Consider the following 57164-nt stretch of genomic DNA (forward strand, 5'->3'; position numbering starts at 1 on the left):
GCTGCCCGACGTCGACGGGGTCGAGCGAGGGGGCGACGACATGGGAGATAACGAGGCGGACCACGGCGTCGACGGTCTCCTCGACCAGCGTCGGCAGGAGGTCGGGGCGGCGCTGCACCATCCAGGTGGCGAGCAGGGAGCGGGCCGACTCCCGGATCGATTCCGAGCGCGAGGTGAGGAACGGCAGCAGGCCGGCGTCGCCCGAGCGGCTGCCGGTGAGCACGGCGAGGAGCAGGGGGTTGTCGGCGGCCTCCTCGAGGGTCAGGCGTGTCGCGGCCGCCACGGCGTCCCCGATGTCCTCGTGCTCGGCGAGCGCGCGCCCGATGGCGGCGAAGAACCGCTCGGCCTCGCGCGTCATGAGGGCCTCGCCGAGACCGTCCTTGTTGCCGAACTCCCGGTACAGCGTCGGGCGCGACACCCCGGAGTCGACGGCCACCTCGCCGACCCGCACCCGCTCCCAGCCGCGCTCGACGGTGTGTTCGTGGGCGGTCGTGAGCACGCGCTCGCGCACCTGGCGCCGGAACTCCAGACGCAGGGACTCGCCGCTCATGCGATCAGTGTCACGCACCGCAACCGGCGAGGAGCGCGGAGCAGGACCGAGGCACCCGGTCGGGCCTGTGTGCTGGCCTGGTGAGCGCAGCGCCGGGAGGGCTGCTCAAACCACTTCGACGGAGCAACTTGAGAGGCCGTTCGGCCCGGATCGCTGGGCCGAAGCGAGTCACTTTCTCATCACGACCAACTCACGAGTAACGACGCTCACCGGACGCCGATGAGGGCGCAGACCACCCGGGTGCACCCGGAGAACCACCGTTCGGCCGAAGGGTTCCGCACATGCTCGTTCGTCCCGATCGCCTGCTCCCCAGCGTGATCGTCGGTGCCCTCCTCATCGGCGCCCTGGCCCTCGGTGCCGGGACGGCGTCGGCGGACCCGATCGATATCGGCGATCTGCTCCCGACTCAGTGCATCGATCCGGACACGCAGCAGCCGAAGACGCTCGTCACCGGCCTGGCCCGAAATGCACTGACCGGGGTGTGTGAGGTCGCTGCCGGGGTGCGCGACGCAGCCGTCGACCCACCTTCCACCACGGTGGTCGAGCCCGACCCCGCGCCGCCGTCCACAGCCACGACCACCGCGACGACGGCAAGCCTCCCCAGTTCGGTCACGTCTCAGCCGGTCGCCCCGGCGCCGGCAGCGCCGATCAGCGTTGCCCGCCCGCCGGTAGCCGTCGTCCCGCCCGCCGCGCTCGTCGCTCCGGCGGCGGCCGCACCCGGCGGGCTCGCCGCGACCGTGCCGTTGCTGAACTTCGGCACCCCCAACCCGGCCCTGCTCCTCGCGCCGCCCGGCAGCCCGTTGCGGACGCTCGCTGGCGAGAACACCGGCTCGCCGGTGACCACGACGAGCGATGTCCAGGCCATCGCCTTCGACAACATGCCCGGCGGGATGGGCACGCCCGCCGTCGTCGGCGTGCTGATCCTCTCGACCCTCGGGGCCTTCGCCCTGCGGCACCGGATGCTCCGCCGCGCCCGCACGCCCGTGTCCTCGGAGCGCTGACCGGCAAGATCGCCGTCTCGGTGACGATCCCGGTCAGATCTGACGGGGATCGTCACCGAGACGACGATCATCGGCGCCGCCGCGAGCGCCACCGCCCGCGTCGCGCCGCCCGCCCGCACGCGTCCCGTCCGCCGAGAATCGAGCCGGCGGCTTTCCTGACGTTGGACGTCAGCGTGGCCGCCACGCTGATACACCCGTGCCTCGAGCGGGCACCGGCGTGGCGCGACGGCGAGCACGTGGCGATCCTGGCGTCACGCCCCGGCTCAGTGACCCCGCGCCGCGTCGGTGCTCGCCAGCGCGACGGGCAGGTGCTTGATGCCGTTGACGAAGATGCTGCGCAGGCGGTCGGGCTCGCCGACGACGCGCAGGTCGGGCATGCCCGCGAAGAGCTCCCGGAACATCACGGCGATCTCGCGGCGGGCGAGGTGCGCGCCGAGGCAGAAGTGCGGGCCGTGGGCGCCGAAGCCCTGGTGCGGGTTGGGGGAGCGGCGCAGGTCGAGGGCCTCCGCGTCCGCGAACACGGTGGCGTCCCGGTTCGACGCCCCGTAGACCAGCAGCAGCTTGTCGCCCGCGGCCACGTCGACGCCGCCCACGGAGGTGTCGGCGACCACCGTCCGCCGCATCCAATTGATCGGTGAGGCCCAGCGCACGACCTCGTCGACCGCGGTCGGCGTGACCCCCTCGACGTCGCCCGACCACGCCTCCCACTGCGCCGGGTCGAGGTGCATGCCCCACACGCCGTGGGTGATGGCGTTGCGGGTGGTCTCGTTGCCCGCGACGCAGAGCAGGATGAAGAACGAGGCGACCTCCTGGTGCGTCAGCCGCTCGCCGTCGACCGTCCCGTGCACCAGCGCCGACGTGACGTCGTCGCCCGGGGACTCCTCGCGCCGCGCCGCCAGCTCCGTCATCAGCGCCGAGAGCCCGGCACCGGCGGCGAGGTAGTCGCCGAGCGGGTTGTCCGAGGTCACGTACTCGGGGTCGTCGCCGGCGAGGATGACGTTGGAGTGCGCGAACACCTCGTCGCGCCGCGACTCCGGGATGCCCATCATCTCGCAGATGATCAACAGGGGCATCGGGGCGGAGACGTCGGCGACGAGGTCGAACGAGCCGTCGCCCGCCAGGGCCTTCGCGCGGGCCGACGCGATCACCGAGCGTGCCACGCGCGTCACGTCGTCCAGCAGCGCCTCGGTGCGCCGGGGCGTGAAGGCCTGCGCGGCGATGCGCCGGATCTTCGTGTGCCGCGGCGCGTCCATGCTGATGAGCGAGCCGAAGAACTCGCCGGCCTCGGGCGGCAGGTCGAGGATCGACACCGCGCCCTGCCCGGAGCAGAACAGGTCGGGGTGACGGCTGACCTGCTCGACGTCGGCGTGCCGGGTCACCGCGCGGAACCCCGGCCCCGCCGGGAACCCCGGGAACTCCGGCTCGGCGAACCGCGGCAGCCCCTCGTCGGCGCGCAGGGCCGCGAACGCCTCGTAGCGGCGCGCCCAGGGCGCGGCCCAGAACTCGCGGTCACCGAGATCCACCGTGGAGGCCGTCATCGTTGGCAGGCTGCCAGCAACGGGACGGCGGCGCCACGGACGGGTACGTAACCGTCGCGACCCCGAGAGGGGGTCGTGTTGTGCCCCGTGCCGGGCAGGCGGGAGGATCATCGCCGTGGTGCGGGTCGATCTCGAGAGGTTCTGGCCGAGTCGTCGTGTCGACGCGTTCGACGAACGGTGTCGCTGAGGGGCAGCACCCCACCCGACGACGAGCACGATCCGACATCACCGACGATGGAGAGCACCTGATGACCGACGCGAGCACCGGCTGGTCGTTCGAGACCCAGCAGGTCCACGCGGGCGCAGCCCCGGACACCGCCACGAACGCCCGGGCGACGCCGATCTACCAGACGACGTCGTACGTCTTCCGCGACACCCAGCACGGCGCCGACCTGTTCAGCCTCGCCGAGCCGGGCAACATCTACACGCGGATCATGAACCCGACGCAGGACGTGCTCGAGCAGCGCGTCGCCGCGCTCGAGGGCGGCGTGGCCGCCCTCGCGTTCGCGTCGGGCAGCGCGGCCACCACGGCCGCCATCCTCAACATCGCGGTGGCCGGCGACCACTTCGTGTCCAGCCCGAGCCTCTACGGCGGCACGTACAACCTGTTCCACTACACGCTGCCCAAGATGGGCGTCGAGGTCTCGTTCGTCGAGGATCAGGACGACCTCGAGCAGTGGCGCAACGCCGTCCGGCCGAACACCAAGCTGTTCTTCGCCGAGACGATCGCGAACCCGGGCTCGAACGTCCTCGACATCGCGGGCGTCTCCGGCGTCGCGCACGAGATCGGCGTGCCGCTGCTCGTCGACAACACCGTGCCGACGCCCTACCTCCTGCGCCCGATCGAGCACGGCGCCGACATCGTCATCCACTCGGCGACGAAGTACCTCGGCGGGCACGGCACCACGATCGCCGGGGTCGTCGTCGACGGCGGCACGTTCGACTTCGGCGCGCACGGCGACCGCTTCCCCGGCTTCACCGAGCCCGACCCCAGCTACAACGGGCTGAAGTACTGGGAGGCCCTCGGCCCGGGCGCCTACGCCGCCAAGCTGCGCGTGCAGCTGCTGCGCGACACCGGCGCGGCGATCAGCCCGTTCAACGCGTTCCTCATCATCCAGGGCATCGAGACGCTCTCGCTGCGCCTCGAGCGCCACGTGCAGAACGCCCAGGCCCTGGCCGAGTGGCTCGAGGCGCGCGACGAGGTCGAGCGCGTCTACTACGCCGGCCTGCCCTCCAGCCCCTGGAACGAGGCGGCGAAGAAGTACCTGCCCCGCGGCGCCGGCGCGATCGTGTCGTTCGACCTGCGCGGCGGTGTGGAGGCCGGGCGCGCGTTCGTCGACGGCACCAGCCTGCACTCGCAGCTGGTGAACATCGGCGACGTCCGCAGCCTCATCGCGCACCCGGCGTCGACGACGCACAGCCAGCTCTCCGAGAACGAGCAGGAGTCCGCGGGCGTGACCCCGGGCCTCGTGCGCCTCGCCGTCGGCATCGAGAACATCGAGGACCTCAAGGCCGACCTCGAGGCGGGCTTCACCGCGGCGAAGGCTGCCCAGTGAGAGATCTGGCTGCGTGACCGGCACGACCGTGAGCGTGCTCCCTCCCGCCACCGGTGCGTGGCGGGAGGGGGACCCGGTCGGCGACCGGCTCTTCCTCGACATCGGCGCCGTCACCTTGGAGAGCGGCGAGACGATCCCGGACGTCCGCGTGGCGTACGAGACGTGGGGCCGCTTCGACGGGTCGAACGCCGTGCTCGTGCTGCACGCGCTCACCGGCGACAGCCACGTCATCGGTGACGCGGGGCTCGGCCACCCGACGCCGGGCTGGTGGTCCGGGCTGATCGGACCCGCGCGGACCGTGGACACCGACCGCTGGTTCGTCGTCGCGCCCAACGTCCTCGGCGGCTGCCAGGGCACCACCGGCCCGTCGACGCCCGCGCCGGACGGGCGTCCGTGGGGGTCGCGGTTCCCGCGGACGACGGTGCGCGACCAGGTCGTCGTCGAGGCGGAGGTCGCCGACGCGCTGGGCATCGACCGCTGGGCCGCGGTGCTCGGCGGGTCGATGGGCGGCATGCGCGCGCTCGAGTGGGCCGTCATGTACCCGTCGCGGGTGGAGCGGCTGCTGCTGCTGTGCTCGCCGGCGGCCGCGTCGGCGGACCAGATCGCCTGGGCCGCCCCGCAGATCGCCGCGATCCGCGAGGACGCCGGCTGGCACGGCGGCGACTACCACGACCTGCCCCGCGGCGAGGGCCCGCACCGCGGCCTGGGCGTCGCGCGGCGGATCGCGCACAACACCTACCGGACGGCCGAGGAGTACGACACGCGGTTCGCGCGCCGCCCGCAGCCGGGGGAGGACCCCGAGGGCGACGGGCGCTTCGCCATCGAGAGCTACCTCGACCACCACGCCGAGAAGCTCGTGCACCGCTTCGACGCCGGCAGCTACGTCGAGCTCACCCGGGCCATGAACGGCCACGACATCGCCCGCGGGCGGGGGTCGCTGGCCGAGGTGCTCGGCGGCGTGACCGCGCGGACCGTCGTCGCGGGGTCGGTGTCCGACCGGCTCTACCCGCTGCACCAGCAGGAGGAGCTCGCCGCCCTGATCCCGGGCGCGGGCGAGGTGTGGCGCATCGAGTCGCCGTTCGGGCACGACGCGTTCCTCATCGAGGCGCGCCGGCTCGAGGAGATCCTCGGGGAGCTCCTCCGGGTCTGACCCCTACAGCGTGACCGGGTGGCCGACGACCTCGTGCAGCAGGGCGTGCACGGTCTCGTCGGCCAGGCGGTAGCGCACGACCCGCCCGGCGCGCTGGGTGGCGACGAGCCCCTGGGCGCGCAGCAGCCGCAGCGCCTGGGACGTCGTGGTGTCCTTGAGCCCGGCGGCGACGGCGAGGTCGGACACGCAGATCTCGCCCGCGGCGTGGATGCAGAGCAGCAGCGTCAGGCGGGTCGGGTCGGCGAGCAGCGCGAACCGCGTGACCCACGCGTGCATCGTCTCGCCGCTCGGCAGGGCGGCGATCGCCTCGCACACACCGTGGTTCTCGTTCAGCGCGCGATGGCGCTGCTCGAGACGGGCGGCGTCCTCCGTCGTGCCGTCCGGGGGTTCGGTGAGGTGCACGGAACCATCGTGTCATCCTCACGCCGCCGCCGGTCGGCGGCACGGATCACGGCAGGAGGTTCCCGGGTGACCGGACCGACCGGGCTGGCCACACGGAAGATCACCCCCGACCTCGCCCGCGGGCTCCTGCTCGCCCTCATCGCGGTGGCGAACGCGCACCTCTACCTGGTCGAACGCCCCATCGGGTACCGGGGCTACCCGGCGGGGCTCACCGGTGGCGACGCGGTCGTCGCCGTGGTGCAGATGGTGCTCGTCGACGGGCGTGTCTTCCCGCTGTTCGCCGCCCTGGTGGGCTACGGCGTGGCGCGGCTGGCCGAGCGGGCGCCCGAGCCGGTGGTGCGCCGGCGCGGGCTGGTGCTCCTCGGGGTCGGGGCGCTGCACGGGCTGCTGCTGTTCCCCGGCGACATCATCGGCGCCTACGGCCTGGTGATCCTGCTCCTGGCGCCGGCCGTGGCGTCGTCGTCACGGGGGCTGCTCGCGGCGGCCGGGGCGATCGGGGCGTTCGCGGTGTTCCTGTCCTCCGGTGCGAGCGGGCCGCAGGGGGTCCCGACGGTCCCGTCGATCGCCGCGCCGACCCTCGGCGCGTTCCTCGCCGCCCACCCCACGGAGTGGCTCGCCACCACGATCTTCTCCGCGCTGCTCACGGCGCCCGCGGTGCTGGTGGGCGTGGTGATCGGGCGGTCGGGGACCCTCGACGACCCGGCCGTCCACCGGCGCCGGCTCACGCTCTGGGCGGTCGCGGGGTCGGTCGCGGGCGTCGGGCTGGGCCTGCCGCTGGCACTGGCGGTGATCGGGGTGTGGGCGCCGACGGGCGCGGTCGGCGCGGCGGTCGCGGCCGCGCACGCCGCCGGCGGGTACGCGGGCGCGCTCGGCCTGCTCGGGCTCATGGGCCTGCTGGGCAGCGTGTCGTGGCCGGGGCAGCGCCTCGTGGCGGCGGCCGGGACGTGGTCGATGACGCTGTACCTGTCGCAGTCGGTGGTGTTCGTCGCCGTGTTCGCCGTGGTCGCGGGCGGGCTGGGGTCGACGGCCTCGCTGACCACCGCGACGCTCGTCGGGCTCGCGACCTGGCTCGCCGGCGTGGTCGTCGCGGGCCTGCTCGCCCGCGCCGGGCACCGCGGCCCGTTCGAGCTCCTCGTGCGCCGCCTGACCTACCTCGGCGGGACCTCCGGGACGTCGTAGATCCTCCGCCACATGGACCCAGGTCCATTCCTGCCGCACTCCGTCCGGCCTACCGTCCGAGCAGCTGATCTCCAGCGGACAGGTGGCCCGGCGAGCCCGCCGGGCAGGAGGGGCGCCCCAGCCATGACGGTCTCACCGGAACGACAGCGGTCGCAGCGGCCGGGGCTGCTGGCCCGCCACCCCCTGGTCTCCTTCTTCGTCATGGCCTACGCGTTCACGTGGATCGTGTGGACGCCGTGGGTGCTCGGGGCGGACGGGGCGGGCCTGCTGCCGATCCGGATCGACCCGGGTGCGGTCGGCTACCTCAACGCCGCCGCGATCCTGGCCGGCCCCACCGTGGCCGGGCTGATCATGACGGGGGTCTGCGAGGGCCGGGCCGGGATCCGCCGTCTGCTGGCCCGCCTCGTCCTGTGGCGGGTCGGCGTCCGCTGGTACGTCGTGGCCCTCGTCGGCGTCCCGCTGATCATGCTGCTCGGCACGATGGTCTACGCGGGCACCCTGCCGGCCCTCGGCGCCCTCGGCGGTCCGTCGTACCTGCTGTCCTACGTCGTGTCGTTCGTGCTCGTGACGATCCTCGGCGGGCCGCTGTTCGAGGAGATCGGCTGGCGCGGCTTCGCCCTGGCGCGCATGCAGCGTTCGCTCGGCCCGCTGGGCGCCTCGCTGGTGCTCGGTGTGCTGTGGGCGCTCTGGCACCTGCCCGAGTTCCTGGTGCCGTCGTGGGCGGCGTCGTCGGGCGGCGGCGGGCTGTCGGGCATCGTCCTGTTCACCCTCACCGCGATCACCTTCACGGTCGTGATCACGTGGGTCTTCAACAACACCCGCGCGAGCGTGCTGCTCGCGGTCCTCGTGCACTCCTCGATCGACACCTTCACCGGCACCCTGGCCGCGATCTTCCCGCCCGAGGCCGTGGCCAGCGCGTTCCCGTACATGATCGGCTTCGGCGCCGTCGCGCTGGTGCTCGTCGCCGTGACCCGCGGCCGGCTGAGCCACCGCCGTCTCGAGGAGACCGTCGACGCCCGGTGATCGCCCCGGGGCCGTCCGTCACGGCCTCTGGCACGGCCTCGACCCGGACCCCGCGGCGTGCCACCGTGATCACGTGGACCCCGGGGGGCGGCGGCCGAGCGCGGCGACGCGCACCCTGCGCCTCGCCCTGGCCGCGCTGGTCGGCGCGGTGGTGCTCTGCGCGGCGATCGAGATGGTGCTGCTCGTCGGCAGCCCGGAGGCCCCGTACGGCGTGCTCGTGCTGCTCCCGCTCACGGGCGTCGTCTACGCCGGGGTCGGGGCGGTGGCGTGGGCGCGGCGCCCGAGCAACCGGACGGGCGCGGTCCTCGTGGCCGGCGGCCTCGCGTGGCTCGCGGCGGGGCTCGTCAACACGACGGTCCCGCTGCTGATCGCCGTCGGCCAGGTCACCGCCTGGATCCCGATCGCGATCGTGCTGCACGCGCTGCTGGCGTTCCCGTCCGGGCGGCTCGGCGCCGCCGGTCCGCGGGCACTGGCGGGCGCCGGCTACCTCGTCGCGATCCTGCCGCAGCCCGTGCGCTACGCCGCGACCCCGCTCGCGCCGCCCTACGACCCGCTGTTCGTCGCCGACCGGCCGGCGGTCGCGGCGGCGGCGACGCTGACCCAGACCGTGGCGGCGACCGCCCTGCTCGGCGTGGTGGCCGCCGTGCTCGTGCGGCGGCTGGTCCTCGCCGACCGCGACCGGCGCCGGGCCCTGCTGCCCGTGTACGCCTACGGCGCGGTGGCGGTGCTGAGCATCTCGCTGCTCAGCGCGCTCACCCGCTACGCCGGCGCCGACCCCCTGCTCGCCCCGGTGCTGCAGCTCCTCGCGCAGGCCGGGGTGCCGGTGGCGTTCACGGCGGCGATGCTGCGCGGCGGGTTCGCGCGCACCGGGGAGCTCCAGGAACTGGCCGCCTGGCTCGCCCGCCCCGGGCGCGAGGGCGACCTGCGCGGGGCGCTGGCCCGGGCGCTCGGCGACCCGTCCCTGCGCCTCGCGTTCCCGGTGGCGCGCCCCGAGGGGGCGGGCGCGTCGTGGGTCGACGAGGCCGGCACCCCGGTGACGCTCCCCCCGCCGGGCGCGGACCGGGTCGCCGTCCCCGTGGTGCTGGGAGAGCGCGAGGTCGCCGTGGTGATCCACGATCGCGCCCTGCACCCCGACCCCGAACCGGTGCGCGCCGCCGGGAGCATCGTCGCGCTCGCCGCGGACCGGGAGCGCCTGACCGCCGACCTGCTCGCCAGCCGCGAGGACCTGCGGGCCTCGCGCGCGCGGCTCGTCACCTCCGGCGACCGCGAGCGCCGCCGGCTCGCGCGCGACCTGCACGACCGGCTGCAGAGCCGCCTGGTCATGCTCGCGATCACGGCCTCGGACGCGTCGGTGGCCGAGGAGGGGTCGCTCGCGGCGGTCCGGCGGGGGATCGAGGACGCCGTCACCGAGCTGCGCGACCTGGTCCAGGGGGTGCTGCCGGCGCTGCTGATCGAGCGGGGCCTGGTCGCGGCGGTCGAGGAGCTCGCCGAGCGCAGCCCGCTGCCCCTGGTGCTCTCGGCCGAGACGGGCGCCGACGACGACCTCCTGCCGGCGGTCGAGAGCACCGCCTACCACGTGGTCGTCGAGGCGGTCACCAATGCCGTCAAGCACGCCGGGGCCACCAAGGTCGCCGTCGACGTCGCCCGGGTCGCCGACCGGTTGCGCGTGGAGATCGCCGACGACGGGGTCGGCGGCGTCCGGGTCGGGGCGGGCGCCGGCCTGCGGGGCATCGCCGACCGGGCCGGCGCGGTCGGCGGCGGCATCGTCGTCGACAGCGTCGCGGGCCGGGGGACCCGGCTGGTCCTGGAGGTGCCGTGCGGGTCGTGATCGGCGAGGACGAGGCCCTGCTGCGCGAGGGGCTCGTGCTGGTGCTGGAACGTGCCGGGATGGAGGTCGTGGGCACCGCGCCGGACGCCGACGAGGTGGTCGAGCTGACCCGTCGCTGCCGGCCCGACGTGCTCGTCACCGACATCCGGATGCCGCCGACGAACACCGACGACGGCCTGCGCGCCGCGGTGCGCGTCCGCGCCGAGGTGCCGGGCACCGCGGTCGTCGTGCTGTCCCAGCACGTCCAGCGCCGATACGCCCGCGAGCTGCTCGGCGACTCCGCGGCGGGCGTGGGCTACCTGCTGAAGTACCGGATCGCCGACGGCGCCGGGTTCTGCGACGACCTCCGGCGCGTCGCGGCGGGCGGGACGGCGCTCGACCCCGAGGTCGCCGCCGCGATGATGTCCCGCCGCGACGACGCCATCGCGGAGCTGGGCCCCCGCCGGCGGCAGGTCCTCGCCCTCATCGCCGAGGGCCGCACGAACAGCGGGATCGCCCGCCGGCTCTCGATCACCGAGAAGGCCGTCGTGGCGCATTCGTCCGGCATCTACGACGCCCTCGGGCTGGCCGTGACCGACGACGACCACCGCCGCGTCCTCGCCGTCGTCCGCTATCTCACCGACCGGCCGTCGTGAGCGGTCATCTGCCTGACAGCCCCGGACGGCCCTGATCACCTAGCGTGCGCGACCATGATCCTCTCGATGCCGGCGGGGTCCCGGTGACGGCGTCCCGGCGCGTCCGCGCGCTCCTGGTCGCCGCGCTCGCCGTCGCCCTCGCGGCGTGCTCGTCGGGTGCGGCGACGCCCCCCGCTGCTGCTCCGGCGGCAGACCCGTCCGCGCGGGTCGACCAGCTCGCGGCGGCGGCGCTCGGCCACGGGATCACCGGCGCGGTGGTGGCGATCGAGGACCCCGCGGGCCTGCGGATGCTGCGCGCCTACGGGACGTCGGACACCGCCGGCACCCCGATGCCGCCGGACGCGCACTACCGCATCGCCAGCGTCACGAAGTCCTTCACGGCCGCGGCCGTGCTCGCGCTCGCGCGGGAGGGACGGCTGTCGCTCGAGGCCCCGCTGTCGGACTTCGTCGCCGGGGTCCCGAACGGCGAGCGGATCCGGGTGCGCGACCTCGTGGCCATGCGCGGCGGCGTCTACGACTTCACCGAGGACCCGGGCTTCGGCGCCCGCTACGACGCCGACCCGACGCTGCCCGGCTGGCGCGCCGAGGACCTGATCCCGATCCTGCAGGCCCACGCCGGCGAGGCCCGCCCGCCGGACACGGAGACCCGCTACTCGAACTCCGAGTACGTCCTGCTCGGCGTCGTGCTCGAGCGCGCGACCGGGCGGCCGGCCGGGGAGGCGATCGAGGGGCAGGCGCGGGCGATGGGGCTCGGGCAGACGTCGTACCCGACCGCGGGCGACGACCTCCCGGCGCCGTTCACGCGCGGCTACATCGCCACCGGCGACCCGCAGAACCCGCCGCCCTACCGCGACGGGACGGTCTCGAACCCGGCCGTGCCCGGGTCGGCCGGCGCCATGATCTCCACCGTGCCGGACATGGCCCGCTACGCCCCGCTCCTGGCCGGCGCGACCGACCGGCAGGTCTGGGGGCCGCTGACCACGTCGGGCATCCGCCTGCAGTACGGGCTCGGCGTCACGCAGGTCGGCGACTGGGTGGGCCACGACGGTTCGATCTTCGGCTACAGCGACATGGTCTTCCACCTGCCCGCGCGGCAGGCGACGGTGGTGGTCATGGTCAACGCCGGTAACGGGGCGGCCGTGCCGGCGCAGGAGCTGTGGGCCCAGATCGTCGACGCCCTCTACCCGGGCACCCTGGCGCGCTGGCCCTGAGGCACGGTCGGTCCCTGACGTTGGGCCGAACGAGTGGTGCTCGCCGCCGACCCGCCGGTTCGCGCTCACACTGGGCAACCCCGTGGCACCAGGCGCCGCGGGAGAACAGGAGCCCGCAGAGGAGACCACGATGCCCGCCATCGAGCACCGGAACATGGGCGCGCCCGACGAGACCCGGACGCCCGACAAGACCACCCTCGAGGTCGTGCAGCTGGGGGACGCCACCGTCGCCCGCCTGACGCTCCAGCCGGGATGGCGGTGGTCGGAGTGCATCCGCCCGGTCGTCGGCGGGGAGAGCTGCCAGGCGGCCCACCTGGGCTATCTGGTGTCGGGCTGCATCCACGTCCGCGCGGACGACGGCACCGAGGCGGACATCGTCGCGGGCGAGACCTACCGCCTGACGCCGGGCCACGACGCCTGGGTGGTCGGCGACGAGCCCGCCATCGGCCTGGAGTTCGAGCCCAAGACGGCCGAGACCTACGCCCGCACCTGATCCCACGTGAGCACTTTCCCGGGCTATAGCCCGGGAAAGTGCTCACATAGGGTCGGGGCGTGAGGGAGCTGCCGCCGCCCGTGCGCTGGTGGGGGCGTCCCTTCGGCGAGGCCCGGCTGCACCTCGAGCTCGGCCGCCTGCTGCTGTCCGCCACCTGGCGCGGCGACGACGTGCCGCACGGGGACGGCGCGCCCGTCCTGCTCGTGCCGGGGTTCCTCGCCGGCGACCTGTCGCTCGTCGTCCTGCACGACTGGCTGCGCCGCATCGGGCACCGCTCCTACCGCTCGGGCATCGTCTGGAACGTCGACTGCTCCGAGGCCGCCGTGCGCCGCCTCGAGCGCCGGCTCGTCGAGGTCGCCGACCGTGCCGGGGCGCCGGTGACCCTCGTCGGGCACAGCCGCGGCGGCCTGTTCTCCCGCGCCCTCGCCGCCCGCCGCCCCGACCTGGTCCGGCGGGTCGTGACGCTGGGCAGCCCGCTGGCCTCCCAGCTCGACGCGTCGGTGCTCACCCTCGCCGCGGTCAGCGGGGCGCGCGTCGCGCAGAACCTCGTGCGCCCGCACCGCCCGCACTGCCTGACCGTGCGCTGCCCCTGCGCGTTCTCCGAGGACCTCGTCGCCCCGGCCCACCCGCCGCTCGTCGCGATCTGGAGCGCCCAGGACGGCATCGTGCGCCCCTCCTCGTGCCGCCCCGACGACGCCGAGTGGCTCGAGGTCCGCGGCAGCCACGTCGGACTGGGCGTCAACGTCGAGGTGTACCGCCGGCTGGCCGAGATCCTCCTGCGACCGTGACCACCGTTTGGATCAGCAGGACGCCGGGCACCGGACCGGCATGACTGCGTGGACCCCCGCCGACATCGGCGACCAGTCAGGCCGCACCTTCGTCGTGACCGGCGCCAACTCCGGGATCGGCCTCGAGGCCTCCCGCGAGCTCGTGCGCGCCGGCGCCCGCGTCGTGCTCGCCGTGCGCGACACGGAGAAGGGCGCGCAGGCCGCCGCCGCGATCGGCGAGGGGGCGCGCGGCACCACCGACGTCCGCCGCCTCGACCTCGCCGACCTCGCCTCGGTGCGCGCGTTCGTCGCCGACCTCGACGGGCCCGTCGACGTGCTGGTGAACAACGCCGGGCTGATGGCGATCCCGGAGCGGCGCACCGCCGACGGCTTCGAGATGCAGGTCGGCACCAACTTCCTCGGCCACTTCGCCCTGACCGGGCTGCTGCTCGACGTGCTCACCGACCGGGTGGTGACGCTGTCGAGCGTCGCGCACCGCCTCGGCAGCATCGACCTCTCCGACCTCAACTGGCGCCGCCGCCGCTACCAGCGCTGGCTCGCCTACGGGCAGTCGAAGCTCGCCGACCTCATGTTCGCCTACGAGCTCGAGCACCGCTTCGTCGCCGCCGGCTCGCCGTTGCGCTCGATGGCCGCGCACCCCGGCTACAGCGCCACCAACCTGCAGAGCCGCACCGAGTCGGTGCAGGACGCGGTGATGGGCGTGTTCAACAAGATCGTCGCGCAGGGCCCGGCGATGGGCGCCCAGCCGACGCTGTACGCGGCGACGGTGCCCGACCTGCCCGGCGGCACCTACATCGGTCCGAGCGGGTTCCAGGAGATCTCCGGGCCGCCGGTGCCCGTCGGGTCGACGGTCGCCTCGCACGACCGCGCGACCCAGGCCGGGCTGTGGGACCTCGCGGTCGAGCTCACCGGGGTCACGCCGCGCATCCGCGCCGGCGCGCCGTCCTGAGCACCGCCACCGAGGCCCCGCTGGCGCAGCTGCAGTGCTGCGTCGACGAGGGCCTCGCGCTCGCCCCGGTGCACGCGATCGTGGGCGCGCGCCTGCGGGAGATCGCGCCGGGGCGGGCCGTCGCCACCGCGCCCGCGCCCGATCCGGCGGGCATCGACGCGGCGCTGTGGCTGCTCGCCGACTTCGTCACCGGGCTCGCCGTCACCGGCACGCTGGCGGTGGGGGAGCGGATCACGACGCTGCGGCTGACGCTGCACGTCCTGTCGCGGCATGCCGTGACGGGCGGACTGCACGGCGTGGGCACGCTGGACGAGCAGCCCGGCGACGTCGCCCTGAGCACCGGGGTGATCACCGACGACGCCGGGCGGACGGTCGCGCGCGCGGTGGGACGCAACGCGGTGCTGGCCGACGAGGTGGCGGCGGCGACCCGGCCGGGCGCGGCGCCGGGCTGGTCCGACCCGCCGCGGCGGGCCGCCGACCTCGTCGTCGACGGGGCGCCGCCGGACCCCCTCGCGGTGAACTACGCGGGCGTCGTGCAGGGCGGGGTTCTCGCGTCGCTGCCCGCCACCGCGCTGGCCGAGGTGCTCGGCGGCCCGCCCGACGAGGCGACCGCGACGTTCCTGCGCGCCGTGCCCGTCGACGGCCGCACGGTGCACGTCACCACCGAGGTCGAGCACGGCGGGCGGCGCCTGCGCAGCGGCCGCGCGGTGCTGCGGGACGACCGCGACCGCACGGTGCTGACCGTGACCGGGCTGCGCTACACGCCGGCCTAGGCCCCAAATCTTCGATGCCGGATGCGCCGCCGCTGAGGCCTCGGCCTCGCATGCGGGCGCCGACCACCACGGCCATGGTTCAGTCGGCTCGTCGGCTACCCGTACTACCTGAGTCGCCGCCGAACCTCAAACCGCACGATCGGCCCGACGGACCACCTGCGCGTTGATGTTGCGGCGGCCCGTCCCGCGATCACAGCTCGGCGGGGGTGGAGCTCGGCTCTGTCCCAGTCGGGGCCCACGGCGAGTTGGCGGACCGCCGAGCGCCGATTCCTCGTCACCTCATCATCTCGGGCACAGACGCCAGGTGCGCGGCAAGGCTCTTAGGGTCTTTGCACCGATCGTCGACATTGGGTTCGAGGAGCCACGACAAGATCGTCTTGAACTGTGGCGAACAGGCGAGGTCGCTGACGTCGATCCGCTCGGTGGCGGCTGACTCCACGATCGTCCTGACGTCTCCCTGTCGTGCGGGCCGCCCCGTCAACATCTCGAAGAGCACAAGCCCGAGCGCGAAGAGGTCGGATGCGATGTCCACGGCGCCTTGTGTGAGCTGTTCCGGTGCCAGATAGAGAGGTGTTCCGATGATCGAGCCAGCTCTGGTCAAAGGTGTCGTATGAGAGCTACGTGCAAGCCCGAGGTCTACCAACACGGGTGACCCGTCCGAGGTGACGACGATGTTGGACGGTTTGAGAGCGAGGCGGACGACGTCCTCCTGGTCCAGGTACCCGAGTAGGTCAGCAAGGGCCTTGCCAACGTGAACCGTGAAGGTGGGGTGCAAAGGCCCCTGTGCAACCAGGGTGGCAAGCGATCGACCGCGAACATACTCCGACACGAGGGCGAGCTGCCCATCGTCGTTGACCGCGGCGAGCACCGTGGCGAGGAGGGGATGATCGAGGCTTCGTGCTATATCGACCTCTCTGTGGAAACGGCCGACTAGGTCTTCGTCCGGTCCGGCTGAGCGCACGTCGAGAACCTTGATCGCCACATCCCTGCCCGTGTGTCGGTCTCGCGCGAGGTAAACCGTTCCAAGCGGACCACGCCCGAGCTCCTCGACCAGTATGTAACGACCGTCACCTATTCGGCCGAGTTCCCCGGCTTCCGTCGCCCGGCTCTGCACAGTGTCCATGATCGTCCGCGCCAGTTGGTAGGTCGTTGCTGTCGGTGTTCCAGCGCCGACGACAGTCCGCCGCGGGGAGTCCGCCCCCTTTGCATCAAGGACACCGACATTCGCCAGTTCGTTCAGGAGTTCGATGCAGTCGCGGTCCGAGGCGAGGTCCGTATTGGCGTCCTGCTCTGCGCGCTCGGTGATGAGGTCTTCCGCCGTGAACGCGGCTCCTCGCTTGCTTAGTACCCAGTCCACGACAAGGTAGGTGGCGTTCCGTCGGTTGTCGATGTCAATCGGGTCCGTCAGCGGCCCGCGCGGTCTTGCTTGCGCCCAGAGGGGGCCAAGTCGTCGCTGCAACGTTGCGAAGAAGGCGATCGACGCGGCAGACGGCGGATCGATGAATAGATGAGGACCATTGTTCCGCCATTCGACGAGTTCGTCCAGGCTGTTCAACAGCAGGCGGGGCAACCCTCTCGAGCGGTACTCCAAGTAGTCGGAGATTTCAGTGGGCGTGCGTCCTACTATTCCGAGGAGGAGGTGTCGGAGTAGTGCGTCGGCTGTGCCAGGGGGAAGGCAATTGATGTAGATCTGCCGCCCGAATACTGTGCTCCAAATCGTGTTACTGCGGGTATAGGCACGCCGGCACAGATCGAAAACATCGGCACCTGCGACGAAGACGAAATGCGCTGCGGACGCCGTGAAGATGTTCTTGAGGCCTCGGAGGAGCGTCTCGAGCGACGAAAGTCCGTCGGCGTCGGATGTGAGTTTGTCGATCTCATCGAGGACGAAGACCAATCGACCCGTCCACAAGCGTGGCGCTCGGCCGAACCATCGACGAGCAGGTCTGTGTGAACCATTCTCGGCGTTTGTGAGGGCGGAGACGATACGGGGGAAGTCGTGCTCGGATTCGACTAATCCATAGGGTAAGAATTGTTCCTCGTCGCCTCGCGCCCTCGCTTTCTTGCCTCCAGCATTCCCGCCGAAGCCTCCGAGGGTTCCTGTGAGGCCGAGGGAAGATTCGAGTGTCTCCGACCGCGTTGTCTTCACGGTCATCATGGTCCGGCGATAAGCGGTCGCCAGTGTCTCCTCCACTTCGTTGGTGAGACGGTCGACGATCCCTGCACGCTGGACCGCATCGCCCAATCCACGGATCAGGCGGACGAGCAGTTCTTCCGGCGTCGTCGGGCGAGCGACCGACTGCCACACTGCGAGGACCGGTTTCTCCTCCGTGCCGCCGATCACGAGTTCTCTACGCAGCTCGTCGACTGCTCGGTGTACGACTGTCGTCTTGCCGACCCCGTTGAGGCCGCTTACGAGCAGCGAGCCGCCGGGTGAGTACTGCAGACGTTGCCGGACGATATCGACGAAGATCTGGTTGTTCAAGAAGGGGATGGTGGCTCCGTGCCGAAGTGGCCCTGCATTCGTCTGGTAGTCCGCGCGTAGGGGAATGTGGCCCACTCGAGGTGGGAGTATGTCGAAGGAAGGCCGCGGTGGCGGACGAGTGATGCGAGTTGGATCGGGTGACGGAGGGGGCTCGTTTGGCGTCTTGCCCGTCGGGTCCGGGGCCGATGTCTCGCTGGTCGCGTATCCGGAGCCGGGCGGCGTCCCCCGGCTGGCCCCGCTCGGTGTCCCAACGTCTAGGGCGGCGTCGAGTGCGGCGCGCCCGAGTTCCCCTGCCGTCGCAAAACGCTCGTCGGGTGACTTTGCCATCGCACGAGCAACAACGTCATCGAGAGCTCTCGGGAGGGTTGCATCTCTCTGAGAGGGCAGTGGCGGCGGCTTGTGCAGGTGGCTGTACATGACAGCCGGGATGTCTTCCTCGTCGAATGGCCGACGTGCCACGAGCATCTCGTAGAGCACACATCCGAGACCGTAGATGTCGGCGGACGGGAGTGGTCCTGCTCCTTCAAAAGTCTCCGGCGCCATGTAGTTCATGGTGCCGATCTGCACGCCACTTTCGGTGAGATTGCCGGACTGACCACGTTGCACAGCAACGCCAAAATCCATCAGGTAGGCAAAAGGCACCTGGTCTTTGGTGACCATGATGTTCGAGGGCTTGATGTCTCGGTGGATCAGGCCGACCTTATGGGCAGCATCGAGCGCGGCGGCTACCTGAGCAACAATTTGCGCGGCAAGGTTGGCGGCGAGCGGCCCGTCCTTCAACATGAGGCCTACATCCGAACCCTCCACCAGGCGCATCGCGATGAAGAGGCGATCGTCGATCGTCCCGAAATCGTAGATGGGTACGACATGTGGTTCGTCGATGCGTGCGGCGATCTGAGCTTCGCGTTTGAACCTCGCGACGTACTGCTCGTCCTGCGAAAGGGTGACAGGCAGTAGCTTGAGGGCGACGTACCTCTCAAGCCGAGTGTCATAGGCGCGGAGAACCTCGCCCATTCCTCCTTGGCCGAGACGCGACTCGAGCCGGTAGCGCTCGGAGGCTTCGTCAACCATCTGCGATCCCGGTCTCCCCTGGTCACGGCACCGCTTCCACGTGGAGGCTACTCGTTGCAACCACCTAGCGGGAGATGATTACGCTCGTGACGGTGAGCGTGACCGTGGTCGGCATCGGTGCCGAGGGATGGCCCGGGCTGGGTGAGCCCGCCCGCCGGGCGCTCGAGAAGGCCGACGTCGTGCTCGGCGCGCCCCGCCAGCTCGCCCTGCTGCCCGCGCTGTCCGCCGAGCAGGTCACCTGGCCCACGCCGCTGGTGCCCGCGCTGCCGGGCCTGCTCGCCGAGCACGCCGACCGCGAGCTCGCCGTCCTCGCCAGCGGCGACCCGACGTTCTACGGGATCGGGTCGGCGGTGCTGGGGCACGACCCGACCGCCGCCGTGCTGCCCGCGCCGTCGTCCGCGGCGCTCGCCTGCGCGCGGCTGGGCTGGGCCGCGCAGGACGTCGACGTGCTCTCGACGGTCGGGCGCCCGCTCGCCGCGGTGCGGGCGGCGCTGGCCCCCCGCCGGCGCCTGCTCGTGCTCGTCCCCGACGGATCGGCCCCGGCGTCGCTGGCGGAGTCCCTGACGGCCTGGGGCTACGGCGCGGCGACGCTGACCGTGCTCGGCTCGCTCGGCGCGCCGGGGGAGAGCCGGGTGGAGGGCCGCGCCGACGCCTGGGACCACCCGGCCGGCGACCCGCTCGCCGTCGTGGCCGTCGCGTGCCCCGACGCCCCCGACGACGTCCTGCTCGGGCGCGCGCCCGGGCTGCCCGACGACGCCTACGCCCACGACGGCCAGCTGACGAAGGCCGAGGTCCGCGCGCTGACGGTCGCGGCGCTGCGTCCCGTCCCCGGCGCGCTGCTCTGGGACGTCGGGGGCGGCGCGGGCAGCGTCGGCATCGAGTGGATGCGCCACCACCCGGCGTGCCGCGCGGTGAGCGTCGAGGTCCGCGAGGACCGCGCCGGGCGCATCACCGCGAACGCGGACGCGCTCGGCGTGCCGGGGCTGCGCGTGGTGGTCGGGCGGGCGCCGGAGGCCCTCGCGGGGCTGGACCCGCCCGACGCCGTGTTCGTGGGCGGCGGGGCGTCGGCGCCGGGCATGCTCGACGCCGTGTGGGCGGCGCTGCGGCCCGGCGGGCGCCTGGTCGTCAACACCGTCACCGTCGAGGGCGAGGCCGCGCTCGTCGCCTTCCGGACCGCGCACGGCGGGGCGCTGCGCCGGATCGGGATCGAGCGCGTCGCGCCGGTCGGGCGCTTCGGCGGCTGGCGGGCCCTGGCCGGCGTGACCCAGCTGATCCATCGGAAGGATCCCTGAGTGACCGTCCGCTTCGTCGGCGCCGGGCCGGGCGCCCCCGACCTCATCACGGTGCGCGGCCTGCGCGCGCTCGCGACCAGCCCGGTCTGCCTCTACGCCGGCTCGCTGGTGCCCGAGGAACTGCTGGGGCAGTGCCCGCCGGGGGCACGCCGCGTCGACACCGCGCGGATGACCCTCGACGAGATCACCGCCGAGCTCGTCGCCGCCCACGCCGCCGGGCAGGACGTCGCCCGCCTCTGCTCCGGGGACCCCGCCGTGTTCTCCGCGGTCGCCGAGCAGACCCGCCGCCTCGACGCCGCCGGCGTGCCGTGGGAGATCGTGCCCGGCGTGCCGGCCTTCGCGGCGGCCGCGGCGGCGCTGCGCACCGAGCTGACCGTGCCCGGGGTCGGGCAGTCCGTGGTGCTCACCCGCGACGCCGCGAACGCGACCCCGATGCCGCCGGGGGAGTCGCTCGACGTGTGGGCGGCGGCCGGCGGGACGCTCGTGCTGCACCTGGCCGTCCAGCGCTGCGCCGAGGTGGTGGCGGCGCTGCTGAGGCACCGGTCGGCCGCCGAGCCGGTCGCCGTGGTGGCGCGGGCGTCGCGCGACGACGAGGTGGTGCTGCGCGGGACCCTCGCCGACATCGCCGAGCGGGTCGAGGCCGCCGGGGTGCTGCGGACCGCGGTGATCGTCGTCGGCCCCGTGGTCGGGGTGGCCGAGGGCTGCGACTCGCACCTCTACTCCGCGGCGCGCGCTCGCCCGTGAGCCGCGTGGTTCCGAGCGAAGGGCACCTTCGCTCGGATAGGCGGGCGAGGGGCACCCCTCGCCGGAACGTGCCGTGACGCGCCGGGTGCTGGTGCTCGGCGGCACGGCGGAGGCGCGCGAGCTCGCCACGCGCCTCGCCGCGCGCGGCGACGACGTGACGACCTCGCTCGCCGGCCGCACCCGCCACCCGCGATTGCCGGCCGGCGAGGTGCGCACCGGCGGCTTCGGCGGCGTCGACGGGCTCGCGGCGGCGCTGGGCGACGTCGACGTGCTCGTCGACGCGACCCATCCCTTCGCGGCGACGATGACCGAGCACGCGGCGGCGGCCGCGGCGCGCACCGGCACCCCGCTGCTCGTGCTGCGCCGGCCGGGCTGGACCGCGGGGCCGGAGGACCGGTGGACGCGGGTGGGGTCGCTCGCCGAGGCCGCGTCCCGCATCTCCCCGGACGCGCGGGTCCTCCTCGCCACCGGCCGCCAGGGCGTCGAGGCGTTCGCCGACGTCGACGCCTGGTTCCTCGTGCGCGCGATCGAGGTGCCCGCCGTGCTGCCGGCGCGCGCCGAGCTCGTCCTCGCCCGCGGGCCGTTCGCCCTCGACGACGAGCGCGCCCTGCTCGACCGCCACCGCATCACGGTCGTCGTCGCCAAGGACTCCGGCGGCGCGACGGAGGCGAAGCTCGTCGCCGCGCGCGAACGCTCGCTGCCGGTCCTGCTCGTGGCTCGCCCGCCGCTCCCCGGCGGCGTCGAGACCGTGGCCGGCGTCGACGAGGCGCTCGTCCGCCTGGAGCAGCGCCAGGCCTGACCTCGCCGGCGACCGCGTGGCGCTACGGACACTCAACGTCAGCGGCGCGCCGCCGCTGACACGGGCGAGCCCCTAGAACGCCAGCCCGACCGCGAGGATCGCGGCGACGACGAGCAGGAGCACGACGTCCCGGCGCCCGGGGCGCTGGTCCGGGCCCGCGATGGCGCCCAGGCCGCCGCGTGCGGTGATCGCCTCGCCCGTCTCGGCGGCCCGGCGCGCGGCCATGGCACAGGCGAGCATGGCGATCCGCACGCCCTGGCGGACCTGCTCGCGGGCGGGGACGCTCGCGCGTCCCACGGGGCGGCGCTGGCCCAGCAGCAGCCAGGCGGTGCGCCCCTCGGCCAGGAGCAGCGGCACGAGGCGCAGGCCCAGCGCGATCCCCGTCGCCGGCGTACGCAGCGGGATGCGCAGGCGCCGCCCCACGCGGACCACGCGCTCGAGCAGCGGCGGGAACGCGCCCAGCGGCGTGGTGGCGACGAGCAGCGCCGCCCCGAGCAGCGAGACCAGCGTGGTCGCGAGGAACAGCACGACCCGCTCGAGCCCGCCGATGCTGAGCTCGGTGCCGAACACGTCGAGCAGCGGCGGGCGCGTGCTGATCGTCGACAGGACGATCGCGGGCAGCCAGAGCAGCAGCCAGCGCGGCGGGCGGGGCACGGCACCGCGGGGCAGGCGGGCCGCGACCGCGCCGACCAGCAGCACCGCGGCCGCGGCGCCCAGCGTCGGCCAGGTCGGGTCGAGGAACAGCGCGCCCGCCGTCGCCGCCAGCGCCGCGATCTTCGTGCCCGCCCAGGCCCGGTGCAGCGGCGACGACCCCGGCAGCGTGCGCACCGCCCCGAGCGCACCCCGCCCGCGGCGCTCGGGGCCGTCGGACGACGACGTCCCCACCAGCGACGGCGGCCCGTGCACCACGCCGTCCTCCACGTGCAGGACGGCGTCGGCGAGTCCGGCGACCGGCGCGGTGTCGTGGGTGACGACGACGATCGTGGTGCCGGCCGCCCGCGCGGCGCGCAGGGCCTCGCGCACCGCGGTCGCCGCCTCGGTGTCGAGGCCCGCCAGCGGCTCGTCGAGCACCAGCACGCGTGGGCCGGCCCCGAGCAGCCCCGCGAGCAGGACCCGGCGCTGCTCGCCGCCGGACAGCTCGTCGACGGGCCGGTCGCGGTAGACGGCCGGGTCGAGCCCGAGCGCGGCGAGCGTGGTGTCGGCGGTGCGGGGGCCGACGCCGGCGGCGTCCTCCACCTCCTCGCCGACGGTCGGGCGCAGGAGGGCCGGGCGGGCGTGCTGGACCGCGAGCAGCGCCCCGTCCCGCCCGTTGCGCAGCGGTGCGCCGTCGAGGGTCGCGGTGCCGCGCGCCGGCGTGGTGAGCCCGGCGAGCAGCCACGCGAGGCTCGTCTTGCCCGCGCCGTTGGGCCCGGTGACGAGCACGGTCGAGCCGGCCGGGATGTGCAGGTCCACGTCGTGCAGCACGGGGCGGCGCCAGGGGGTGCCGGCGTCGTGGACGACGTCGACGCCGCGCAGGCGCAGCGCCCCGCCCGCCGGCGGCCGGGGCGGGCCCCACGAGCCCGCCGCCGAGGCGGGCGGCAGGTCGGGGCCGGGCAGCGCGACGGTGACGTCCGCCGACCCGGGGTCGTGGTGGGTGATGTGCAGGACCGCGACACGCTCGGTGCGGGTGAGGCTGCGCAGCAGGTCGGTGACCTCGCCGCGGCCCTCCGGGTCGAGCATCGCGGTGCTCTCGTCGCTGACGACGACCGCCGGGTCCCGGGCGAGCAGCGCGGCGACCGCGAGGCGCTGGAGCTCGCCGCCGGAGAGCGTCGCGGTCTCCCGGTCGCCGGCGCCCTCGAGCCCGACGCGGGCGAGCAGCTCGTCGACCGGCACCGGGTGGCCGGGCGGCAGGCCCCAGCGCAGGTCGTCCGCGGCGCGCACCCCGAGCACCTGGCTGTCGGGGCGCTGGAACACCATCCCCGTCCCGCCGACCACCCCGAGCCCGGCGTCCCCGGGCCGCTCGGCGGTGCCGCCGCCCGGCGGGCGCCCGGCGACCACGCGCCCGAGCGTCGACTTGCCCGCCCCGTTCGGCCCGGTGACGACGGCGAACGTGCCGGCCTCGAGATCGAGGTCGACGGGCGGGCCCGACGGCAGCACCACGCCGCGCAGGTGCAGCGGCAGCGGGGCGACCGGGTCGGCGCCACGGCGGGTCGGGAGCCGCCCCGCGAGGTCGGTGGGCAGCAGCCGCTGCACCGCACGCAGCGGGCGCGCGAGGACCAGGGCCGCGACGGCCACCCCGAGCAGGGTGCTGACCACCGCGAGCGCGGGCAGGGTCACCCACCAGTAGTCGGTGATCGCCTGCACGGCGCGGTCGCCGGCGGCCACGAACTCCGGGAGGCCGCCGCGCAGCAGGCGGGCGAGCCCGCCCCACGAGGTGCGCAACTGGTCGAGGACGAGCTCGCGGTAGGCCGCGAGCAGGGCGAGCAGCAGCGTCCCGACCGCGGCGGTGGGCAGGGCGAGGACGAGCACGCCCGTCAGCGCGGTCCGCACCGTCGACCAGCCCCGCCGGACCCCGACCCCCAGCAACCAGCCCAGCGACGCCGCCGTCGCCGCGGCCCCGGCGGGCCCCACGCCCCCGACCAGGAACGCGACCACGACCGCGACCAGCACCCCGATCGGTCCGGCCCGCCCGGCGCGGCGCGCGGAGAGCACCGCCGCGGGGAACGCGGCGATCACCGTCCCGAGCGGGCCGATCGGGAAGAGGCGGGTCAGGACGCAGACGACCGCGACGAGATCCCCGAGGGCCGCTGCCTCGGCGAGCTCGACCGCGTCGAGGGGCCGGCGCGGGAGCGACCGGCGGAAGCGCCGCACGCGTCGAGTATGCCCGGTGCCGAAACCTCTCCGTCCGTTGACACTTACGAAAGCTATGACTAACGTTAGCCGTACACCAACCCGACCGAGGAGGTCACCATGGGCCAGCCCGTCGCCTACTTCGAGATCACCAGCACGGCCCCCGAGAAGATCCGCGACTTCTACAGCGAGCTCTTCGGCTGGACCACCGAGGCGGACCCGTCGATGGAGGGCTACGCGATGGTCGACACCGGCGCCGGGCCGGACGCCATCAGCGGCGGGATCTCGCCGTCGCAGGGCCCCGGCGACACCGGCGTCAAGATCTACGTGCGTGTCGAGGACCTCGAGGGCGGTGTGGCGAAGGCCGCCGAGCTCGGTGCCGACACCCTCCTGCCCCCGATGGAGCTGCCGGGCGGCTACGGGCGGATCGCGGTGGTCTCCGACCCCGACGGCAACCCCGTCGGTCTCTGGGCATGACCCCCGAGCGCCGCGTCCTCGCCGCCCGGTGGGTCGCTCGGTGGGGCGCGGCGCTCGAGTCCGCCCGACAGCTCGTCCACAGCTCGCCCCGAGGAGGAACCGTGTCCCGCGTCCTGTTCCAGGTCGTCCACTACCCCAAGCCCGAGTACCGCGACGACATGCTCGCGGCGATGGCCGTCATCCGTGAGACGTCCGCGCACATCGCGGGGCTCGACGAGATCGGCGCGTTCGAGGAGCCCGACCGCTCGCGCATCGTCGCGATCTCGGTCTGGGCGTCGCCCGAGGCGCTGCAGGCCGGCGCCGCCGAGCTGTTCGCCTCGATCGCCGACCTCCCGTTCGACGTCTGGGAGACGCGCCCGGCCGAATCCGCGACGCTCACCCAGGTCGCCTGACACGATCCGTCCGTGGCGGACGAGCAGTTCCTGTGCCTGGGCGGGCTCCAGCACGCCTGGGTCGTGACCAACTACGACAGCGGCAACGAGTACCTCGCGGCCTACGAGATCTTCTGCCCGACGTGCGGGCGCCTCGTCGGCCGCGACCGCCAGGACGGCGACTGGACCTGGGAGCCGCTCCCGGGCGAGTGACTCAGCCGTAGCGGCGCGGGGTGTAGACCGTGCCGGGCGCGGGCCACCGCGACGTCGACGCCCCGACGATCAGCAGCGTGCGCATGTCGACCTCGGCGGGCACCAGGTCGGCGAGGCGCACCACGCGCACCGTCTCCTCGGGCCCGTCGACGTCCCGGCCGACCACCACGGGCGTCGCGGGGTCGCGGTACTTGAGCAGCAGGTCGCGGGCCGCCTCGACCTGCCAGGTCCGCGACCGCGACGCCGGGTTGTACAGCGCGATCGCCATGTCCGCGTCGGCCACCGCGGCGAGCCGGCGCTCGACGACGTCCCACGGCTTGAGCCGGTCGGACAGCGAGATCATCGCGTAGTCGTGGCCCAGCGGGGCGCCGACGCGGGCGGCGACGGCCTGGGCCGCGGACACGCCGGGCACCACGCGCACGGGCACGTCGGGGTAGTCGGCGGCGGCGACCTCGACCACCGCGGACGCCATCGCGAACACCCCGGGGTCGCCGGACGACACGACGGCCACGCGCCGCCCGCCGCGGGCGAGGTCGAGGGCGAAGGCGGCGCGCTCGGACTCGACCTTGTTGTCCGAGCCGTGCACCCGCTGGCGCGGGTTCGGGGGGACCCGCGCGGTGTAGGTCGTGTAGCCGACGACGTCCTCGGCGGCCGCGAGGGCGGCGGCGGCCTCGGGGGTCAGCCGGTCGCGGGCGCCGGGCCCGAGGCCGACGACGACGACCTCGCCGACGGCGCGGCCGGCGATCACGGCCGCGGTCTCCTCGCGGGCGGTGGGCGTCGTGTCGGCGTGCACGCGCGAGGGGACCACCGCCACGCTGAAGTACGGCACCGAGGCCGGGTCGACGTCGGCGAGCGGCGCCGTGCGCTGGGCCTCGGTGGAGGCGCGCTCGACGTAGTGCGCCTCGTCGAGGCGGCCGGAGGTGGCGAGCGCCGCGCGGACCCCGGTGAACGTGCGGCCGAGCTTCATCACCGCGGCGGCGTCGGTGGCGGCGAGGCGGGCGGCGAGCTCGTCGGGCGGCAGCGTGCCGGGCAGCACGGTGAGCACCTCGTCGCGCTCCACCAGCGGGCGCCCGAGCGCGGCGGCCGCGGCGGCCACCGAGGTCACGCCGGGCACGACCTCGGTGGGGTAGCGGTCGGCGAGGCGCTTGTGGAGGTGCATGTACGAGCCGTAGAAGAACGGGTCGCCCTCGGCGATCACCACGACGTCGCGGCCGGCGTCGAGGTGCGCGGCGAGGCGCGCGGCGGCCTCGGCGTAGAACGCGTCGAGGGCGCCCTGGTAGTCGTCGGTGGACTCGGTGGTCACCGGGTAGGTGAGCTGCTCCTCGACCTGCGTGCCGAGGTGCTGCGCGACGATCGCGCGCGCGTTCGACCGGCCGTGGCGCGCGCAGTGGTAGGCGACGACGTCGGCGGCGCGGACGAGGTCGACCGCGCGCACGGTCATGAGCGACGGGTCGCCGGGACCGACGCCGACGCCATAGAGGGTGCCGGTCACGCCCTGTGTCCCTGGGTCGAGCTCCGCTCCGCTGCGTCTCCCGCCCCGAGGGCCAGCGCGTTCACGGCGCCGACCGTCATCGCCGACCCGCCGCGGCGGCCGTGCACGACGACGTGCTCGAGTCCGCACGGGTGGCCGGCCAGCGCCGCCTTCGACTCCATCGCCCCGACGAACCCGACGGGCAGCCCGAGCACGACCGCGGGCCGCGGTGCGCCCTGCTCGATCATCTCCAGCAGCCGGAACAGCGCGGTCGGCGCGTTGCCGATGGCCACGACGGCGCCGTCGAGGTGCTCGCGCCACAGGTCGAGCGCGGCGGCGCTGCGCGTGGTGCCCTGGGCGGCGGCGAGGCCGGGCACGCGCGGGTCGTTCAGCGTGCAGAGCACCTCGTTGCCCGCGGGCAGGAAGCGCCGGGTGATGCCGCTGGCCACCATCTCCGCGTCGCAGAGCACCGGGGCGCCCGCGCGCAGGGCGTGCTGCGCGGCGGCGATCGCGCCGGGGGAGACCTCGGTGTCGGCGGCGAGGTCGACCATCCCGCACGAGTGGATCATGCGGATGACGACGTCGTGGGCGTCCTCGGGCAGGTGCGCGAGGTCCGCCTCGGCGCGGATGATCGCGAACGACCGCCGGTAGATCTCCGGTCCGTCGGCGATGTAGGAGGGGACGGCGGACGATCTCGTCCCCGTCTCCGTCGGACCGGCGCTCACGGGCACACCTTCCCTGCTCGGGCGATCGTGCGATAGGTCCCGTCGGACGTGCCCTCCACCACGGCCACCGGCCCGGCCGGCGTCCCGCAGGCCCGCGCGCAGCCGACCCAGTGGGCGTGCAGCGCGCCCCCGGCGCGGCCCTCCGCGACGGCGCGGGCGAGGTCGCCGCGGACGTCGGTGTGCGACTTCGCGCAGCGCGGCGCGCCGACGCACGCCGACAGCGTCGACCACGGCGACGGCCCGGTCTCGACGAGGCCGTCGAGCCGCGCGCGGGCGTCGTCGGGGTCGGTGACGTCCCGCAGCACCACGGTGCGCCAGGGCGTGACCCGGAGCGTGGCGCCCTCGTCGCCGAGGTCGGCGAGCACCGCCGCGGCCTCGGTGTGGACCTCGCCGAGCCGGGGGAGGACCTCGATGGCCTCCGGCCACGTGAGTGAAGTGGGGTGCTCTGGCGACCCATATCCCTCACGTGGCCGCAGGCCATCGACGACCCGCTCGGTGCCGACCTCGGCCACGCGCCAGGCCTCGCCGCGCACGGTGAGGAACGCCTCGACCGCGGCGAGGGCCAGGGCGGCGAGGTCCCCGGTCAGCCCGGTGGGGGTGCCGGCGAGGTGGAGGGTGCCGCCGAGCACGACGGTCACGTCGGCGTCGAGGCCGAGCACGTCGCCGGAACCGTCGTCGAGGGCCACGAGCAGGCGTCCGGGCACGTCGGTGCGACCGCGCAGGGCGTCGGCGACCGCCCGCGCCGGTGCGTCGAGGGCCGGCGAGCGCGGGGAGGCGACGACGCTGCAGGGAACGTCGCGGCCCTGCTCGTCCAGCAGCGGTGCGGGCCCACCGACCCGGGAGAGCGCCGCGGCGAGATCGTCGGCACCCTGGTCGGACAGACCCCGGACCTGCCACGATCCACGTGACGTCACCTCGAGGGGCGCGCTGCCGGCGGCCGCCGCCAGCAGGCGCAGCTCCGCCGGGCTGATCGCTCCACCCACGGGGCGGAAGCGCGCGAGTGCGCCGTCGGCGGCCTCGTGGCGTCGCCAGGCACCGGGGCACGCGTCCGGGCGGTCGCGTACCGGGGCGGCGTCACGTCGTCGGGCGGCGGCCATCCGTGACAGAGTAAGGGTGTTACGCCCTCAACATCTATCTAGGTGTTCAGACATTCACGCCTGGAGGCGCGGTGCTCCTGCTGCTCTCGACCTCGGACACCGACCTGCGCTCGGCGCGGGCCGGCGCACCCGGTGAGGAGGGGGGCTGGCGCTGGGCGAACCCGGCGCGGGTCGCGGTCGGGGAGGAGCTGGACGCGCTGCTCGACGGCGTCGACCTCGTCGTCGTGCGCCTGCTCGGGGGCCGCCAGGCGTGGGAGGAGGGCCTCGACGCGCTGCTCGCGCCGTCGCAGCCGCGCCCGGTCGTCGTCCTCGGCGGCGAGCAGAGCCCCGACGCGCAGCTGATGGAGTCGTCGACGGTGCCGGTCGGCGTCGCCACCCAGGCCCACCTCTACCTCGCGCAGGGCGGGCCGGAGAACCTCGCCCAGCTCCACCACTTCCTCTCCGACACCGTCCTGCTCACCGGCCACGGCTTCGAGCCGCCGGCCGAGATGCCGAGCTGGGGGCGCCTGGAGGGCTGGGACGCCACCGGCGACGGTCCCCGCATCGCGATCGTCTACTACCGCGCCCACCACATGGCCGGGAACACCGCGTTCGTCGACGGGCTCTGCCGCGCCGTCGTCGACGCCGGCGGGGTGCCCGAGCCCGTCTTCTGCTCGTCGCTGCGCAGCCCCGACGACGAGCTGGTCGCGGTGCTGCAGGAAGCCGACGTGCTCGTCACCACCGTGCTGGCCGCCGGCGGGTCCAAGCCCGCCACCGCCAGCGCCGGCGGCGACGACGAGAGCTGGGACACCGGCGCGCTCGCGGCGCTCGACGTGCCGATCCTGCAGGCGCTGTGCCTTACGCGCAGCCGCGCGGACTGGCTCGCCGACGACGACGGCGTGAGCCCGCTGGACGCCGCGAACCAGGTCGCGGTCCCCGAGTTCGACGGCCGGATCATCACCGTCCCGTTCAGCTTCAAGGAGACCGACGCCGACGGCCTGCCGGTGTACGTCGCCGACCCCGAGCGCGCGGCCCGCGTCGCCGGGCTCGCGGTGTCGCACGCCCGCCTGCGCCACGTGCCGAACGCCGAGAAGCGGGTCGCGCTGGTCCTGTCCGCCTACCCGACCAAGCACGCCCGCATCGGCAACGCGGTCGGCCTGGACACCCCGGCGTCGGTGGTCCGGCTGCTGGCCGCGATGCGCGAGGCCGGGTACGCGATCGGCGACGTGCCGGGCCTGTCCGAGCAGGACGGCGACCTGCTGATCCGCGCGCTGATCGACGCCGGCGGCTACGACCAGGACTGGCTCACCGAGGAGCAGCTCGCCGCGAACCCCGCCCGCGTGCCCGTCGAGGAGTACACGCGCTGGTTCGCGAGCCTGCCCGAGGACTTCCGCGCGGGCGTCGAGGAGCACTGGGGCGCCGCCCCGGGGTCGATGTTCGTCCACGACGGCGCGATCACCGTGGCGGCTCTGCAGCGCGACAACGTCGTGGTGATGATGCAGCCGCCGCGCGGGTTCGGCGAGAACCCGATCGCCATCTACCACGACCCGGACCTGCCGCCCAGCCATCACTACCTGGCGGCCTACCGCTGGCTGCAGACGACGTTCGGCGCGCACGCGCTGGTGCACGTCGGCAAGCACGGCAACCTCGAGTGGCTGCCGGGCAAGACCGTCGCGTCGAGCGCGTCCTGTGCGCCCGACCCGATCCTCGGCGACCTGCCGCTGGTCTACCCGTTCCTCGTCAACGACCCGGGCGAGGGCACACAGGCCAAGCGCCGCGCGCACGCCACGCTCGTCGACCACCTGGTCCCGCCGATGGCGCGCGCGGAGTCGTACGGCGACCTGGCGCGGCTCGAGCAGCTGCTCGACGAGTACGCGTCGATCCAGGCCATGGACCCGGGCAAGATCACCGCGATCCGCGGGCAGATCTGGCAGCTGATCCAGGCCGCGAAGCTCGACAGCGACCTCGGTGTCTCCGACCAGCCCGACGACGAGCGCTTCGACGACTTCGTCATGCACCTCGACGGGTGGCTCTGCGAGATCAAGGACGCGCAGATCCGCGACGGCCTGCACATCCTGGGCCGGGCGCCGTCGGGGCAGGAGCGCGTCGACATGGTGCTCGCGGTGCTGCGCGCGCGGCAGCTGTGGTCGGGCACCCAGTCGCTGCCGGGGCTGCGCGAGGCGCTGGGCATGGTCGAGGACGGGTCGACGTCGCGCGGCGAGACCGACCGGTTCGAGGAGACCGCGCACTCGCTGGTGCTCGGGATGGAGAAGCGGGGGTGGACCGATCCGGCCGAGGTGACCCTCGAGGTCCTCGGCCGCGCGGACACGACCGTCACCGACATCCTGACCTTCGCCGCGACCGAGGTCGTCCCGCGCCTCGACCGCACCACCGAGGAGATCAGCGGCGTCCTGCACGCCCTCGACGGCGGGCACGTGAAGGCGGGGCCGAGCGGGTCGCCGCTGCGCGGGCTGGTCAACGTCCTGCCGACCGGGCGGAACTTCTACTCGATCGACCCGCGCGCCGTGCCGTCGCGGCTGGCCTGGGAGACCGGGCAGATGCTCGCCGACTCGCTGCTCGAGCGGTACCGCGCCGACCACGACGGGGAGTGGCCGACCAGCGTGGGCCTGTCGCTGTGGGGCACCGCGGCGATGCGCACGTCCGGCGACGACGTCGCCGAGGCGCTCGCGCTCATGGGCGTGCGGCCGGTGTGGGACGAGGCGTCGCGGCGGGTGACGGGGCTGGAGGTCACCCCGACCTCCGAGCTCGGGCGCCCGCGCGTCGACGTCGTCCTGCGCATCTCCGGGTTCTTCCGCGACGCGTTCCCGCACGTCGTGGCGACGATGGACGACGCGGTGCAGCTGGTGGCGGGGCTGTCGGACGAGGCGGACGAGGACAACTTCGTCGCCGCGCACGCCCGGGCGGACGCGGCGTCGGGATCGTCGTGGGAGGCCGCGACGACGCGGATCTTCGGCTCGCCGCCCGGCGCGTACGGGGCGGGGCTGCTGCAGGCGATGGACTCGCGCGAGTGGCGCGGCGACGCCGACCTCGCCGAGATCTACACGACGTGGGGCGGGCACGCGTACGGGCGCGGGCGCCAGGGCGAGTCGGCGGTCGACGAGATGCGGGCGGCGTACCGGCGGATCGCGGTGGCGGCGAAGAACATCGACACCCGCGAGCACGACATCGCCGACTCCGACGACTACTACCAGTACCACGGCGGCATGATCGCCACGGTCCGCGCGCTGACCGGGGCGGCTCCGGCGGCCTACGTCGGCGACTCGACGCGCCCCGAGAACGTGAAGACGCGCTCTCTGATCGAGGAGACGGCGCGGGTCTTCCGCTCGCGCGTGGTCAACCCGCGGTGGATGGCCGCGATGCGCCGGCACGGCTACAAGGGCGCGTTCGAGATGGCGGCGACCGTGGACTACCTGTTCGGCTGGGACGCCACCGCGGGCACGGTCAGCGACTGGATGTACGGCTCGCTGACCGAGAACTACGTCCTGGACCCCGAGAACCGCGCGTTCCTGCGCGAGGCGAACCCGTGGGCCCTGCACGGCATGGCCGAGCGCCTGCTCGAGGCCGTCGATCGCGGGCTGTGGGAGTCGCCGGACCCGGCGATGGTCGAGCAGCTCCGCGAGGCGTTCCTCGAGGCCGAGGGCGACGCGGAGGGCTGACGCCTCGTGAGTGATCTGGGTTGCCCTGGCAACCCAGATCACTCACGTGGCCGGAGGTCGGGCGTCGCATCGATCCGTCCGCGGACCGGCAGCGGAGGTCCGTCGGCGGGGCTGACCAAGGTCGACATCCGGCACGGCGGATCGAATCATCAGTTGCCTTCCCGGGCGATGGGACGAGGCGTCATCTCCCAGGCATCTGACTTGGAGCCAGTAGCTACTAGTAGCACTAGCGTGAACGAACTACGCCGAGAGAGCTACTTGTCGACCCAGTGATCGACGCCGGGGTTACATTCTGCATCCACCTGGCGGGTGCACTCGGCCGAGGAGGTCGGTTCCCGAACTGACCTGCGTTGCCTACGCCGTGCCGGCGTTGACGTCATGCACGCACCCCGTGGGACCGCGCACACATCGTCGTGGACTGATGGACACTGGGGGAGATAGATGAGTATTCGAGCCATCACGGACCTCGCCGTCGCCAGGACAAGACACCACCAGGCGAGTCGGTCGCGAACTACACCGACGTCCTGACGAAGGCGATCCCGACCGAGTCCTTGGCGGCCTACACGGCGTATATCGCGGTCGTCGAGACCGTGACGAGCGAGCAGGCCCGATTCTTGTCGACGCGGTGGTGGGCCTTCGGCGGATTTATGGCGCTCACTCTGCTCGCGGTGTTGGTGGCGTACTACCGAAAGCTCAAGCAGGCTCGGGGACCGCGGCAGACGGAGCATCCCATCGGCCGCTGGGTGCCGATCACCGAGTTGGCGCCGGCGATCCTTGCGGCCGGGGCCTGGGGGTTGGCCCTCCCCGGGGGACCACTGAGTGCATCGCTGACCGGCGACCAGTCGACCTTGACGGTTTCCGCGATCATCATCGGAGGTGGAGCGCTGGTGGCGCTCACCGCAGCACCCGCACGCCAGGCGACGAACGAGGCACCTCCGGACGGCAATGACTCCGCAGAAGCGAGCGGGGGAACGGCGGAGTCCTCAGGACAGATCCCTCCCTCGCCGTCCGACCCGAGTGGCCCATCCACGATCACGCCGGAACCAGGCAACGGCACCGCCGGCCGCGGGGGAAGGCGCCGGACTGCTGTCCGGACGGTCGAACCGGTCTTCGTTCTCGGGCAGTACCTGCTGGTTCGTCGAATGCTGGACTGAGTTCGCCACTCTGTTGGCTCCAGAGCCGGCACCGGCTCGTCCGCAGGATCAGTACGGCGCGTAGGCCCAGCCCAGGGGGCGGCGGAAGTGGTCGATCGGCACGACGCCGACGCGGCCGTGGGCGCTCGACGACACCACGCGCCCGTCGCCGAGGCTCAGGGCGACGTGGGCGTTCGCTGACGTGTCGTAGAAGACCATCGCGCCGCGCGGGGCGTGCCGCCAGTCCGCGTGCTGGTCCTGCGAGCGCCAGTCCTGGCGCGCGCTGCCGTAGTGGCCCTGGGTGCCGAACGCGTTCTCGACCGCGCGCTCGCAGTAGCCCTCGTAGCGCGTGGTGCCGATCCGGGACTCGAACCGGTCGATCGCGTCCTCGATCTTCCGGGTGTGCTGCGCGGACTTCCTCAGTTCCGGCACGGTCGCCGACGCCGTCGTGGCGTCGGCGACCACCGGTGCGACGGTCGCCCGCGACGCGTGCGCCGCCAGGTGCAGCTCGGCCGTCGCCGCTCCGGCGGGCAGCGGCACGTGCGACCCGAGCAGGGCCGCCCCGACGGCGCCCGCGGCGACGCCGAGGACGGTGAACTGCTGTGCGCTCATGGGTGCGGTCACCTCCGTCGACGGCCCGGTCGGGGAGCGGGGGAGCGTGACCGGGCCGTGATGCGACGGAGATTAGCCCACAATTCTGCACGCGCCACCGCGACCGTCCATTCTTTTCGACATCGACGGCAGCGCTTGAACAATTCTTGGGAATCAGCTCCGTGACGCCGTGTCCCGGTTGACCCACGTCATGTCGCCGGTGCGGTTCCCGGTCGCCACCAGCGACGACAGCGCCGCCACGTCGTCGGCGTCGAGCGCGACGTCGCGGGCGCCGAGGTTCTCCTCGAGGTAGGTCCGCCGCTTGGTGCCGGGGATCGGGACGACGTCGTCCCCCTGCGCCAACAGCCACGCCAGCGCCACCTGCGCAGGCGTCGCGCCCCGGCGCTTCGCGACCTCGCGCACCTGCTCGACCAGCGCCAGGTTCTCCTCGAGGGCGCCCTCGGCGAAGCGCGGCAGGTTGCGGCGGAAGTCGTTGCTCGCGAGGTCGCGCACCGAGGAGTCGGTGAGCATGCCGCGCCCCAGCGGGCTGTAGGGCACGAGCCCGACGCCGTGCTCGCGCGCCGCGGGCACGACGGACTCCTCGATGTCGCGGCTGAACAGCGACCACTCCGACTGCAACGCCGCGATCGGCGCCACCGCCACGGCCCGGCGCAGGGTCCCGGCCGACGCCTCGGACAGGCCGAGGTGGCGCACCTTGCCCGCGGCCACGAGCTCGGCCATCGCGCCGACGGTCTCCTCGATCGGCGTCGCCGGGTCGGGCCGGTGCAGGTAGTAGAGGTCGACGTGGTCGACGCCGAGCCGCCCCAGCGACGCGTCGATCGAGCGCCGGGCGTACTCCGGCGACCCGTCGACCTTCCCGGTGGGGTAGCCGGTGGCGGGGTCGGCCAGGATGCCGAACTTCGTCGCGAGCGTGACCTCGTCGCGGCGCCCGGCGATCGCCTCGCCCACGAGGCGCTCGTTCTCGCCGACCGCGTACACGTCGGCGGTGTCGAGGAAGGTGACGCCGAGGTCGAGGGCGCGCCGGACGGTGGCGATCGACTCGTCGCGGTCGGCGGGCCCGTAGGCCCAGTTCAGGCCCATGCAGCCCAGACCCAGCGAGGGGACGGGCAGCGGGCCGAGACGGCGGTCGGACACGATGGTGCTCCTGTTCGACAGGGCCTGCGACGGGCCTACGACCCGCAGGCCCCGCCATAGGTCGTGATCTTGTAGTCGACGACGGCGAGCGCGGCCTGCAGGTCGTGCAGGCGGTTGAGGATGTCGTCGCGGTGCGCCTCGAGCAGCGCCAGGCGCTCGGGCTCGGTGCTCGGACCCTGCTTGACGAGCTCGACGTAGCGGGCGATCGCCGCGATCGGCATGTCCGAGTCGCGGAGCCGGGTGATGAACACGACGCGCCCGACCGCCTCCCGGTCGTACAGGCGGCGGCCCGCGGCGTCGCGCGGCACCTCGACCAGCCCGATGCGCTCGTAGTAGCGCAGCGTGTGGGCCGACAGGCCGGTCAGCTCGGCCACCTCGGCGATGGCCATGTGGTCGGGGATCTCGAGGTCCCGCACCAGCTCGACGGTCAGCGGGGGCAGCTCGCCCTCGGTCGTCTCGATGAGGCCGCGCAGCCGGTCCGTCGTCACGCTCACAGCGACGACCGTAGGACTTCGAGCGCGCTCGAAGGCAAGCGCTCCCGGGCAGGATGGGGCTGTGGACCAGGCCACCACGGTGTTCAGCGCGCAGCGTCCCCGCCTCTTCGGGCTCGCCTACCGGATGCTCGGCTCCGCGCACGACGCCGAGGACGTCGTCCAGGACGCGTGGCTGCGCTGGGCGGGCCACGAGGACACCGTCGACAACCCCGCGGCCTGGCTGACCACGGTCGTCACCCGGCTCTGCCTCAACCGCCTCGACTCCGCCCGCGCCCGCCGCGAGACCTACGTCGGCCCGTGGCTGCCCGAGCCGATCCTCACCACCGACCCGGCGGCGGGTCCGGCGGCCACGGCCGAGGAGCGGGAGTCGGTGTCGCTCGCCCTGCTGACCACGCTGGAGCGGCTCACCCCGCCCGAGCGCGCGGTGTACGTGCTGCGCGAGGCCTTCGGGCACAGCCACGCCGAGGTCGCCGCGGTCCTCGACGTCAGCGAGGCCGGCTCGCGCCAGCTGCACACCCGCGCGCGGCGGCACCTCGCGGCCGTCCCGACGGTGACGACGACCCCGGCCGACGTCGGGCCGCTGCTGCGCCGCTTCGTCGCGGCGGCCCGCGAGGGCGACCTCGCCGGTCTCGAGGAGCTGCTGGCCGCGGACGTGACGGTGTGGTCCGACGGCGGCGGCAAGGTCAGCGCGGCGCGGCGGCCGGTCCACGGTCGCGACGCGGTGGCGCGCTTCCTCGTCGGCATCCTCGGGCCGGGCCGCTGGCGCGGGCACGGCGCGGCCGCCGAGGTCAACGGCGCGCCCGCCGTGCTCGCGTACGTGGACGGGGAGCTCGCCGGGGTCATGGCGATCGAGGGCGAGGGCGAGGTGCGGACCGTCCGCATCCTGCGCAACCCCGACAAGCTCGCGTTCCTCGCCGGGCAGCTGTCACGTTCCGGGGGGCTGTCCGGTCGATCCTCCTGACGGGCGCCGCCGGGGCGCCCGCCGACACCGGGAGGACGTCATGACCGTGCTGGTGACCGGGGGGACGGGGACGCTGGGGCGTGCGCTGGTCCCGCTGCTCGACGAGCCGCGCGTCCTGAGCCGCCGCGACGGCCCGGGGCGGGCCGTCGCCGACCTCGACACCGGCGAGGGCCTCGACGCCGCCCTGGCCGGGATCACCACGGTGCTGCACCTGGCCGGGCGCCCGAAGGGGGACGCGGCCTCGACGGGACGCGTCGTGGCGGCGGCACGGCGGGCCGGGGTGGGCCACCTCGTGCACATCTCGATCGTCGGCGCCGACCGCATCCCGCTGGGCTACTACCGCGAGAAGGTCCGCAGCGAGGAGCTCGTCGCCGGCTCCGGGTTGCCGTGGACGATCCTGCGCGCCACCCAGTTCCACGACCTGCTCGCGACGCTCTTCGCGACCACCGCGCGCGCCGGCGTCCTGCCCGTGCTGGCCGGGGCGTCGTTCCAGCCGGTCGACGTCGCCGACGTCGCCGCCCGCCTCGCCGCGCTCGCCGCCGGCCCGCCGCGGGGCCGGGTGCCCGACCTCGGCGGCCCCGAGGTCCGCACGATGGCCGACCTCGCGCGGACGTGGGCGCGCGCGACCGGGCGGCGCCGCCCGGTGGTGCCGCTGCGCCTGCCCGGCGCGGTCGCGCGCGGGTTCCGGTCCGGGGCGAACCTCGCGCCGGACCACGCCGACGGCGTCGGCACCTTCGAGCAGTTCCTCGCGGCGGGGGTGACGGCGTGATCACGCGCGTGCTCCTCGCCGTCCTCGCCGCGATGCAGTTCGTCGTCGGGCTCTGGGCGCTCGTGGCGCCCCTGGCGTTCTACGAGTTCTTCCCCTACGGCGGCACGGCGTGGGTGGCGCTGCTCCCGCCCTACAACGAGCACCTCGTGCGCGACCACGGCGCGGGCACCCTCGCGCTCGGCGTCGCGCTGGCCTTCGCGGCGTGGTGGCCCGAGCGGCGGCTGGTCATCGCGGTGATCGTCGCGTTCCTGGTGTTCGCGGTGCCGCACGCGGTGTTCCACTCGTTCCACCTCGAGCACTTCCCGCTCGGCGACGCGATCGCCCAGCAGGCGGCGTTCGCCCTGGAGATCGTGCTGGCGCTGGCCGTGCTGGTGGTGATGGGGCGCGAACGCGTCAGGACCCGGTGAAGCCCCGGACGACGTCGGTGATCGAGGCCCGCAGGCCGGCGTCGTCGCGCGGGGGCCGCCCGGCGCCCGCGAGCTGGTCGAAGGCGAGTCCGTCGAGGCAGGCGACGAGGTCGTCGGCCCGGCGCCGCGCCTCGGCGATCCCCAGCCCCGCGAGGGTGTCCGCGATCCGCTCGCGGATCAGCGCCCCGGCGGCGCGCAGGGCGGTCTCGAGCTCCGGGCGCCGGGTCGACTCCAGCGCGAGCTCCCAGCGCGCGAGCAGCCGCTCCTGGTCCTTCGCCAGCCAGCGCCCGACGGTCGCGACGCACGCGCCGACGAGCTGGTCGACGGTGGTGACCGCCGACGTCCCGGTCGCCATCTCCTCGAGCGTCCGCGCCGCCATCCGCTCCACGCAGGCCTGCAGCAGCGCCGAGCGGGTGCGGAAGTAGTACGAGCTCGTGCCCTCGGCGAGCCCGGCGGCGGCGTCGACCGCGCGGTGGGTCAGGCCCCGGCTCCCGGCCCGGGCCAGCACGGTGATCGCCGCGTCGGCGAGGACGTCCCGACGGTCCACGGTCACCCCTTCCCCTCGTTCCTCTACAGCCGTAGAGTACCAGCTACTACAAACGTAGAGGGAGCGTGGGTCATGGCGCGGGCGGTCGTGGTGGGGGCGGGGCTGGGTGGCCAGGCGAGCGCGGTCGCGCTCCGTCGGCGGGGGTGGGACGTCACGGTCCTCGAGCGGCGGGAGCACGCCGCCGAGGCCGGCGCGGGCATCGCGCTGTGGCCCAACGCGCTGCGCGCGCTCGACGTCCTCGGGCTCGGGGCGCGGGCCCGCGAGCTGGGCACCGTCGAGATCGGCGGCGGCATCCGCACCTCGGCGGGGCGGTGGCTCTCCCGCACCGACGCCGCCGACCTGCGCCGCCGCCAGGGCGACGGCGTCGTCGTGCTGCCGCGCCCCGACCTGCACGCCCTGCTGCGCGCCGCGGCCCCGGACGCCCGTGAGGGGCTCGGAGTCCGCCGCGTCGAGCCCGGCGACGCCGACCGGCCCGCGGTGGTCCACGACGACGCGGGCGGGCGGCACGAGGCCGAGCTCGTGGTCGCCGCGGACGGGGTGCGCAGCACGGTGCGGGCGGGGCTCTGGCCGGACGTGGGCGTCCGCGACACCGGGCACACGGCGTTCCGCCTGGTCGCCGAGAACCACCTGGACGAGGGCGGCGAGAGCTGGGGCCGCGGCGACCTCGTGGGGCTCGCACCGCTGCCGGGGTACCGCACCTACCTGTACGCCATGGTGCCCACCGCCGAGGCGCCCGCCGGCGACCCGCTGCCCTGGCTGCGCGCGCGCCTCGCGGGCTGGCACGAGCCGATCGCCGCGGTGCTCGACGCCGTCGACGGGCCCGTCCTCGTCCACCGGATCGAGGACCTTCGCCCGCCCTCGTCCTGGCACCTCGGGCGGGTCGCCCTGCTCGGCGACGCCGCCCACGCGATGACCCCGAACCTCGGCCAGGGCGCCGCCCAGGCCTTCCTCGACGCGGTCGTCCTCGCCGAGGAGGCCACCGCCGAACCCGCGTCCCTGGCGGCCTACGAGCGCCGTCGGCGCCCGGTCGCCGAGGCCGTCGCCCGCCGGTCGCGCGCGGCCGGCGACGTCGCGGCCTGGCGCTCACCGCTCGCCGTCGCCCTGCGCAACGCCCTCGTCGGCGCCCTGCCCGCTTCAGCGTCGGCGCGGGCCCTCGACCACCTGCTCGGTACCCCGGAGAACACCAAGGAGATGGCATGACCAGCACCCACGTCGTCGTCGGCGCGTCGGGCGGCATCGGCCGCGCGGTGTGCGCGGAGCTCGTTCGCCGCGGTCTGCCCGTGCGGGCGGTGACACGGTCCGGCACGCCGGTCACGGGGGCCGAGGCGGTGGCCGCCGACGCCACCGATCCGCCGGGCATGCGCGCGGCCTGTCACGACGCCGCGGTCGTGTACCACTGCGTGAACCCGCCGTTCGCGAGCTGGCGCTCGGCGTTCCCGGCCGCCACGCGCGCGCTGCTCGACGCCGCCGGGGCCGCCGGCGCCCGCCTGGTGTTCGCCGACGACACCTGGATGTACGGGCTGGTCGACGCCCCGATGCGCGAGGACACCCCCGTCGCGCCGGTCTCGGGCAAGGGCGTGCTGCGTGCGTGGCTCGCCGAGATGGTGCTCGCCGCGCACGCCCGCGGCGACGTCGAGACGGTCATCGGGCGGGCGCCGGAGCTGTGGGGCCCGGGGGTCGAGTCGCTGCTCGGCGCCGGGATCTTCGCGAGCGCCGCCGAGGGGCGCACCGCCCGCTGGCCCGGCGACCCCGACCTGCCGGTGACCGCCGGCTACACCCCCGACGTCGGCGCCGCCCTCGTCGAGCTGGCCCTCGCGTCCGCGAGCGCCACGGGCCGGGTCTGGCACACGCCGGTGCCGCCGCCGACCACCGGGCGCGCGTTCGTCGAGCGGGTCTTCGCCGCGGCCGGCCATCCGCCGCGCCTCGGGCGGATCACCCCGGCGATGGTGGCGGGCCTGCGCCTCGTCTCGTCGGTGGCTCGCGAGGGCGCCGAGCTGCTCTACCAGTTCGAGCAGCCGTTCCTCGTCGACGACTCCGCCTTCCGCGCGACGTTCGCCACCCGCGCGACGGGGTGGGACGAGGGCATCGCCGCCACGCTGGCCTGGTACCGCGCCGACCCCGACCGCACCCGCCGCCGCCTGGTGCCGGCCTGATCGGTATGTGAGCGAAATTCGGGGCTATAGCCCCGAATTTCGCTCACATGGGGCGGGACGGACCGGGGCGCGGCGGGTCGCGTCGGGGTGCGAGGACAATCGATGCCGTGAGCACGCCCCTGGTCCTCGGCATCGAGACGTCCTGCGACGAGACCGGCGTCGGTCTCGTCTCCGAGGGGCGGCTGCTCGGCGACGCGCTCGCATCGAGCATGGAGGAGCACGCCCGGTTCGGCGGCGTGGTGCCCGAGGTCGCGGCGCGGGCACACCTCGAGGCGATGGCCCCGATGGTGCGCACGGCCCTGCAGCGCGCCGAGGTCGACCTCGCCGACGTCACCGCGGTCGCCGTCACCGCGGGGCCGGGGCTCAGCCCGGCGCTGCAGGTCGGCCTCGCGGCGGGCAAGGCGTACGCGCTGGCCGCCGGGGTCCCGCTCTACGCCGTGCACCACCTCGCCGGGCACGCCGCCGTCGACGTCCTCGACCACGGCCCGCTGCCGCCGCGCTGCGTCGCCCTCATCGTCTCCGGCGGGCACACGTCGCTGCTCAGCGTCGGCGACCTGGCCCGCGACGAGGTCGTGCACCTCGGCGACACCGTCGACGACGCCGCCGGCGAGGCGTTCGACAAGGTCGCGCGGCTCATCGGCCTGCCCTACCCGGGCGGCCCGGCGATCGACCGCGCCGCGCGCGAGGGCGACCCGCACGCGATCGCCTTCCCCCGCCCGCTGACCGGTCCGTCCGACCCGCCGTGGACGTTCTCGTTCTCGGGTCTCAAGACGGCGGTGGCGCGCTGGGTGGAGCGCCACGACGGCCCGCTGCCCGTGCCCGACGTCGCGGCCTCGTTCCAGGAGGCCGTCGCCGACACCCTCGCGCGCAAGGCCGTCGCCGCCTGCGCCGACCAGGGCGCCGACACCCTGCTCATGGTCGGCGGGGTCGCCGCCAACTCCCGCGTGCGCGGGCTCGTCGAGGAGCGCTGCACGGCCGCCGGGATCACGCTGCGCGTCCCGCCGATCCGGCTGTGCACCGACAACGGCGCGATGATCGCCGCGCTCGGTGACCTGCTCGTCCGCGCGGACGTCGAGCCCGACCCGCTCGACGTCGCCGCCGACCCGCGCGCCCGCCTGACCGGGGCGCTGCTCCACGGGACACGCGCGTTACCCGTGACCTAGATCGACGCTGTCGGACCTCTCACGTTGTCGCCCGCGGGGCGTCCCGGTACCCGTGGAGTCGTGCCCGGTTTCCGAGCCGTCCTCGACGAGGAGCGCTTCCCCATGCGGCGGTGGCAGCTCCTCGCGGTCGCCGACGACTACGGCGTCGACGCGCGCACCCGCACCGAGCTCGAGCAGATCCCCGACCGCGTCTACGGGGACGCGGGCGACGTGATGATCGCGCTGGCGATGACCCCGGCCCACCTGGCGGCGCGCACGCCGCTGTGACCCGTCAGCCGGCGGGCGCGAGGGCCAGCACGATCGCGGTGGCGTTGTCGTGGCCGCCGTCGTCGAGCGCGGCGTCGACCAGCGCGCACACCGCGGCGTGCACGGCCTCGGCGTCGGCGGGCACGCCGTCGAGCAGCGCGGCGAGCACCGCCGGGTCGGGCAGGTGGTTCCAGACACCGTCGCTGCACAGCAGCAGGACGCCATGCTCGTCGAGCTCCCAGGTGCGGTGGCGCGCCACGACGTCCGGGGCGTCGGCGGCGAGCCAGCGCGTGATCACGTGGGCGCGCGGGTCGGACAGCGCGTCGTCGGCGCCGACGATGCCGGCGGCGACCATCTCGGCGGCCCACGAGTCGTCCTCGGTGAGCACCGCGGACTCCTCGGGCGACCCGGGGCACAGCCAGTAGGCCCGGCTGTCGCCCGCCCAGCTCACCACCGCGCGGCCCGCGTCGAGCACGGCGGCGACGTAGGTGCAGGCCGGCGACTGGCCGGTACCGGGGGCCAGCGCGGAGACCGCCTTGCGCGCCGCCTCGGCGGCGGTGGCCGCGGCGTCGTCGAGGTCCTGTCCGCTGGTCAGCGCCTCGTGGCCGGCCGCGACGGCGACGTCGCACGCGGTGCGCGAGGCGGTGTCGCCCCCGGGCACCGAGGCGACCCCGTCGCAGACGACCGCGACGACGGCGGCGGTGCCCTCGGGCGTGGTCGCGCGGGTGAGCGCGAAGGAGTCCTCGTTGCGCCGGCGGCGGTGCCCGCGGTCGGTGACACCCGCGCCCAGCACGACCGTCCCGTGCGGCGCCGCGGGCGCGTCGAGGACCTCCTCGGCGTGCTCGGCGCCCGCGAACGACGGGGACGACGCGGGTGATGCGGACGCGGGCTCGATCGGCACGGGCACTCCCTACACCCTCGGGCCCCGGGGAGCCGGGACGACGCGGTCGGGTGGGGCAGGCGTTTCGCCCAGCGGGTGGATGGCGACGGGGCCCGGTCGCCGGACGGACGAACGGGACCCCGGCGTGATCACCCGTGCTCCCCTCCACCGGCGGCCCGGCCGGGCCGGGTCGGTGCGATGGAGGGTAACCGTTCCTGCGAACGGGTGGAGCGTCGCGGGGAGGTCAGTTCCAGCCGTAACCGCTGCGCAGCTCCGCCGCCACCCGCTCGAAGCGGTCGGCCGGCATGACCGCGCCCTCGCGCCGGATGCCGTGCTCCGGGACCTCCAGGACGCGGTCGAGGCGGACGAAGGAGTCGCGGCCCTCGCGGTCCCAGGGCCCGGAGCCGACGGGGAGCCAGTTCTCGTCGTCGCGCCGGTGCTCCTGGCTGGAGAGCATGAGCCCGAGCAGGTCGCCGTCCCCGGCGCGCGCGACGACGAGCACCGGGCGGTCCTTGCCCTGCGAGGCGTCCTCCTCGTAGGGCACCCAGGTCCACACGATCTCGCCGGGATCGGCGCCGCCGTCGAGGTCGGGCTGGTAGGAGACGGTGCGCGCCCGGTCGCGGGCGGGCGCCGTCCGGACGCCGCTGCCGCCCGGGGCCGGCGCGGACGGCCGTCCGCCCGCGGACCGGCTCTTCTGCCCGTCCATCTGCTTGTTCAGCAGGTCCAGCCCGGCCTGCAGTGCCCGCCCCACGACATCCCGGAATCCCGCCACGGCGCACAGCTTGCCGGGCCGCGTCCGCCGCGGGCATCCCGGCCCTCCTAAGGTCCGATCATGGCGGTGCTGGCGCTCGTGGTCGCGGCCCTGTTCGTCGGGGTGGTGCTGGTCGGGGTCGGCGACCGCACCCGCCTGCCGTGGCCGGTGCTGCTGGTGCTCGTCGGCGCGGCCGCCGCGTTCGTGCCGGGGATCGACGCCCCGGAGTTCGACCCCGAGCTGATCCTGCCGCTGTTCCTGCCGCCGCTGCTGTTCGCGACGGCGCAGCGCGCGTCGTGGACGGTGTTCCGCCTGCGATGGCGCGCCGTGCTGTTCCTCGCGGTGCTGCTGGTGGCGGTGACGGTCGCGGCGGTCGGCGCGACCGTCGTCTGGCTGGTCCCGGGCATCGCCCTCGGGGCCGCCCTGGCGGTCGGGGCCGCGGTCGCCCCGCCCGACCCGGTGGCGGTCGAGGCGGTCGCCGGGCCGCTGCGGATGCCGCGGCGGCTGGTCGGCGTCCTGCAGAGCGAGGGACTGTTCAACGACGCCACCGCGCTGGTCGTGTTCCAGGCGGCGATCGCGGCGACGGTCGCGGGGGAGCAGCCGGGCGCCGCGACCGGCCTGCTCCTCGTGTGGGCCGGGGTCGGTGCGGTGGCGGTCGGGCTCGCGTTCGCCTGGCTCGCGGGGCAGCTCGCCGACCGTCTCACCGACCCCGTCGCGCCCAGCGCACTGACCCTGGTGCTGCCGTTCGCGGTGTACCTCGCCGCCGACGCGCTCGAGGCCTCCGGGGTCATCGCCGTGGTCGTGGCCGCGCTGCAGATGCGCCAGCGCGCCGACGCCGACGACGTCGAGCAGCGCCTCACCGGCAGCGCGTTCTGGAACGTCGTCGAGATGCTCGTGACCGCGGCCGCCTTCGCGCTCATCGGGCTCGAGCTGCGCGCGGTCGTCGAGGACGCCGGCGACCAGCTGGGCCGGATGGTCGCCGACGCCGCCGTGGTCGCCATCGTGGTGATCGCCGTGCGCGCGGTGTGGATGCTCGGCGCGCTGGCGGCGGTGCGCCGCCGCGGGTCACCCGCCGGCACCGCGCCCCGCACGGTCGCCGAGGCGGCGGTGCTGACGTGGTCGGGGATGCGCGGGCTCGCGACCCTCGCCCTGGCGCTGGCCCTGCCCCGCGTCACCGACACCGGTGCACCGTTCCCGTTCCGCACCGAGCTCGTGATCATCGCGGCCGGGGTGCTCGTGGCGACGCTCGTGCTGCCCGGTCTCACGCTGCCACTGCTGCTGCGCGCGCTCCGGGTGCGCGAGAGCGAGGAGATCGGCCGCGAGGCGGAGCGCCGGCTCGTCGTGCGGGCGCGCCGGGCGGCGCTCACCGAGCTCGCCGCCCTCGACCGCGACGCCCTCGGGGTCGACGACACCGTGGGGGAGGAGGTGCTCGGCGAGCTGCGCGCCCGCTTCGCGCGCCTGGGCGTGGGGGAGGGCGGCGCCGGCGATGCGCCCGGCGACGACGCCGCCGACCGTGCCGACTACGAGCGGCGTCTCGACACCTTGCGCCGCCGCCGCGACCAGTGGGCGCGCCTGCAGTCGCTCGCCCTCGCCGCGGCGCGCCGCGAGGTGCTCGCCGCACGTTCCGAGCCCGGCGTCGACCCGGAGACCGCCGACCGCGTCCTGCAACGCCTCGACGTCCGGTCGCTGGCGTCGGGCCGGGTGGGCGGTTAGCCGACCAGCCCGCCGAGCGCCTCGACCGCCGGGGCGAGCACCGTCCTCGGCCTGGTGGTCGTGGTGGTCGTCGTCGTGCCGGTGGCGGTGGACGACGTGGTGTCGGACGTCGCGTGCGTCGTGGTGCTCGACGGCGCCGTGCTCTCCGTGGTCTCCGTCGTCTCCGTGGTGGTGCGCGGCGTCGAGGTGGTCGTGCCGCCGGGCAGCGCGGGGACCGGCAGCGACGGCAGACCCGGCAGGAGCGGCGCCCGGCTGGTGGTCGTCGGCGAGGTCGTGCTCGACGAGGTCGTCGTCGACGAGGACGGCGGCGTGGTGCTGCTCGGCTCGGGCGGGGTACTCGAGGTGGAGCCGCCGTCGGTGACGGGCGCCGAGGTCGGCGCGCGCTCGGCCACCGCCTGGCGCCGGCTGCCGGTGTCGTCGGCGCTGCGCGTCGGCGCGAGGTCGTCGTCGGAGGAGTCGGAGGAGCCCGACGAGCCGGACGACCCCGACGAGCCGGAGGAGGACGAGTGGCCGCTCCCGCCCGACGCGCCGGCGCCGGGGTCGGCGACGACCTCCGCGGTCGGCGGCGGCACGGTGGCCGCCGGGGGTGTGGCGGTGTTGACGCGGTCGACCGTCCAGGCCGAGGCCACGACGACGCCGCCCGCGAGCAGGACGGCGGCGGCGACGGACGCGGCGACCATGAAGCCGCCGGCGTCGGCGAGCCGGCGACGGCGCGTGGGGACCGGCGCCGCGGCCGGCGTCTCGCCCGAGGCCGGCCCGGCGGCGGCGACCGCGGCGAGCCCCGTGGTCGCGGCGACCGGCCGCAGGGTCTCGGTGGTGGCGTCCGGGGTGCCCGCGCCGACGATCGGGGCCATCGCGTGCGGCGGCGTCGCCGTCTCCGCGGCCAGGGCGGCCCGGCGCAGGCCGATGCAGACGTTCTCGGCGGTGGGCCGGTGGGCCGGGTCGTCGGCGGTCATCGCCTCGAGGAGGGCGATCACCTCGAACTCCAGGCCCGCCGGCATCGCGGGGCGGTGCTCGAGCCGGGCGCGGGCGGCGGCCAGCGGCGCGCCCTCGTAGGCCGGGCGGGCCGTCAGCGCCTCGATCATCACGAGCCCGAGCGCGTACACGTCGGCGGGCGCCCCGACCGTCTCGCCGCGCACCTGCTCGGGCGCGAGGTAGGGCGCGGAGCCCACGACGATGCCGGTGTCGGTGATGCGCGGGGCGTCGGCGACGAAGGCGACGCCGAAGTCGGACAGGTGAGCGCGCCCGTCGGCGTCGAAGAGCACGTTGCGCGGGGTGACGTCGCGGTGCAGGACGCCCCCGCGGTGGACGTGGCTCAGCCCGTCGGCGACCGAGGCGACCGCGAGCAGCGTCTCGCCGACCCCCAGCGGGCCGTCGGCGAGCCGATCGGCCAGGCTGCCGCCCTCGAGCAGCGCCATGACGACGAACGCGCGGCCCGCGTCGTGGCCGACGTCGTAGACCGGGACCAGGCTCGGGTGGTCCATCGAGGCCATCAGCCGGACCTCGCGCTCGATGCGCGGGTCGCCGGCGACCGGGAAGATCTTGACCGCGGCCTCGCGGTCGAGGAGCAGGTCGTGCGCCCGGAAGACCTCCGAGCAGGTGCCGCGGCCGATCAGCTCGCCGAGCTCGAAGCGCTCACCGAGGCGGTCGGGCAGCGGGCCGGGGGCGGACGCGGGCAGCGGCGGCCGGACGTCGGTCATCGACTCGATCCCCCCTCCGCGCTCCGCAGATCACCATCCTTCCACCTCTCATACCCGGATCGGGGCACGACGACATACCGGATTCCTGAATTCGGGTGATCGACGGGTGATCGACGACGGGGTGTCGCCGCCCGGTCGCGCTGGGCTCACCTCCCGGGGCTCACCCCCTCCGGTGAACCGGGGTCCGCGCCCCCGTCGGGAGCATTGACAGAAATTGCAGTGGCGAGTAGAACTTCTGGACGTCCGCCCTGCTCATGGTGGGTCGGACTGTGCAGAGCACGAACGCAAGGACGCGACGGAAGCCGTGGGCGCCGAGAGCCTCGACGAGGAGGAGACCCCCGCTCTGACCACCGGTCGGGCGGCGGAGTTCCTCGGGGTTCGACCGGCGTTCCTCCGGAGTCTCGACGCGGGTCGGATGGTTCGCCCGGAGCGCTCCGCAGGCGGACATCGGCGCTGGACGCGCCGGCAACTGGCCCTCGCCGCCCGGATCCGCGAGCTCTTCGACGAGGGCCTCACCCTCACCGCGGCCGCGATGGTCGTGACGCTGCAGGACGAGGTGGCCCTGGTCACGCGAGAGCGCGACCAGGCCCACGACGAGCTCGAGCGGGCCCGACGCGAGTTGTCACGGGTGCAGCGAGAGCTCGCCGCGGCCCGGGGAGAGCAGACCGTTCGACCCGTGCCGTCCGCACGCACCCACCGTGCGCGCGGGCCCGAAGTGCCCACGACCGCTCTTCGACCGCCCTTGCCGACCCCTCCACCTCAACGGACCCCCTCCACATGAAGCTCATCGACCACCGTCGGTCCCACCGTCCCCTCCTGCGCACGCCGATGCCGCCCTCGCTGGCCCGGGTCCCGCTCGTGGACCTCTGCACCTGCAAGCACCCGCGCGAGTCGCACGAGCACTACTACCTCGGCGACGACTGCGCCCAGTGCGACTGCGCGCACTTCCGCCGGATCGACCCGGCCCGCGCCTGAGCAGCGTCTCCCGCGCCACCACCACCGGCCCCGTCACCTGCCCGCAGGTGGCGGGGCCGCGTGCCGTCCGGGGCCGCCGACCACGCGGACATGAGGGCCAGCCCACGCCCCGTACCACGGCCGGGCGCCCGATCGCCGCTTACGCTGGAGATCGTGGAGCGCACCGGGCGTGACGGACAGCCGCGGGCGCTCGTCGTCGGGGCCGGGGTCGCCGGCCTCGCCGCCGCCACCTCGCTGCACCGGGCCGGCTGGTCGGTCGTCGTGTGCGAGCGCGCCGCCGCCCGCCGCACCGGCGGGTACTTCGTGCGCCTGGCCCCGGAGGGCCTCGCCGCCGCCGGACGCCTCGGTGTCTCGCACGCGCTGCGCACCCGGCTGCCCGCCGACGGGATCATCACCGGGGTCGACGGGCGCGGCCGCACGGTCTCGCGCGTCGAGGCGTCGCTGGCCGAGGACCCGGACGCGCTCGCCCTGGTGCGCGGCGACCTCGAGGCGGCGCTCTGGGCCGCGCGTCCCGAGGAGGTCGCGGTGCGGTTCGCGACCGCGCCCCGGCGCCTCGACATGCGCCGCGACACCGTCGACGTCGTGCTCGACGGGCCCGCCGGCCCGGTCACCGAGCGCTTCGACCTCGTCGTCGGCGCCGACGGCGTGCGCTCGGCGGTGCGCGCCATGGTGTTCGGCCCGGAGTCCGAGTTCCGCCACGAGTTCGACCACGTCGTGATCTCCGCGGTGCTGCCGCGACTGCCGGGCGGTCTGCGCGAGGGCGACTACGTCGTGCCCGCCGAGGTCGGGCGCACCGCGCACCTCATGGCCGTCGAGGCGCACGCCCCGGTCGTGTTCTTCACCTTCCGCGCCGAGCTGCTCGACGCCGGGGGAGACGACGCCGCCGCCCGCGCGGCCGAGGACCCCGTGGGCGCCCTGCGCCACGTCTACGGCGACTTCGCGGGCCTCATGCCGGAGATCCTCGACGGCGTCGAGGAGGCGGGCGCCACGCACGTCGACACCGTCGCGCAGATCCGCCTCGGATCCTGGCGCCGCGGCCGGGTCGTGCTGGTGGGCGACGCGGCGTGGTGTCCCACCCTCTACTCGGGGCAGGGCTCGGCGCTCGCGCTCGTCGGCGGCGAGTCGCTCGGCACCCACCTCGCGGCCCGCGCCCACGACGTCGAGGCCGGCCTCGCGCGATGGGAGGCGGCGCACCGGCCCGCCGCGCTCGCGGCCGGCAGCGCGGCACGACGCTCCCGGCACTTCTTCCTGCCCGGCAACCGGCTGGTCGCCGCGGTGCGCAGCGCCGCGCTGCGGGTCGCCTCGTGGCGGCCGGCGGGGCGCCTCCTGCACACGCTGGCGTCCCGGGCCGCGGGGCCCGGCGGGCCGGGGTCGCCCGGGGGTGGCTCCGCGGGCCAGGGTCCACCCGGTCGGCGCGACGTTCACCCGAAGGCCACTTCCGGGTCGCGCTCGCTGCGACCGGCGCGCACCGCCCGACCGTAAGCTGTGCACGCCGGGTACCGGATGCTGCGCCGTCCGTGCCCGAGCAGTGCGCACGACGCACCGAGATCGGGTACGTCCCCGCGCACCCCGGCTCCCCCGAGCCCGAACCCGAGCACCGAGCCCGACGAGAGGACGACAGCCACCCCCATGGCCTCCCACCCCGCACCCCGTCCGTCCCGCGGCCTCCTCGCCCGCGTGGTGGATCCGCTCGGCATCGCGAGCGGCGTGCTCGACCGCGTCGACCCGTCCCGGCATCGCGGCCGCCGTGTGTGGCGCGGGGCGGGGCGGGTGCAGATCGGGGTGCCCGCGGCGGTCCGCGAGTCCGGTGCCGAGCTCGCGCGCGCCGTCGAGAAGGCCGTCGCGGCGCACCCGCAGGTCGAGTGGGCCACCGTCAACGCCACCCTCGGCGCGGTGGTCGTCGGTCTGCTGAGCGAGGGGGACGGTCCGGTCGGGCTCCCGGACGACGCGGTCGTCGACGACCTCGTCGACCTGGTCGAGATCCTCGAGGAGCGCGAGGGCGACGCCGCGGTCGCGCCCGCGGGCACCGCCTCGATGGGGCCGGCGCAGCAGGCGTTCACCGCGCTCGCCGCCGACATCGCCGGGCTCGGCGTCGCCGCGATCGGCCGCATCCTGCGCCGCACGCCGCTGCCCGCCGAGCTCGCCTCGTCGGCCACGTTCATCGACCACCAGCCCCGCCTGCGCGCGGCCGTCGAGCGCGCGCTCGGCCAGGACCGCGCCAACGTCCTGCTCGCGCTGTCCAACGCCGCCGCGCAGGCGCTCGGCCAGGGCACCACGGGCCTGCTCGTCGACGCCGCCTACCGCGCCCTGCAGGTCGCCGAGGCCCGCGCGCGCACCGGCACGTGGGACGACGTGGAACCCCGGCTGCTCGAGTCGTCCGACCACGCCGCCGCGCCCGCCGACGACGAGCTGCACGAGGAGCGCCCGGTCCCGCTGCCGCTCGGGCCGGTCGAGCGCCACGGCGACCAGGTCGGCATGGCCGCCGCCGGCGGGTTCGCCGCCACCGCCGCCGCCACCGGCAGCGTGCGCAAGGCCGCCGGCGTCGCGCTCTCGACCCTGCCCAAGGCCGGCCGGCTCGGGCGCGAGGGCTTCGCGACGACGTTCGGCCGGGTGCTCGCCAAGCGCGGCGCGGTCGTGCTCGAGCCGAGCGCCCTGCGGCTCATGGACCGCATCGACACGGTCGTGCTCGACGCCGAGGCGCTGACCACCGGCGTGCTCATGCTCGGCGACCTGGTCGCCCTGCCGGGCCCCGACGGCACCGTCGATCCGCTCGACGAGCTCGTCCCGCGGGTCCACGAGCTGTTCGACCCGGACGAGGCCACCGCCCCGCACCGGGTCTCCGAGGACGGCGAACACTGGCTGCTCGCCGGGCTCGACGACGTCCCGGGCGGCGACGCCGTGGCGGCGGTCGAGGCCGCGGACGCGCTCGTCGCCGACGGCGCGACGCTCGTGCTGGGCCTGCGCCGCGACGACCGGCTCGCCGCCGTCGTCGGCGTGCTGCCCGAGCCCGCGTCGGCCGCCGAGGCGCTGGCCGCCGCCGCGCGCCGGGCCGGGGTCACCCTGCTCGTCGGCGGCGAGGGGCAGGGGGTCGGCGACCGCGCGATCGCCGGCGGGGAGGCCCTGCGCGCCTCGGTGCGCGACCTGCAGGCCGCCGGCTGCGGGGTGCTCGTCGTGTCCCGCGACCGACGCGCGCTGGCGACCGCCGACCTCGGCATCGGCGTCTCCCGCCCGGACGGCGTGGCCCCGTGGGGCGCGCACGTGCTCGTCGGCGACGACCTGGGCACCGCGGCGCTGCTCATCGAGGGGGTCAAGGTCGCCCGCGGGGTGTCGAGCCGCTCGGTGAACCTGGCCCGCGCCGGCACCGTGCTCGGCGCCGTCATGGCCACCGCGGGCACCACGCCGCGGGCGCCGGGGCTCGCCGGGCTCGCCGTCAACGGCGCCGCCGGGGTCTCGCTCGGCGCCGGCGCGTGGTCGGCGACCGAGCTCGGGCGCCGCGTCGTCGTGCCCGGCGTCAGCCGCACGCCGTGGCACGTCATGCCCACGAGCACCGTGCTCGCCCGCCTCGACGTCACCGAGCGCGGCCTGACCAGCGCGGAGGCCCACCGGCGCCACCGCGACGACCCGGCCGCGGCGGAGACCTCGACGACGCTGGGTCGCGCGTTCCTCGACGAGCTCAACAACCCGCTGACCCCGGTGCTCGCCGGCGGCGCGGTGCTCTCGGCGGCCATCGGCGCGGTCGTCGACGCCGCGATCGTCGTCGGCGTCACCGCGTTCTCCGCGCTGATCGGCGGCGTGCAGCAGGTCGCGACCGACCGGGCCGTCGCCGGCCTGCTCGAGCGCTCCTCGATCCGCACCCGGGTGCTGCGCGACGGCACCGCGCGCGGGGTCGGCGCCGACGAGGTCGTCGTCGGCGACGTCATCGAGCTCGGCCCCGACGACGTCGTGCCCGCCGACTGCCGCGTCATCGAGTCCGACGCGCTCGAGATGGACGAGTCGTCGCTCACCGGCGAGTCGCTGCCCGTGCTCAAGACCCCGGCGCCGGTCATCGCCCGCACCGTCGCCGACCGCCGCTCGATGGTCTACGAGGGCGCCACGGTCGCCACCGGCCGCGGGCGCGCCGTCGTCGTCGCCACCGGCTCCAGCACCGAGGTCGGCCGCTCCACGGCGGCGGCGAAGGCCAGCGCACCGGTCGCCGGTGTCGACGAGCGCCTCGCGGGCCTGACCCGCATCACGACGCCGCTGGCCATCGGGTCGGCGGCCGCGGTGGTGGCCGCCGGCGCGCTGCGCGGGCTGCCGTTCCAGCAGAACCTGCACTCGGGTGTCGGCCTGGCCGTCGCCAGCGTCCCCGAGGGCCTGCCGTTCGTCGTGTCCGCCGCGCAGCTCGCGTCGGCGCGGCGGCTGTCGGCCGAGGGCGCTCTCGTGCGCAACCCCCGCACCATCGAGGCGATCGGGCGCACCGACGTCCTGTGCTTCGACAAGACCGGCACGCTCACCGAGGGCCGCCTCGCGCTCTCGGCGATCTCCGACGGCATCAAGCTGCGCCCCACCGACCGGCTGCGCAAGCGCCAGCGCCGCGTCCTGGCCACCGCGCTGCGCGCCACGCCGCGCCCGGCGCCGGGGGAGCGGCTCGCGCACCTCACCGACCGCGCGGTGGTCTCCGGCGGCCAGCAGTTCGACGTCGACCCGGCCCACAAGCGCCCCGGCTGGTGGCCGGTCGCCTCGCTCGACTTCGATCCGTCCCGCGGCTACCACGCCACCCTCGGCGACGTGGACACCCCGGAGGACGCGGCCGCCGACGACGGGCCGTTCCGCCTGGTGTCGGTGAAGGGCGCGCCGGAGGTCGTCATCGCCCGCGCCACCACCTGGGGCGGCACCCCGCTCGACGACGAGGCGCGCCAGGGCCTCGTCGAGCACACCGAGCTGCTCGCCGGCCAGGGCATGCGCGTGCTCGCCGTCGCCGAGAAGGTCGTCACCGCCGAGGAGTTCGCGGCGCGCGCCGCGGAGCGCGACCCCGACGGCGGCGAGGACACCCTGCTGGACGACGACGACGTCGCCGACCTCGAGTTCACCGGCTTCGTCGGGTTCACCGACCCGGTGCGCGCGGGCTCGCAGGCCACGGTGCGCGACCTGCGCGACGCCGGCGTCCAGGTCGTCATGATCACCGGTGACCACCCGAGCACCGCGGAGGCGGTCGCCGAGGAGCTCGACGTGCTCAACGGCGGCATCGTCGTCACCGGCACCGAGCTCGACGAGCTCGACGACGACGCGCTCGACGACCTGCTGCCCAAGGTCCGGGTGGTGGCGCGCGGCACCCCGTCGCACAAGGTGCGCATCGTCCAGGCCTTCCAGCGCCTCGACCGCACGGTCGCGATGACCGGCGACGGCGCCAACGACGCCCCGGCGATCCGCCTGGCCGACGTGGGCATCGCGCTCGGTCGCCGCGGCACGCCCGCGGCGCGGGCCGCCGCCGACCTCGTCATCACCGACGACCGCCTCGAGACGATCCTCGCCGCGCTGGTCGAGGGCCGGGCGATGTGGGCGTCGGTGCGCGAGGCGCTGGGCGTGCTGGTCGGCGGCAACCTCGGCGAGATCGCGTTCACCGTGCTCGGGGCGACGACCACGGGCACCTCCCCGCTCAACGCGCGCCAGCTGCTGCTGGTCAACCTGCTCACCGACCTCGTGCCCTCGCTGGCGCTCGCCGTGCGCGCACCCCAGCCCGAGTCGGCGGCCGAGCTGCTCGCCGAGGGGCCGGAGGCGTCGCTGGGGGAGGCGCTCAACCACGAGATCGGCCTGCGCGCCATGGCCACCGCGGGCGGCGCGAGCCTCGCGTGGCTCCAGGCCCGGGCGACGCCGTACGGCAGCCCGGCGCGGGCCCGGACGGTGGCGCTGACCGCGCTCGTCGGCACCCAGCTCGGGCAGACGATCGTCGCCGGCGGCGGGCGCAGCCCGCTGGTGATCGGCGCCAGCGTCGTCTCCGCGGGCGCCCTGGTCGCGGTCGTGCAGACGCCCGGGGTCAGCCAGTTCTTCGGCTGCGTGCCGCTGGGGCCGGTGGCCTGGGCGCAGGCCGCGAGCTCGGCGGGCGTCGCCACCGCGGCCTCGGTCGTGGGCCCCGAGCTGGTGCGGCGCTACGGTCCGGTCGTGGTGCCGGAGGGCTCGCCGCAGGCCTCGTGGATCGAGCGTCTGGGGGAGGTCCGCGACGAGGCGACGAAGCGGTACCTCGAGCTGCAGCACCGTGCGGCGGAGGCGCTGAACGGGTGATGGAGGTGTCGGTTACTGGTGCGTTTGTGCAGGTCGCGGCCTGGGCATCAGACCGGTTGAAGACACCGTCGAACAGGAGTTGAGACCGTCATGGCCGACCGGTACGTCGTTCCCACCGAGGACGGCTGGCAGGTACAGAAGAAGGGTGCCCAGCGAGCCAGCGCCAAGGCGGCGACGCAGGGCGAGGCCGTCGAGCGCGCGACCGAGATCGTCACCAAGGACGGTGGCGGCAAGGTCGTCGTGCACGGCACCGACGGGAAGGTCCGCGAGACCCACCAGGTGAAGGCCGGCGCGGACAGCGCGCCCGCCGAGGCGGCCAAGGCCACCACGAAGGCGAACGCCGAGGGCGCCCGCGCCAAGGCGCAGTCGGCGTCGGACAAGGCGTCCACCAGCGCGAAGAAGGTCGGCGACGACGCCAAGGCCACCGCGCAGAAGGACGCCGCCCGCGTGCAGGAGTCGACGAAGAAGGCCGCCGCGCAGGCCGAGGCCGGCGCGAGCGGTGTCGCCGACCAGGCCGCCAAGGCCGCCTCGGGTGACAAGTCGCCGTCGGCGGCGGCCAAGGACGCCGCCACCGTCGCGCAGGTGTCCGGCGAGCAGGTCGCCACCACCGCGTCGCGGGCCGGCGAGCGCGTCGCCAAGGACGCCACCCGCGTCGCCCAGCACGCCGGCTCGGAGGCCAAGGCCCGCGCCGACGAGGCGGGCGAGTCGGCCGTGCAGGCCGGCGATCGCGCCGCCACCGTGTCGTCCGGCGTCGCCCAGGAGCTCGAGGACGCGGGCGACACCGCCGCCGCGCGCGTCAACCGGGCGAGCGAGTCCGCCGCCCAGCAGGTCGACCGGTCCGTGCGCGAGGCCGCCGACCAGGTGCGCGACAACGCCCCGACCTACAACCCGGTGCGCATCGTCGGCAACGCGGCGACGATCGCGGTGAAGACCGGCTTCAGCCTCGCGGGCGCCGTGATCTCCACCGGGGGTCAGGTGCTGCAGTTCGCCGCGCGGAAGGTCACCGGGCGGGGCTGAGCCGCCCTCCCTGCACCATGACGAAGGGCCCGCCCCCATCCGGGGGCGGGCCCTTCGTGTCGCTGCTGCGGCCGTCTCAGGCGGCGTGCGGGCTCGCCACGGAGCCGACGCGCGCGGCGCGACGCATCGCGCGGCGCTCGTCCTCGCTCGTGCCGCCCCAGACGCCGGCCTCCTGGCCGGTGTCCATGGCCCAGCGCAGGCAGCCCTGCTGCAGCGGGCAGCTGTGGCACACGGCCTTGGCCTCGGCCACCTGGGCCGAGCCCGGGCCGTGCGTGGTCAGGGGGAAGAACAGTTCGGGGTCGTGGTCGCGGCAGGCCGCGAGCTCCCAGTCCATCGTCGTGCCATTCCAATCTCGCTCGTCGGGGTCAGCTCGGCCGGGCCCGCTCGTGAGCGAGCGGGGCGGCCGTGGTGCCGCCGGGCCCGACGCCGGGCGCGCACGCGCGCGTCTGGCGACGGCCCCTGCGGCACGGTCGTGCGCCGGGCGTCGGTTCGTATCCGGGGGTCGTGCGGGTTCGGTCCTCGGAGCAGGCCCTCGTCAGAGCAACCCTGTGTGGGCCCGCGCCCCGGGGTCCGGAGCACCTCAGTACTCATCTATGACGTCGAGGCGACCGGAACGGTTCCCTCGGCCCGCGACGTGTCGTCACGGACACAGCCTCCGGGCGTGCCGGGGCCGCGTATCAGCGAGCCTCCATGATCTATCCGTACAGCGCGTCGGGCAAACCCTTTTGATCCGCGCCACCCCGGCGAACCGGTGTGGTGTTGCTCACACCAGTTGCTCACGCTCCGCCCACGACCCGCGGCGAACGGGTGGGGACCGCGTTCCCGGCGAGCGAGGCGCTGCGCTTCCCTCCCCGGCGCGCCACACTGAGCTGGTTCGGGTTCCCCGATCGAGCGACGGTCGGGCCGAGGCCTCCGAGGAGGGCGGACCGGTGAAGGCAGCGCGGAAGACGGCTCGCGACATCGTCATCTGGGTGACCCTCACCGGCGGGATCGTCGCCCTGGTCCTCGGTCAGACGATCATCGGGCTCATCGTGCTCGCCTTCGCGATCTGGCAGCTCGTGCTCGTCGCCCGCGGCGGGGGCGGCCTGTTCGTCGACCAGCGCGCGGCCGACCGTCCGGGCAAGCCCACCGTCAGCTGACCCGCGCTCCCCCCGCGTGCCGGCCCGGTCGAGGCGCTCCAGGATGGCGGCATGCGCTGCGCGGTGATCGGCGGGACGGGGTACGTCGGCGTGCGCCTCGTGCGGCGCCTGCTCGACGCGGGGCACGACGTCACCGTGCTCGTGCGCAGCCCGGCGAAGCTCGCGGCCAGCGGGTGGGCCGAGCAGGTCGACGCCGTCGACGGCGACCTCGCCGACCCCGCGGCAGTCGCCGCGCTGGTCGCCGGCGCGGACGCCGTGGTGCACCTCGCCCACGCCCTGGAGCGGCCCGACTTCCCCGAGCGCGACCGGGCCGCGGCCTGGACGGTCAGCACGGCGGCCGCGGACGCGGGGGTGCGGCGCCTCGTGTACCTGGGCGGGTTGCGACCTGCTGCTCCCGAGGCCTCCCGGCACCTGTCCTCGCGCGCCGAGGTCGCCGACGTCTTCCTCGCCGGCGACGTCCCCACCGTCGCGCTCGAGGCCTCGATCATCGTGGGCTCGGGCTCGACGAGCTTCGAGATGATCCGCTACCTCGCCGAGCGCGTCCCCGTGCTGCCCGCCGTCCCGTGGCTCGCGCACCGCACGCAGCCGATCGCGATCGCCGACGTCCTGCACTACCTCGTGGGCGCGCTCGACCTGCCCGCCTCCGTCGACCGGCGCTTCGACATCGGCGGGCCGGACGTGCTGAGCTATCTGGAGCTGATCCGCCGCTACCTGCGCCTGGCGGGGCTGGCGCAGGGCGTCGTGCTGCCGGTGCCCGTCCCGGTGCCGCCCGGGGGCCCCGCGCTCGCCGGGCGGGTCGTGGAGGC

The 57164-nt window shown here is 75.0% G+C and carries 51 protein-coding genes (2 of these 51 running past the window's edge); 35 read left to right on the forward strand and 16 right to left on the reverse strand.

The window, feature by feature from the left end:
• On the reverse strand, positions 1-550 hold the 5' portion of the coding sequence (locus ACFPK1_RS07990; protein ID WP_378020392.1) for a TetR/AcrR family transcriptional regulator. Its footprint begins 44 nt before the window's first position; 550 of the gene's 594 nt are visible here — the first part of the coding sequence; its start codon is at positions 548-550; the stop codon falls past the left edge of the window.
• 281 nt (positions 551-831) lie between these two features.
• On the opposite strand from ACFPK1_RS07990, the gene ACFPK1_RS07995 reads away from it, so the two are divergent.
• The gene (locus tag ACFPK1_RS07995; protein ID WP_378020393.1) at positions 832-1551 is read left to right on the forward strand and encodes a hypothetical protein; all 720 of its coding nucleotides are present in this window, start codon (positions 832-834) and stop codon (positions 1549-1551) included.
• Positions 1552-1814: 263 nt separating this feature from the next.
• On the opposite strand, the gene ACFPK1_RS08000 is transcribed toward ACFPK1_RS07995, so the two are convergent.
• Entirely contained in the window at positions 1815-3089 is a 1275-nt protein-coding gene (locus ACFPK1_RS08000) for a cytochrome P450 (RefSeq protein ID WP_378020394.1), read from the reverse strand.
• 248 nt (positions 3090-3337) lie between these two features.
• Between ACFPK1_RS08000 and ACFPK1_RS08005 the strand changes: the two genes are divergently transcribed.
• On the forward strand, positions 3338-4645 hold the full coding sequence (locus tag ACFPK1_RS08005) for a bifunctional o-acetylhomoserine/o-acetylserine sulfhydrylase (RefSeq protein ID WP_378020395.1): 1308 nt from the start codon (positions 3338-3340) through the stop codon (positions 4643-4645).
• Positions 4646-4658: 13 nt separating this feature from the next.
• The gene (gene metX / locus ACFPK1_RS08010; protein WP_378020396.1) at positions 4659-5795 is read left to right on the forward strand and encodes a homoserine O-acetyltransferase MetX; all 1137 of its coding nucleotides are present in this window, start codon (positions 4659-4661) and stop codon (positions 5793-5795) included.
• Positions 5796-5798: 3 nt separating this feature from the next.
• Here metX and ACFPK1_RS08015 read toward each other — a convergent pair whose 3' ends face one another.
• A complete protein-coding gene (locus tag ACFPK1_RS08015) occupies positions 5799-6197 on the reverse strand; it encodes an ArsR/SmtB family transcription factor (RefSeq protein ID WP_378020397.1) in 399 nt (132 codons plus the stop codon).
• 66 nt (positions 6198-6263) lie between these two features.
• Here ACFPK1_RS08015 and ACFPK1_RS08020 point away from each other — a divergent pair, with 66 nt between their 5' ends.
• From ACFPK1_RS08020 to ACFPK1_RS08060, 9 genes are all read left to right on the forward strand, one after another.
• Positions 6264-7376: a DUF418 domain-containing protein gene (locus ACFPK1_RS08020; protein ID WP_378020398.1), complete on the forward strand. Its 1113-nt coding sequence runs from the start codon at positions 6264-6266 to the stop codon at positions 7374-7376.
• A gap of 123 nt (positions 7377-7499) precedes the next feature.
• Entirely contained in the window at positions 7500-8399 is a 900-nt protein-coding gene (locus ACFPK1_RS08025; protein ID WP_378020399.1) for a CPBP family glutamic-type intramembrane protease, read from the forward strand.
• Positions 8400-8472: 73 nt separating this feature from the next.
• Positions 8473-10227, forward strand: a complete 1755-nt coding sequence (locus tag ACFPK1_RS08030) for a sensor histidine kinase (protein ID WP_378020400.1) — start codon at positions 8473-8475, stop codon at positions 10225-10227.
• Positions 10215-10862, forward strand: coding sequence for a response regulator (locus ACFPK1_RS08035; RefSeq protein ID WP_378020401.1), 648 nt, complete (start codon positions 10215-10217; stop codon positions 10860-10862). Before ACFPK1_RS08030 ends, ACFPK1_RS08035 begins: the two co-directional genes overlap by 13 nt.
• Before the next feature lie 83 nt (positions 10863-10945).
• Complete coding sequence (locus ACFPK1_RS08040) at positions 10946-12073, forward strand: serine hydrolase domain-containing protein (protein ID WP_378020402.1); 1128 nt, start codon at positions 10946-10948, stop codon at positions 12071-12073.
• A gap of 130 nt (positions 12074-12203) precedes the next feature.
• Positions 12204-12566 (forward strand): cupin domain-containing protein, encoded by a 363-nt coding sequence (locus ACFPK1_RS08045; protein WP_378020403.1) that lies wholly within the window; start codon positions 12204-12206, stop codon positions 12564-12566.
• A 59-nt stretch (positions 12567-12625) separates the two neighbouring features.
• Positions 12626-13354 carry an alpha/beta hydrolase gene (locus ACFPK1_RS08050; RefSeq protein ID WP_378020404.1) on the forward strand — a complete coding sequence of 243 codons (729 nt, stop codon included), beginning with the start codon at positions 12626-12628 and terminating at the stop codon, positions 13352-13354.
• A gap of 40 nt (positions 13355-13394) precedes the next feature.
• Positions 13395-14303, forward strand: coding sequence for an oxidoreductase (locus ACFPK1_RS08055; RefSeq protein WP_378020405.1), 909 nt, complete (start codon positions 13395-13397; stop codon positions 14301-14303).
• Between the two features lie 68 nt (positions 14304-14371).
• Positions 14372-15076: a PaaI family thioesterase gene (locus ACFPK1_RS08060; RefSeq protein WP_378020406.1), complete on the forward strand. Its 705-nt coding sequence runs from the start codon at positions 14372-14374 to the stop codon at positions 15074-15076.
• Between the two features lie 274 nt (positions 15077-15350).
• On the opposite strand, the gene ACFPK1_RS08065 is transcribed toward ACFPK1_RS08060, so the two are convergent.
• Positions 15351-18632 carry a protein kinase domain-containing protein gene (locus ACFPK1_RS08065; protein ID WP_378020407.1) on the reverse strand — a complete coding sequence of 1094 codons (3282 nt, stop codon included), beginning with the start codon at positions 18630-18632 and terminating at the stop codon, positions 15351-15353.
• Between the two features lie 92 nt (positions 18633-18724).
• Here ACFPK1_RS08065 and cbiE point away from each other — a divergent pair, with 92 nt between their 5' ends.
• The 3 genes from cbiE (at position 18725) to ACFPK1_RS08080 (ending at position 21467) form a co-directional block, all read left to right on the forward strand.
• Positions 18725-19924, forward strand: a complete 1200-nt coding sequence (gene cbiE / locus ACFPK1_RS08070; RefSeq protein WP_378020408.1) for a precorrin-6y C5,15-methyltransferase (decarboxylating) subunit CbiE — start codon at positions 18725-18727, stop codon at positions 19922-19924.
• Positions 19925-20668: a precorrin-4 C(11)-methyltransferase gene (gene cobM, locus ACFPK1_RS08075; protein WP_378020409.1), complete on the forward strand. Its 744-nt coding sequence runs from the start codon at positions 19925-19927 to the stop codon at positions 20666-20668.
• A gap of 73 nt (positions 20669-20741) precedes the next feature.
• Entirely contained in the window at positions 20742-21467 is a 726-nt protein-coding gene (locus ACFPK1_RS08080) for a cobalt-precorrin-6A reductase (protein ID WP_378020410.1), read from the forward strand.
• Between the two features lie 72 nt (positions 21468-21539).
• Here the strand turns inward: ACFPK1_RS08080 and ACFPK1_RS08085 are convergent, their stop codons facing one another.
• Positions 21540-24317, reverse strand: a complete 2778-nt coding sequence (locus ACFPK1_RS08085) for a DUF2232 domain-containing protein (protein ID WP_378020411.1) — start codon at positions 24315-24317, stop codon at positions 21540-21542.
• Between the two features lie 99 nt (positions 24318-24416).
• Between ACFPK1_RS08085 and ACFPK1_RS08090 the strand changes: the two genes are divergently transcribed.
• The 3 genes from ACFPK1_RS08090 (at position 24417) to ACFPK1_RS08100 (ending at position 25357) form a co-directional block, all read left to right on the forward strand.
• On the forward strand, positions 24417-24773 hold the full coding sequence (locus tag ACFPK1_RS08090) for a VOC family protein (protein WP_378020412.1): 357 nt from the start codon (positions 24417-24419) through the stop codon (positions 24771-24773).
• 101 nt (positions 24774-24874) lie between these two features.
• On the forward strand, positions 24875-25165 hold the full coding sequence (locus ACFPK1_RS08095; RefSeq protein WP_378020413.1) for a hypothetical protein: 291 nt from the start codon (positions 24875-24877) through the stop codon (positions 25163-25165).
• Positions 25166-25177: 12 nt separating this feature from the next.
• Positions 25178-25357 carry a hypothetical protein gene (locus ACFPK1_RS08100; RefSeq protein ID WP_378020414.1) on the forward strand — a complete coding sequence of 60 codons (180 nt, stop codon included), beginning with the start codon at positions 25178-25180 and terminating at the stop codon, positions 25355-25357.
• 1 nt (position 25358) lies between these two features.
• On the opposite strand, the gene ACFPK1_RS08105 is transcribed toward ACFPK1_RS08100, so the two are convergent.
• The 3 genes from ACFPK1_RS08105 to ACFPK1_RS08115 are packed head-to-tail and all read right to left on the reverse strand — an operon-like array spanning position 25359 to position 28650.
• Entirely contained in the window at positions 25359-26849 is a 1491-nt protein-coding gene (locus tag ACFPK1_RS08105) for a precorrin-2 C(20)-methyltransferase (RefSeq protein ID WP_378020415.1), read from the reverse strand.
• On the reverse strand, positions 26846-27553 hold the full coding sequence (locus ACFPK1_RS08110; RefSeq protein WP_378020416.1) for a precorrin-8X methylmutase: 708 nt from the start codon (positions 27551-27553) through the stop codon (positions 26846-26848). Before ACFPK1_RS08110 ends, ACFPK1_RS08105 begins: the two co-directional genes overlap by 4 nt.
• Entirely contained in the window at positions 27550-28650 is a 1101-nt protein-coding gene (locus ACFPK1_RS08115) for a precorrin-3B synthase (protein WP_378020417.1), read from the reverse strand. The genes ACFPK1_RS08110 and ACFPK1_RS08115 overlap by 4 nt, the downstream gene beginning before the upstream one ends.
• A gap of 71 nt (positions 28651-28721) precedes the next feature.
• Between ACFPK1_RS08115 and cobN the strand changes: the two genes are divergently transcribed.
• Together cobN and ACFPK1_RS08125 are read left to right on the forward strand one after the other, a co-directional pair.
• On the forward strand, positions 28722-32306 hold the full coding sequence (gene cobN, locus ACFPK1_RS08120) for a cobaltochelatase subunit CobN (protein WP_378020418.1): 3585 nt from the start codon (positions 28722-28724) through the stop codon (positions 32304-32306).
• A 551-nt stretch (positions 32307-32857) separates the two neighbouring features.
• Positions 32858-33460, forward strand: coding sequence for a hypothetical protein (locus ACFPK1_RS08125; protein WP_378020419.1), 603 nt, complete (start codon positions 32858-32860; stop codon positions 33458-33460).
• A 48-nt stretch (positions 33461-33508) separates the two neighbouring features.
• Here ACFPK1_RS08125 and ACFPK1_RS08130 read toward each other — a convergent pair whose 3' ends face one another.
• The 3 genes from ACFPK1_RS08130 to ACFPK1_RS08140 all read right to left on the reverse strand — a co-directional run bounded on the left by ACFPK1_RS08130 (position 33509) and on the right by ACFPK1_RS08140 (position 35679).
• Positions 33509-34051, reverse strand: coding sequence for a C40 family peptidase (locus ACFPK1_RS08130; protein ID WP_378020420.1), 543 nt, complete (start codon positions 34049-34051; stop codon positions 33509-33511).
• Between the two features lie 153 nt (positions 34052-34204).
• A complete protein-coding gene (locus ACFPK1_RS08135; RefSeq protein ID WP_378020642.1) occupies positions 34205-35188 on the reverse strand; it encodes an aldo/keto reductase in 984 nt (327 codons plus the stop codon).
• A gap of 32 nt (positions 35189-35220) precedes the next feature.
• Positions 35221-35679: a MerR family transcriptional regulator gene (locus ACFPK1_RS08140; RefSeq protein WP_378020421.1), complete on the reverse strand. Its 459-nt coding sequence runs from the start codon at positions 35677-35679 to the stop codon at positions 35221-35223.
• A gap of 61 nt (positions 35680-35740) precedes the next feature.
• Between ACFPK1_RS08140 and ACFPK1_RS08145 the strand changes: the two genes are divergently transcribed.
• The 3 genes from ACFPK1_RS08145 to ACFPK1_RS08155 are packed head-to-tail and all read left to right on the forward strand — an operon-like array spanning position 35741 to position 37816.
• Positions 35741-36640 carry an RNA polymerase sigma-70 factor gene (locus tag ACFPK1_RS08145; RefSeq protein WP_378020422.1) on the forward strand — a complete coding sequence of 300 codons (900 nt, stop codon included), beginning with the start codon at positions 35741-35743 and terminating at the stop codon, positions 36638-36640.
• 40 nt (positions 36641-36680) lie between these two features.
• The gene (locus ACFPK1_RS08150) at positions 36681-37409 is read left to right on the forward strand and encodes an SDR family oxidoreductase (RefSeq protein WP_378020423.1); all 729 of its coding nucleotides are present in this window, start codon (positions 36681-36683) and stop codon (positions 37407-37409) included.
• Positions 37406-37816 (forward strand): hypothetical protein, encoded by a 411-nt coding sequence (locus ACFPK1_RS08155; protein WP_378020424.1) that lies wholly within the window; start codon positions 37406-37408, stop codon positions 37814-37816. Before ACFPK1_RS08150 ends, ACFPK1_RS08155 begins: the two co-directional genes overlap by 4 nt.
• Here ACFPK1_RS08155 and ACFPK1_RS08160 read toward each other — a convergent pair.
• Positions 37803-38369: a TetR/AcrR family transcriptional regulator gene (locus ACFPK1_RS08160; protein WP_378020425.1), complete on the reverse strand. Its 567-nt coding sequence runs from the start codon at positions 38367-38369 to the stop codon at positions 37803-37805. The two genes, ACFPK1_RS08155 and ACFPK1_RS08160, sit on opposite strands and share 14 nt — an antisense overlap.
• A gap of 66 nt (positions 38370-38435) precedes the next feature.
• Between ACFPK1_RS08160 and ACFPK1_RS08165 the strand changes: the two genes are divergently transcribed.
• The 4 genes from ACFPK1_RS08165 (at position 38436) to ACFPK1_RS08180 (ending at position 41946) form a co-directional block, all read left to right on the forward strand.
• Positions 38436-39563, forward strand: coding sequence for an FAD-dependent monooxygenase (locus ACFPK1_RS08165; RefSeq protein WP_378020426.1), 1128 nt, complete (start codon positions 38436-38438; stop codon positions 39561-39563).
• Positions 39560-40516, forward strand: a complete 957-nt coding sequence (locus ACFPK1_RS08170; RefSeq protein ID WP_378020427.1) for an NAD-dependent epimerase/dehydratase family protein — start codon at positions 39560-39562, stop codon at positions 40514-40516. The genes ACFPK1_RS08165 and ACFPK1_RS08170 overlap by 4 nt, the downstream gene beginning before the upstream one ends.
• A 107-nt stretch (positions 40517-40623) precedes the next feature.
• Positions 40624-41679, forward strand: coding sequence for a tRNA (adenosine(37)-N6)-threonylcarbamoyltransferase complex transferase subunit TsaD (gene tsaD, locus ACFPK1_RS08175; RefSeq protein WP_378020428.1), 1056 nt, complete (start codon positions 40624-40626; stop codon positions 41677-41679).
• A 60-nt stretch (positions 41680-41739) separates the two neighbouring features.
• Entirely contained in the window at positions 41740-41946 is a 207-nt protein-coding gene (locus ACFPK1_RS08180) for a DUF2795 domain-containing protein (protein ID WP_378020429.1), read from the forward strand.
• A gap of 4 nt (positions 41947-41950) precedes the next feature.
• Here ACFPK1_RS08180 and ACFPK1_RS08185 read toward each other — a convergent pair whose 3' ends face one another.
• Positions 41951-42826, reverse strand: coding sequence for a PP2C family protein-serine/threonine phosphatase (locus ACFPK1_RS08185; RefSeq protein ID WP_378020430.1), 876 nt, complete (start codon positions 42824-42826; stop codon positions 41951-41953).
• 223 nt (positions 42827-43049) lie between these two features.
• Entirely contained in the window at positions 43050-43577 is a 528-nt protein-coding gene (locus ACFPK1_RS08190; RefSeq protein ID WP_378020431.1) for a type II toxin-antitoxin system PemK/MazF family toxin, read from the reverse strand.
• A gap of 60 nt (positions 43578-43637) precedes the next feature.
• Here ACFPK1_RS08190 and ACFPK1_RS08195 point away from each other — a divergent pair, with 60 nt between their 5' ends.
• On the forward strand, positions 43638-45269 hold the full coding sequence (locus ACFPK1_RS08195) for a Na+/H+ antiporter (RefSeq protein WP_378020432.1): 1632 nt from the start codon (positions 43638-43640) through the stop codon (positions 45267-45269).
• Here ACFPK1_RS08195 and ACFPK1_RS08200 read toward each other — a convergent pair.
• Entirely contained in the window at positions 45266-46969 is a 1704-nt protein-coding gene (locus tag ACFPK1_RS08200; RefSeq protein WP_378020433.1) for a serine/threonine-protein kinase, read from the reverse strand. The two genes, ACFPK1_RS08195 and ACFPK1_RS08200, sit on opposite strands and share 4 nt — an antisense overlap.
• Before the next feature lie 304 nt (positions 46970-47273).
• On the opposite strand from ACFPK1_RS08200, the gene ACFPK1_RS08205 reads away from it, so the two are divergent.
• The 5 genes from ACFPK1_RS08205 to ACFPK1_RS08225 all read left to right on the forward strand — a co-directional run bounded on the left by ACFPK1_RS08205 (position 47274) and on the right by ACFPK1_RS08225 (position 55219).
• Positions 47274-47750, forward strand: a complete 477-nt coding sequence (locus ACFPK1_RS08205; protein WP_378020643.1) for a helix-turn-helix domain-containing protein — start codon at positions 47274-47276, stop codon at positions 47748-47750.
• Positions 47747-47944: a hypothetical protein gene (locus ACFPK1_RS08210; RefSeq protein ID WP_378020434.1), complete on the forward strand. Its 198-nt coding sequence runs from the start codon at positions 47747-47749 to the stop codon at positions 47942-47944. Before ACFPK1_RS08205 ends, ACFPK1_RS08210 begins: the two co-directional genes overlap by 4 nt.
• Positions 47945-48097: 153 nt before the next feature.
• A complete protein-coding gene (locus ACFPK1_RS08215; protein ID WP_378020435.1) occupies positions 48098-49426 on the forward strand; it encodes an FAD-dependent monooxygenase in 1329 nt (442 codons plus the stop codon).
• Positions 49427-49621: 195 nt separating this feature from the next.
• A complete protein-coding gene (locus ACFPK1_RS08220) occupies positions 49622-54202 on the forward strand; it encodes a cation-translocating P-type ATPase (RefSeq protein ID WP_378020436.1) in 4581 nt (1526 codons plus the stop codon).
• Positions 54203-54292: 90 nt separating this feature from the next.
• A complete protein-coding gene (locus ACFPK1_RS08225; protein ID WP_378020437.1) occupies positions 54293-55219 on the forward strand; it encodes a DUF2188 domain-containing protein in 927 nt (308 codons plus the stop codon).
• Positions 55220-55295: 76 nt separating this feature from the next.
• On the opposite strand, the gene ACFPK1_RS08230 is transcribed toward ACFPK1_RS08225, so the two are convergent.
• A complete protein-coding gene (locus tag ACFPK1_RS08230; RefSeq protein ID WP_378020438.1) occupies positions 55296-55553 on the reverse strand; it encodes a WhiB family transcriptional regulator in 258 nt (85 codons plus the stop codon).
• A 595-nt stretch (positions 55554-56148) separates the two neighbouring features.
• Between ACFPK1_RS08230 and ACFPK1_RS08235 the strand changes: the two genes are divergently transcribed.
• Positions 56149-56358, forward strand: a complete 210-nt coding sequence (locus tag ACFPK1_RS08235; protein ID WP_378020439.1) for a hypothetical protein — start codon at positions 56149-56151, stop codon at positions 56356-56358.
• Between the two features lie 51 nt (positions 56359-56409).
• Positions 56410-57164: the 5' portion of a DUF2867 domain-containing protein gene (locus ACFPK1_RS08240; protein WP_378020440.1), read on the forward strand. The gene runs 709 nt beyond the window's last position; only the first 755 of its 1464 coding nucleotides appear in the window; it begins with the start codon at positions 56410-56412; the stop codon falls past the right edge of the window.

The organism is Actinomycetospora rhizophila, from assembly GCF_042657905.1.
GTDB classification, from domain to species: Bacteria; Actinomycetota; Actinomycetes; order Mycobacteriales; family Pseudonocardiaceae; genus Actinomycetospora; species Actinomycetospora rhizophila.

Bases quoted from the DNA above. Each gene is read 5' to 3' on its own strand.
- ACFPK1_RS08200 (WP_378020433.1), bottom strand. From the start codon at position 46,969: ATGACCGACGTCCGGCCGCCGCTGCCCGCGTCCGCCCCCGGCCCGCTG.
- ACFPK1_RS08165 (WP_378020426.1), top strand. From the start codon at position 38,436: ATGGCGCGGGCGGTCGTGGTGGGGGCGGGGCTGGGTGGCCAGGCGAGC.
- ACFPK1_RS08115 (WP_378020417.1), bottom strand. From the start codon at position 28,650: ATGGCCGCCGCCCGACGACGTGACGCCGCCCCGGTACGCGACCGCCCG.
- ACFPK1_RS08000 (WP_378020394.1), bottom strand. From the start codon at position 3,089: ATGACGGCCTCCACGGTGGATCTCGGTGACCGCGAGTTCTGGGCCGCG.
- ACFPK1_RS08065 (WP_378020407.1), bottom strand. From the start codon at position 18,632: ATGGTTGACGAAGCCTCCGAGCGCTACCGGCTCGAGTCGCGTCTCGGC.
- ACFPK1_RS08090 (WP_378020412.1), top strand. From the start codon at position 24,417: ATGGGCCAGCCCGTCGCCTACTTCGAGATCACCAGCACGGCCCCCGAG.
- ACFPK1_RS08150 (WP_378020423.1), top strand. From the start codon at position 36,681: ATGACCGTGCTGGTGACCGGGGGGACGGGGACGCTGGGGCGTGCGCTG.
- ACFPK1_RS08045 (WP_378020403.1), top strand. From the start codon at position 12,204: ATGCCCGCCATCGAGCACCGGAACATGGGCGCGCCCGACGAGACCCGG.
- ACFPK1_RS08005 (WP_378020395.1), top strand. From the start codon at position 3,338: ATGACCGACGCGAGCACCGGCTGGTCGTTCGAGACCCAGCAGGTCCAC.
- ACFPK1_RS08025 (WP_378020399.1), top strand. From the start codon at position 7,500: ATGACGGTCTCACCGGAACGACAGCGGTCGCAGCGGCCGGGGCTGCTG.
- ACFPK1_RS07995 (WP_378020393.1), top strand. From the start codon at position 832: ATGCTCGTTCGTCCCGATCGCCTGCTCCCCAGCGTGATCGTCGGTGCC.
- ACFPK1_RS08195 (WP_378020432.1), top strand. From the start codon at position 43,638: ATGGCGGTGCTGGCGCTCGTGGTCGCGGCCCTGTTCGTCGGGGTGGTG.
- ACFPK1_RS08225 (WP_378020437.1), top strand. From the start codon at position 54,293: ATGGCCGACCGGTACGTCGTTCCCACCGAGGACGGCTGGCAGGTACAG.
- ACFPK1_RS08230 (WP_378020438.1), bottom strand. From the start codon at position 55,553: ATGGACTGGGAGCTCGCGGCCTGCCGCGACCACGACCCCGAACTGTTC.
- ACFPK1_RS08130 (WP_378020420.1), bottom strand. From the start codon at position 34,051: ATGAGCGCACAGCAGTTCACCGTCCTCGGCGTCGCCGCGGGCGCCGTC.
- ACFPK1_RS08055 (WP_378020405.1), top strand. From the start codon at position 13,395: ATGACTGCGTGGACCCCCGCCGACATCGGCGACCAGTCAGGCCGCACC.
- ACFPK1_RS08210 (WP_378020434.1), top strand. From the start codon at position 47,747: ATGAAGCTCATCGACCACCGTCGGTCCCACCGTCCCCTCCTGCGCACG.
- ACFPK1_RS08170 (WP_378020427.1), top strand. From the start codon at position 39,560: ATGACCAGCACCCACGTCGTCGTCGGCGCGTCGGGCGGCATCGGCCGC.